At 56.4% G+C, this 56,756-nt stretch carries 58 protein-coding genes (2 of these 58 cut by a window edge); 11 read left to right on the forward strand and 47 right to left on the reverse strand.

Annotated features, from left to right (window positions below; all coding sequences use genetic code 11):
* From AC6I8A_RS13605 to yfbV, 3 genes are all read right to left on the reverse strand, one after another.
* Positions 1–568 carry the 5' portion of a sugar phosphatase gene (locus AC6I8A_RS13605; protein ID WP_293792869.1) on the reverse strand. The gene continues 92 nt to the left of window position 1, outside the view, so the window shows 568 of its 660 coding nt (coding positions 1–568); its start codon is at positions 566–568; the stop codon falls past the left edge of the window.
* 14 nt (positions 569–582) lie between these two features.
* Positions 583–1,077, reverse strand: coding sequence for a YfbU family protein (locus AC6I8A_RS13610; protein ID WP_008105160.1), 495 nt, complete (start codon positions 1,075–1,077; stop codon positions 583–585).
* Between the two features lie 150 nt (positions 1,078–1,227).
* Complete coding sequence (yfbV, locus tag AC6I8A_RS13615) at positions 1,228–1,680, reverse strand: terminus macrodomain insulation protein YfbV (protein ID WP_497818671.1); 453 nt, start codon at positions 1,678–1,680, stop codon at positions 1,228–1,230.
* Positions 1,681–2,018: 338 nt separating this feature from the next.
* Here yfbV and ackA point away from each other — a divergent pair, with 338 nt between their 5' ends.
* The 3 genes from ackA (at position 2,019) to AC6I8A_RS13630 (ending at position 6,826) form a co-directional block, all read left to right on the forward strand.
* Positions 2,019–3,221, forward strand: a complete 1,203-nt coding sequence (gene ackA / locus AC6I8A_RS13620; RefSeq protein WP_256696973.1) for an acetate kinase — start codon at positions 2,019–2,021, stop codon at positions 3,219–3,221.
* Positions 3,222–3,294: 73 nt separating this feature from the next.
* The gene (pta, locus tag AC6I8A_RS13625) at positions 3,295–5,439 is read left to right on the forward strand and encodes a phosphate acetyltransferase (RefSeq protein ID WP_265300472.1); all 2,145 of its coding nucleotides are present in this window, start codon (positions 3,295–3,297) and stop codon (positions 5,437–5,439) included.
* Positions 5,440–5,566: 127 nt separating this feature from the next.
* A complete protein-coding gene (locus AC6I8A_RS13630) occupies positions 5,567–6,826 on the forward strand; it encodes a 4-aminobutyrate--2-oxoglutarate transaminase (protein ID WP_497818672.1) in 1,260 nt (419 codons plus the stop codon).
* Between the two features lie 43 nt (positions 6,827–6,869).
* On the opposite strand, the gene yfcD is transcribed toward AC6I8A_RS13630, so the two are convergent.
* The 3 genes from yfcD to AC6I8A_RS13645 form a co-directional block, all read right to left on the reverse strand.
* Positions 6,870–7,415 (reverse strand): NUDIX hydrolase YfcD, encoded by a 546-nt coding sequence (gene yfcD, locus AC6I8A_RS13635; protein ID WP_007889295.1) that lies wholly within the window; start codon positions 7,413–7,415, stop codon positions 6,870–6,872.
* A gap of 111 nt (positions 7,416–7,526) precedes the next feature.
* On the reverse strand, positions 7,527–8,168 hold the full coding sequence (gene yfcF / locus AC6I8A_RS13640) for a glutathione transferase (protein ID WP_154155829.1): 642 nt from the start codon (positions 8,166–8,168) through the stop codon (positions 7,527–7,529).
* Between the two features lie 8 nt (positions 8,169–8,176).
* Positions 8,177–8,374 carry a hypothetical protein gene (locus tag AC6I8A_RS13645; protein ID WP_256696977.1) on the reverse strand — a complete coding sequence of 66 codons (198 nt, stop codon included), beginning with the start codon at positions 8,372–8,374 and terminating at the stop codon, positions 8,177–8,179.
* Here AC6I8A_RS13645 and AC6I8A_RS13650 point away from each other — a divergent pair.
* Positions 8,373–9,266 carry a TIGR01777 family oxidoreductase gene (locus AC6I8A_RS13650; RefSeq protein ID WP_265300463.1) on the forward strand — a complete coding sequence of 298 codons (894 nt, stop codon included), beginning with the start codon at positions 8,373–8,375 and terminating at the stop codon, positions 9,264–9,266. The genes AC6I8A_RS13645 and AC6I8A_RS13650 overlap by 2 nt on opposite strands.
* A 32-nt stretch (positions 9,267–9,298) precedes the next feature.
* Here AC6I8A_RS13650 and AC6I8A_RS13655 read toward each other — a convergent pair whose 3' ends face one another.
* The 3 genes from AC6I8A_RS13655 to dalD are packed head-to-tail and all read right to left on the reverse strand — an operon-like array spanning position 9,299 to position 13,476.
* A complete protein-coding gene (locus tag AC6I8A_RS13655; RefSeq protein WP_265300461.1) occupies positions 9,299–10,579 on the reverse strand; it encodes an MFS transporter in 1,281 nt (426 codons plus the stop codon).
* 22 nt (positions 10,580–10,601) lie between these two features.
* Positions 10,602–12,071, reverse strand: a complete 1,470-nt coding sequence (gene xylB, locus AC6I8A_RS13660) for a xylulokinase (protein WP_265300459.1) — start codon at positions 12,069–12,071, stop codon at positions 10,602–10,604.
* Between the two features lie 10 nt (positions 12,072–12,081).
* A complete protein-coding gene (gene dalD / locus AC6I8A_RS13665; RefSeq protein WP_265300456.1) occupies positions 12,082–13,476 on the reverse strand; it encodes a D-arabinitol 4-dehydrogenase in 1,395 nt (464 codons plus the stop codon).
* Between the two features lie 195 nt (positions 13,477–13,671).
* On the opposite strand from dalD, the gene AC6I8A_RS13670 reads away from it, so the two are divergent.
* Positions 13,672–14,619 carry a sugar-binding transcriptional regulator gene (locus AC6I8A_RS13670; RefSeq protein ID WP_256696982.1) on the forward strand — a complete coding sequence of 316 codons (948 nt, stop codon included), beginning with the start codon at positions 13,672–13,674 and terminating at the stop codon, positions 14,617–14,619.
* Between the two features lie 171 nt (positions 14,620–14,790).
* On the opposite strand, the gene hisP is transcribed toward AC6I8A_RS13670, so the two are convergent.
* The 15 genes from hisP to AC6I8A_RS13745 form a co-directional block, all read right to left on the reverse strand.
* Complete coding sequence (gene hisP / locus AC6I8A_RS13675; protein WP_265300453.1) at positions 14,791–15,564, reverse strand: histidine ABC transporter ATP-binding protein HisP; 774 nt, start codon at positions 15,562–15,564, stop codon at positions 14,791–14,793.
* An 8-nt stretch (positions 15,565–15,572) separates the two neighbouring features.
* Entirely contained in the window at positions 15,573–16,289 is a 717-nt protein-coding gene (locus tag AC6I8A_RS13680) for an ABC transporter permease (RefSeq protein WP_008105190.1), read from the reverse strand.
* A complete protein-coding gene (locus AC6I8A_RS13685; RefSeq protein ID WP_008105192.1) occupies positions 16,286–16,972 on the reverse strand; it encodes a histidine ABC transporter permease HisQ in 687 nt (228 codons plus the stop codon). The genes AC6I8A_RS13680 and AC6I8A_RS13685 overlap by 4 nt, the downstream gene beginning before the upstream one ends.
* 194 nt (positions 16,973–17,166) lie before the next feature.
* Positions 17,167–17,949: a lysine/arginine/ornithine ABC transporter substrate-binding protein ArgT gene (argT, locus tag AC6I8A_RS13690; RefSeq protein WP_008105195.1), complete on the reverse strand. Its 783-nt coding sequence runs from the start codon at positions 17,947–17,949 to the stop codon at positions 17,167–17,169.
* A 279-nt stretch (positions 17,950–18,228) separates the two neighbouring features.
* Positions 18,229–18,798, reverse strand: coding sequence for a UbiX family flavin prenyltransferase (locus AC6I8A_RS13695; RefSeq protein ID WP_061717852.1), 570 nt, complete (start codon positions 18,796–18,798; stop codon positions 18,229–18,231).
* 116 nt (positions 18,799–18,914) lie between these two features.
* Positions 18,915–20,432, reverse strand: coding sequence for an amidophosphoribosyltransferase (gene purF / locus AC6I8A_RS13700; protein ID WP_008105199.1), 1,518 nt, complete (start codon positions 20,430–20,432; stop codon positions 18,915–18,917).
* A gap of 36 nt (positions 20,433–20,468) precedes the next feature.
* A complete protein-coding gene (gene cvpA / locus AC6I8A_RS13705) occupies positions 20,469–20,954 on the reverse strand; it encodes a colicin V production protein (RefSeq protein WP_008105200.1) in 486 nt (161 codons plus the stop codon).
* Between the two features lie 250 nt (positions 20,955–21,204).
* On the reverse strand, positions 21,205–21,954 hold the full coding sequence (dedD, locus tag AC6I8A_RS13710; RefSeq protein WP_008105201.1) for a cell division protein DedD: 750 nt from the start codon (positions 21,952–21,954) through the stop codon (positions 21,205–21,207).
* Positions 21,944–23,209 carry a bifunctional tetrahydrofolate synthase/dihydrofolate synthase gene (gene folC, locus AC6I8A_RS13715; RefSeq protein WP_265300447.1) on the reverse strand — a complete coding sequence of 422 codons (1,266 nt, stop codon included), beginning with the start codon at positions 23,207–23,209 and terminating at the stop codon, positions 21,944–21,946. Before folC ends, dedD begins: the two co-directional genes overlap by 11 nt.
* A 123-nt stretch (positions 23,210–23,332) precedes the next feature.
* Complete coding sequence (gene accD, locus AC6I8A_RS13720) at positions 23,333–24,241, reverse strand: acetyl-CoA carboxylase, carboxyltransferase subunit beta (protein WP_008105205.1); 909 nt, start codon at positions 24,239–24,241, stop codon at positions 23,333–23,335.
* 132 nt (positions 24,242–24,373) lie between these two features.
* A complete protein-coding gene (locus AC6I8A_RS13725) occupies positions 24,374–25,027 on the reverse strand; it encodes a DedA family protein (protein WP_061717855.1) in 654 nt (217 codons plus the stop codon).
* A gap of 36 nt (positions 25,028–25,063) precedes the next feature.
* Positions 25,064–25,870 carry a tRNA pseudouridine(38-40) synthase TruA gene (gene truA / locus AC6I8A_RS13730; RefSeq protein WP_091003723.1) on the reverse strand — a complete coding sequence of 269 codons (807 nt, stop codon included), beginning with the start codon at positions 25,868–25,870 and terminating at the stop codon, positions 25,064–25,066.
* Positions 25,870–26,880, reverse strand: a complete 1,011-nt coding sequence (locus tag AC6I8A_RS13735; protein ID WP_497818673.1) for an aspartate-semialdehyde dehydrogenase — start codon at positions 26,878–26,880, stop codon at positions 25,870–25,872. Before AC6I8A_RS13735 ends, truA begins: the two co-directional genes overlap by 1 nt.
* Before the next feature lie 101 nt (positions 26,881–26,981).
* Positions 26,982–28,106: a 4-phosphoerythronate dehydrogenase PdxB gene (pdxB, locus tag AC6I8A_RS13740; protein ID WP_265300437.1), complete on the reverse strand. Its 1,125-nt coding sequence runs from the start codon at positions 28,104–28,106 to the stop codon at positions 26,982–26,984.
* Positions 28,107–28,162: 56 nt separating this feature from the next.
* Complete coding sequence (locus AC6I8A_RS13745; protein WP_256696986.1) at positions 28,163–28,942, reverse strand: AraC family transcriptional regulator; 780 nt, start codon at positions 28,940–28,942, stop codon at positions 28,163–28,165.
* Between the two features lie 94 nt (positions 28,943–29,036).
* Here AC6I8A_RS13745 and AC6I8A_RS13750 point away from each other — a divergent pair, with 94 nt between their 5' ends.
* Both AC6I8A_RS13750 and flk read left to right on the forward strand, forming a co-directional pair.
* Positions 29,037–29,942 carry a DMT family transporter gene (locus tag AC6I8A_RS13750; protein WP_265300434.1) on the forward strand — a complete coding sequence of 302 codons (906 nt, stop codon included), beginning with the start codon at positions 29,037–29,039 and terminating at the stop codon, positions 29,940–29,942.
* Positions 29,943–30,054: 112 nt separating this feature from the next.
* Positions 30,055–31,086, forward strand: a complete 1,032-nt coding sequence (gene flk, locus AC6I8A_RS13755) for a flagella biosynthesis regulator Flk (protein WP_265300432.1) — start codon at positions 30,055–30,057, stop codon at positions 31,084–31,086.
* Here flk and AC6I8A_RS13760 read toward each other — a convergent pair.
* A complete protein-coding gene (locus tag AC6I8A_RS13760) occupies positions 31,083–31,526 on the reverse strand; it encodes a rhodanese-like domain-containing protein (protein WP_265300430.1) in 444 nt (147 codons plus the stop codon). The two genes, flk and AC6I8A_RS13760, sit on opposite strands and share 4 nt — an antisense overlap.
* An 86-nt stretch (positions 31,527–31,612) precedes the next feature.
* Between AC6I8A_RS13760 and pdxR the strand changes: the two genes are divergently transcribed.
* A complete protein-coding gene (gene pdxR / locus AC6I8A_RS13765) occupies positions 31,613–33,049 on the forward strand; it encodes a MocR-like pyridoxine biosynthesis transcription factor PdxR (protein ID WP_265300427.1) in 1,437 nt (478 codons plus the stop codon).
* On the opposite strand, the gene AC6I8A_RS13770 is transcribed toward pdxR, so the two are convergent.
* Together AC6I8A_RS13770 and fabB are read right to left on the reverse strand one after the other, a co-directional pair.
* Complete coding sequence (locus tag AC6I8A_RS13770) at positions 33,012–34,193, reverse strand: MFS transporter (RefSeq protein ID WP_265300425.1); 1,182 nt, start codon at positions 34,191–34,193, stop codon at positions 33,012–33,014. The genes pdxR and AC6I8A_RS13770 overlap by 38 nt on opposite strands.
* Positions 34,194–34,410: 217 nt before the next feature.
* Positions 34,411–35,631, reverse strand: a complete 1,221-nt coding sequence (gene fabB, locus AC6I8A_RS13775; protein WP_008101249.1) for a beta-ketoacyl-ACP synthase I — start codon at positions 35,629–35,631, stop codon at positions 34,411–34,413.
* Positions 35,632–35,785: 154 nt separating this feature from the next.
* Here fabB and mnmC point away from each other — a divergent pair, with 154 nt between their 5' ends.
* A complete protein-coding gene (gene mnmC, locus AC6I8A_RS13780; protein WP_497818674.1) occupies positions 35,786–37,798 on the forward strand; it encodes a bifunctional tRNA (5-methylaminomethyl-2-thiouridine)(34)-methyltransferase MnmC2/FAD-dependent 5-carboxymethylaminomethyl-2-thiouridine(34) oxidoreductase MnmC1 in 2,013 nt (670 codons plus the stop codon).
* 29 nt (positions 37,799–37,827) lie between these two features.
* On the opposite strand, the gene AC6I8A_RS13785 is transcribed toward mnmC, so the two are convergent.
* The 6 genes from AC6I8A_RS13785 to prmB all read right to left on the reverse strand — a co-directional run bounded on the left by AC6I8A_RS13785 (position 37,828) and on the right by prmB (position 42,455).
* Positions 37,828–38,109, reverse strand: a complete 282-nt coding sequence (locus tag AC6I8A_RS13785; RefSeq protein WP_008101252.1) for a YfcL family protein — start codon at positions 38,107–38,109, stop codon at positions 37,828–37,830.
* Between the two features lie 30 nt (positions 38,110–38,139).
* Positions 38,140–38,685 (reverse strand): elongation factor P hydroxylase, encoded by a 546-nt coding sequence (locus AC6I8A_RS13790; RefSeq protein WP_256699411.1) that lies wholly within the window; start codon positions 38,683–38,685, stop codon positions 38,140–38,142.
* A gap of 66 nt (positions 38,686–38,751) precedes the next feature.
* A complete protein-coding gene (locus tag AC6I8A_RS13795; protein WP_265300418.1) occupies positions 38,752–39,549 on the reverse strand; it encodes a sulfite exporter TauE/SafE family protein in 798 nt (265 codons plus the stop codon).
* An 8-nt stretch (positions 39,550–39,557) separates the two neighbouring features.
* Positions 39,558–40,382: a penicillin-insensitive murein endopeptidase gene (gene mepA / locus AC6I8A_RS13800; RefSeq protein WP_176971202.1), complete on the reverse strand. Its 825-nt coding sequence runs from the start codon at positions 40,380–40,382 to the stop codon at positions 39,558–39,560.
* A gap of 8 nt (positions 40,383–40,390) precedes the next feature.
* Positions 40,391–41,476: a chorismate synthase gene (gene aroC, locus AC6I8A_RS13805; RefSeq protein WP_008101259.1), complete on the reverse strand. Its 1,086-nt coding sequence runs from the start codon at positions 41,474–41,476 to the stop codon at positions 40,391–40,393.
* 46 nt (positions 41,477–41,522) lie between these two features.
* Entirely contained in the window at positions 41,523–42,455 is a 933-nt protein-coding gene (gene prmB, locus AC6I8A_RS13810) for a 50S ribosomal protein L3 N(5)-glutamine methyltransferase (RefSeq protein WP_256696997.1), read from the reverse strand.
* Positions 42,456–42,614: 159 nt separating this feature from the next.
* On the opposite strand from prmB, the gene smrB reads away from it, so the two are divergent.
* Positions 42,615–43,163 (forward strand): endonuclease SmrB, encoded by a 549-nt coding sequence (gene smrB, locus AC6I8A_RS13815; protein WP_061717868.1) that lies wholly within the window; start codon positions 42,615–42,617, stop codon positions 43,161–43,163.
* A 51-nt stretch (positions 43,164–43,214) separates the two neighbouring features.
* On the opposite strand, the gene sixA is transcribed toward smrB, so the two are convergent.
* From sixA to AC6I8A_RS13835, 4 genes are all read right to left on the reverse strand, one after another.
* Entirely contained in the window at positions 43,215–43,697 is a 483-nt protein-coding gene (gene sixA, locus AC6I8A_RS13820) for a phosphohistidine phosphatase SixA (protein ID WP_256696999.1), read from the reverse strand.
* 195 nt (positions 43,698–43,892) lie between these two features.
* Positions 43,893–46,022, reverse strand: coding sequence for a fatty acid oxidation complex subunit alpha FadJ (fadJ, locus tag AC6I8A_RS13825; RefSeq protein ID WP_256697000.1), 2,130 nt, complete (start codon positions 46,020–46,022; stop codon positions 43,893–43,895).
* The gene (fadI, locus tag AC6I8A_RS13830) at positions 46,022–47,332 is read right to left on the reverse strand and encodes an acetyl-CoA C-acyltransferase FadI (protein ID WP_497818675.1); all 1,311 of its coding nucleotides are present in this window, start codon (positions 47,330–47,332) and stop codon (positions 46,022–46,024) included. Before fadI ends, fadJ begins: the two co-directional genes overlap by 1 nt.
* A gap of 166 nt (positions 47,333–47,498) precedes the next feature.
* Positions 47,499–47,795, reverse strand: a complete 297-nt coding sequence (locus tag AC6I8A_RS13835; protein ID WP_256697002.1) for a YfcZ/YiiS family protein — start codon at positions 47,793–47,795, stop codon at positions 47,499–47,501.
* Between the two features lie 359 nt (positions 47,796–48,154).
* Between AC6I8A_RS13835 and fadL the strand changes: the two genes are divergently transcribed.
* A complete protein-coding gene (gene fadL / locus AC6I8A_RS13840) occupies positions 48,155–49,438 on the forward strand; it encodes a long-chain fatty acid transporter FadL (protein WP_008101276.1) in 1,284 nt (427 codons plus the stop codon).
* Positions 49,439–49,485: 47 nt separating this feature from the next.
* Here fadL and mlaA read toward each other — a convergent pair whose 3' ends face one another.
* The 10 genes in view from mlaA to ccmA are tightly spaced (at most 35 nt apart) and all read right to left on the reverse strand, a layout consistent with a single transcriptional unit that may run on beyond the window.
* Positions 49,486–50,253, reverse strand: coding sequence for a phospholipid-binding lipoprotein MlaA (gene mlaA / locus AC6I8A_RS13845; RefSeq protein WP_256697003.1), 768 nt, complete (start codon positions 50,251–50,253; stop codon positions 49,486–49,488).
* Between the two features lie 35 nt (positions 50,254–50,288).
* Entirely contained in the window at positions 50,289–51,500 is a 1,212-nt protein-coding gene (gene ccmI, locus AC6I8A_RS13850) for a c-type cytochrome biogenesis protein CcmI (RefSeq protein ID WP_497818676.1), read from the reverse strand.
* The gene (locus AC6I8A_RS13855) at positions 51,500–51,955 is read right to left on the reverse strand and encodes a cytochrome c-type biogenesis protein (protein ID WP_265300403.1); all 456 of its coding nucleotides are present in this window, start codon (positions 51,953–51,955) and stop codon (positions 51,500–51,502) included. The genes ccmI and AC6I8A_RS13855 overlap by 1 nt, the downstream gene beginning before the upstream one ends.
* On the reverse strand, positions 51,952–52,509 hold the full coding sequence (locus AC6I8A_RS13860) for a DsbE family thiol:disulfide interchange protein (RefSeq protein WP_101763614.1): 558 nt from the start codon (positions 52,507–52,509) through the stop codon (positions 51,952–51,954). Before AC6I8A_RS13860 ends, AC6I8A_RS13855 begins: the two co-directional genes overlap by 4 nt.
* Positions 52,506–54,464, reverse strand: a complete 1,959-nt coding sequence (locus AC6I8A_RS13865; RefSeq protein WP_265300400.1) for a heme lyase CcmF/NrfE family subunit — start codon at positions 54,462–54,464, stop codon at positions 52,506–52,508. Before AC6I8A_RS13865 ends, AC6I8A_RS13860 begins: the two co-directional genes overlap by 4 nt.
* Positions 54,461–54,946 carry a cytochrome c maturation protein CcmE gene (gene ccmE, locus AC6I8A_RS13870; RefSeq protein ID WP_008101293.1) on the reverse strand — a complete coding sequence of 162 codons (486 nt, stop codon included), beginning with the start codon at positions 54,944–54,946 and terminating at the stop codon, positions 54,461–54,463. Before ccmE ends, AC6I8A_RS13865 begins: the two co-directional genes overlap by 4 nt.
* The gene (gene ccmD, locus AC6I8A_RS13875; RefSeq protein ID WP_179449982.1) at positions 54,943–55,176 is read right to left on the reverse strand and encodes a heme exporter protein CcmD; all 234 of its coding nucleotides are present in this window, start codon (positions 55,174–55,176) and stop codon (positions 54,943–54,945) included. The genes ccmE and ccmD overlap by 4 nt, the downstream gene beginning before the upstream one ends.
* On the reverse strand, positions 55,173–55,943 hold the full coding sequence (locus tag AC6I8A_RS13880) for a heme ABC transporter permease CcmC (protein WP_494951217.1): 771 nt from the start codon (positions 55,941–55,943) through the stop codon (positions 55,173–55,175). The genes ccmD and AC6I8A_RS13880 overlap by 4 nt, the downstream gene beginning before the upstream one ends.
* 27 nt (positions 55,944–55,970) lie before the next feature.
* Positions 55,971–56,630 (reverse strand): heme exporter protein CcmB, encoded by a 660-nt coding sequence (ccmB, locus tag AC6I8A_RS13885; RefSeq protein ID WP_008101298.1) that lies wholly within the window; start codon positions 56,628–56,630, stop codon positions 55,971–55,973.
* A protein-coding gene (gene ccmA / locus AC6I8A_RS13890) for a cytochrome c biogenesis heme-transporting ATPase CcmA (protein WP_312184497.1) crosses the window boundary here: on the reverse strand, positions 56,630–56,756 show its end. 488 nt of this gene lie beyond the right edge of the window; the window shows 127 of its 615 coding nt (coding positions 489–615); its start codon lies beyond the right edge, outside the window; it ends in the stop codon at positions 56,630–56,632. The genes ccmB and ccmA overlap by 1 nt, the downstream gene beginning before the upstream one ends.

The raw sequence follows: 56,756 nt of genomic DNA on the forward strand, positions 1-56,756 counted from the left end.
GGCGCGGTGCATTGGCTGGTGCATTCATGGCGATCACCGCACTACCCGCATCCAAACCTGAAATAATGCCCGCCGGCGCATCCTCAACCACTACACACTGCGTCGCTGAAAGCCCCAAACGTTCAGCACCCAGCAAATAAGGCTCGGGATTGGGCTTACCGTGCTTGATGTTCTCAGCGGTAATAAACACTTTTGGCATCGGTAGATTTGCGGCTTTATGGCGCGCGTGGGCGACAGGAATCGAACCCGAGGTCACAATCGCCCACGGAATCTGCAACTCGTTCAACGTTGACAGTAACGCTAATGCACCCGGAATCGCCTGCACGCCTTGCGTGTCTTCCGCTTCAAGACGTTCAAGCCAGAGAAATTCCGCCTGAATAGCCTCTTCAGATTGCCCTGCCATGAAATGGCGCAACGAATTGATGGCGGGCTTCCCGTGTATATAGCTCAGGACCTCTTCCGCCGATAAACCGTGGCGCTCGCCCCACTGTGACCATGCGCGAATCACTGCAGGCAATGAATCCACCAGCGTACCGTCTAAATCAAACAGAAAACCCCTGTACTTCACGCGTCGCTCCTTATTCAGGCATTGATAATCTGCGCGATCTCATTCGCGCTGAGATGATATTGACGCGGGCAAGTGTGCCACACCGTTAGCATGCGTTGGTATTTTTCCCACATCGGCGTTTGAGCATTGAAGCCGTGGGTGCCGGAATCAAAGTGGGTATAGCGCCCTTCAACATTCACCATAAAGCGCACGTAGCCGAGATAGCGCGCTTCGGTAGCCGCATCAAAACCAAGAAAAGCCAGGCGGCGCTCGTCAATCGCGCTGCCATCTTTGAGATTCGACCAGGAAACATGCAGCGCATGGTGCATTTCCATAATATCGATCAGCAGGCGACAGGTCGCTTCAGTTAGCTCGCCGAACTCTTTATCGAGTTCACGTAACTGCAAGCCATAGCCGCGTTCAATAATGGTCTGATAACGACGATAACGCTCAGCGTTATCAGGCTCCAGCATGGCCATCATTTTGTATTGATTGGAGAGGATCAATCGTTGGGCGTGGGTCATTTCCATGGTTTGCTCCCGGGCCAGACGGCCGCTTAAGATTTAAACAATGAAGAAATGATTACACAAGGAGAGTGATGCGTGTATGTCCGCACCACTTTTCTTTGATTTGAACCGGGATTTGGCTCAAATTCTCTAAAAGATAAAGGCGTCAGCAGATCAAAGATCGTCGAGGAAAGTGCGATCGAGCTGTTTGAAGGCCCGTTTCAACACATCGGCGAGCGACTGATATGTCGGCTTACCATCAACCGGTGCAATTGCCTGCCCCGCTTCTTCCAGCTTGGTGCGCACTTCATGAAACCACTGCAGCAACGTCGGCGGCAACGGCGTCACAGAACGTTTCCCCAACCACCATAATCCTTGCATCGGCAGGCTGCAGGCAAACAGCGCGGTGGCAATTGCTGGACCGAGTTGTCCACCCATCGCGATTTGCCACGTCAGCGTGAAAATCGCCAGCGGCGGCATAAAACGAATGGCAAAGCGGGTTGCATTGACCACGCGATTTTCAGGAAACACCGACGCCAGGCGCTTGTCTGCAGGCCAGGTCTTCATGTATCGCTGTCCGCGCTGGAACAAGCCGAACCAGCCGGGATTGTCTGTCTCATTCGCCATGATAGACCTCAACTAAATCTGCAATATTTAAAATAAACCGATAACTACACAACTTTACGTGACATCCTTCAAAAGTTTTTGTCTTTGCGGGTGACTGTGAGTATTCTGACGCCGTTTCAGTAACATTACCGGAAGCTTTAGCTCAATAATAGAGCGGCCAGAGCCATGTTTCGCTAAGTGCTTATCAAAAATAAGCGTAAAATCACCAAAATTTTTTGCATGTCAGTGAAATTTTGACTAGCACATGATGTTTATCATTAACCTACCAGCTTTCATGGGCTACGCTGTTAGTCTGATTGCGTTTTTTTTAGCCACTATTTAACAAAATAGGTACTTCCATGTCGACGAAGTTAGTTCTGGTTCTGAACTGCGGCAGTTCTTCACTTAAGTTTGCCATCCTTAACCCTGTTACCGGCGACGAATACTTGTCCGGTCTGGCTGAATGCTTCCACTTACCGGAAGCACGCATTAAGTGGAAACTGGACGGCAGCAAACAAGAAGCTCAGCTTGGCGCGGGTGCGGCACACAGCGAAGCACTGAACTTTATGGTTAAAACTATTCTGGCACAAAAACCAGAGCTTTCGGCACAAATCGCTGCAATCGGCCATCGTATTGTTCACGGCGGCGAGCAGCTGACCAAATCGGTAGTCATCGACGAATCCGTTATTCAAGGCATTAAAGACGCCTCTTCATTTGCGCCACTGCACAATCCTGCGCATCTGATCGGTATAGATGAAGCGCTGAAAAACTTCCCGCATCTTTCCGATAAAAATGTGGCGGTTTTTGACACCGCATTCCATCAGACAATGCCGGAAGAGTCCTATCTCTATGCTCTGCCGTACAAATTGTATAAAGAGCACGGCGTTCGTCGCTACGGCGCACACGGCACCAGCCACTACTATGTGACGCAGGAAGCCGCGAAAATGCTGAACAAACCGGTTAGCGAACTGAACATCATCACTTGCCACCTCGGCAATGGCGGTTCTGTTTCTGCTATTCGCAACGGCCAGTGTGTTGATACCTCAATGGGCCTGACGCCGCTGGAAGGTTTGGTGATGGGCACCCGCAGCGGTGACATTGATCCGGCCATTATCTTCTTCCTGCATGATTCCCTGGGCATGAGCGTTGATTCCATCAACAAGCTGCTGACCAAAGAGTCTGGCCTGTTAGGTTTGACCGAAGTCACCAGCGACTGCCGCTATGTGGAAGACAATTACGCCACCAAAGAAGATGCCAAGCGTGCGATGGATGTGTTCTGCCACCGTCTGGCGAAGTACATCGGCAGCTACACCGCGCTGATGGAAGGCCGTCTGGACGCCGTGGTCTTCACCGGCGGTATCGGTGAAAACGCCGCGATGGTGCGCGAGCTGGCGCTGCAAAAACTGGGTCTGCTCGGCTTCGAAGTTGATCATGAGCGCAACCTGGCGGCACGCTTTGGCAAATCTGGCTTCATCAACAAAGAAGGCACGCGCCCGGCCGTGGTGATCCCAACCAACGAAGAGTTGGTGATTGCTCAAGACGCCGCACGTCTCACCGCTTAAACCCACTTCTCTCCGTCAGCTTAGGCTGACGGAGTTGTTTTAGACAGTCTGCAACACCTGAGAGGTTTCTATCGTGTCACGTACAATTATGCTCATTCCTACCGGCACCAGCGTCGGTCTGACCAGCGTCAGCCTCGGCGTGATCCGTGCCATGGAGCGCAAAGGCGTGCGCCTGAGCGTATTCAAGCCGATTGCCCAGCCACGTGCGGGCGGCGATGCGCCAGACCAAACCACCAGCATTATCCGTAAAAGCTCCGCGATTCCTGCCGCTGAACCGCTGCAGATGTCACGCGTTGAGTCGCTGCTCGGTTCTAACCAGCAAGACGTGCTGATGGAAGAGATCATTGCCAACTACCACGCGAACGCCAAAGACGCGGAAGTGGTGCTGGTTGAAGGTCTGGTACCAACGCGTAAACATCAGTTCGCCTCTGCGCTGAACTATGAGATCGCCAAAACCCTGAACGCAGAAATCGTCTTCGTGATGTCGCTGGGCAACGATTCTCCGGCGCAACTGAAAGAGCGTATCGAACTGACGCAAAGCAGCTTTGGCGGCAGCAAGAACAAAAACATCACTGGCGTGATCATCAACAAACTCAATGCGCCGGTGGATGAGCAAGGCCGTACGCGCCCGGATCTGTCAGAGATTTTCGATGACTCCACTAAAGCCAGCATCGCCAACGTCGATCCTAAGCAGCTGTTTGCGAACAGCCCGCTGCCGGTATTGGGTTGTGTGCCGTGGAGCTTTGATCTGATTGCTACCCGCGCCATCGATATGTGCCGTCACCTGAACGCCGATATCATCAACGAAGGTGAAATCCAGACGCGCCGTGTGAAATCCGTGACCTTCTGTGCGCGTAGCATTCCGCACATGCTGGAGCACTTCCGTCCGGGTTCACTGCTGGTGACTTCCGCCGATCGTCCTGATGTGCTGGTTGCCGCCTGTTTAGCCGCGATGAATGGCGTTGAAATCGGTGCAGTGCTGTTGACCGGTGGATATCAGATTGAAGCGCCAATCGCACGCCTGTGCGAACGTGCGTTCCAGACCGGCCTGCCGGTCTTTATGGTGAAAACCAACACCTGGCAGACGTCGCTCAGCCTGCAGAGCTTCAACCTGGAAGTGCCGACTGACGATACGCAGCGCATCGAAAAAGTGCAGGAGTACGTGGCCAGCTTCATCAACGAGGATTGGGTGGAATCACTGACCGCGACCTCAGAACGCAGCCGTCGCCTGTCTCCACCGGCATTCCGTTACCAACTCACCGAGCTGGCGCGCAAAGCCGGCAAACGCATCGTGCTGCCAGAAGGCGACGAGCCACGTACCGTCAAAGCCGCAGCGATTTGCGCCGAACGCGGCATCGCCACCTGTGTGCTGCTCGGCAACCCGGAAGAGATTCAGCGCGTTGCGGCGGCGCAAGGTGTTGAACTCGGCAAAGGCATCGTGATTGTCGATCCAGAAGTGGTGCGCGAAAACTATGTGCCGCGTCTGGTTGAGCTGCGTAAGAGCAAAGGCATGACCGAAGTGGTGGCGCAGGAGCAGCTGGAAGACAACGTGGTGCTCGGCACCATGATGCTGGAGAGCGGCGAAGTTGACGGTCTGGTATCCGGCGCGGTTCACACCACGGCGAACACCATTCGTCCACCGCTGCAGCTGATCAAAACCGCGCCAAACAGCTCGCTGGTGTCGTCGGTGTTCTTCATGCTGCTGCCGGAGCAGGTTCTGGTGTATGGCGACTGCGCCATCAACCCGGATCCCAATCCAGAACAGCTGGCAGAAATTGCGATTCAGTCTGCCGATTCAGCCAAAGCCTTCGGTATCGATCCACGCGTCGCAATGATCTCCTACTCCACCGGTAACTCCGGTGCCGGTAGCGACGTTGAGAAAGTGCGTGAAGCCACGCGCATCGCGCAGGAAAAACGCCCGGATCTGGTTATCGATGGTCCGCTGCAGTACGACGCCGCGATTATGGAAGACGTCGCCAAATCCAAAGCGCCAAACTCTGCGGTTGCCGGTCGCGCTACCGTGTTCATCTTCCCGGATCTGAACACCGGTAACACCACTTACAAAGCGGTACAGCGTTCTGCCGACCTGATCTCCATCGGGCCGATGCTGCAAGGCATGCGTAAGCCGGTGAACGACCTGTCACGCGGCGCCCTGGTGGATGACATCGTCTACACCATCGCATTGACGGCGATTCAGTCCCAGCAGGCCGAAGGCTAGTCCCTTCCCGGCCCGGCAAAAAAGCATGCACTTCGGTGCGTGCTTTTTTTTGCCCCGCACTTCACTGGCATAAACCCTGCGCTGCGCTAACACTGATTGAAGTCTGCCGCTAATTGCGAGGTGAATAATGAGCAACAGTGATGTGCACAGCCGTCGTTTACAAGCCACGCCGCGTGGCGTGGGTGTGATGTGTGATTTCTATGCGGTGAAAGCCGAGAACGCCACGGTGTGGGATCAGCATGGCCGCGAATATACCGATTTTGCCGCAGGCATCGCGGTGCTTAACACCGGACATCGTCACCCGAAAGTGATGGCGGCGGTACAGCAGCAGCTTGAATGTTTTACCCACACCGCATTTCAAATCATCCCTTATGAGAACTACATTCACCTGGCTGAGCGGCTTAATGCGTTAGTACCGATTAACGGCGCGGTGAAAACCACCTTTTTCTCGACCGGTGCAGAAGCGGTCGAAAACGCGGTGAAAATTGCGCGTGCGGCCACCGGTCGTCCCGGCATCATCGCCTTCACCGGTGCGTTTCACGGTCGTACCAATATGACAATGTCGCTAACCGGTAAAGTGGTGCCGTATAAAACCGGCTTCGGCCCCTTCGCCAGCCCGGTGTTTCACGCGCGCTATCCCAACGCGCTGCACAACGTCACCGTTAGTGATGCGCTCGACAGCCTGGAAGCGATTTTCCGCAGCGATATCAGTCCGCAGCAGGTGGCGGCCATTATCTTTGAACCGGTTCAGGGCGAAGGCGGTTTCTACAGTGCGCCGCCAGAGTTTGTCGTAGCACTGCGTGAGTTATGCGATCGTCACGGCATTCTGCTGATCGCCGATGAGATTCAGAGCGGTTTTGCGCGCACCGGCAAGCTGTTCGCCAGCGACTATTACGCCGTGCAGCCCGATCTTATTACCATGGCAAAAAGTCTCGCTGGCGGCTTTCCGCTCTCGGCGGTATCGGGACGCGCAGAAGTCATGGATGTGCCAGAACCCGGCGGCCTGGGCGGAACCTATGCTGGCAGTCCAACGGCGATTGCGGCGGCGCTGGCGGTGTTAGAGATTATCGAAGAGGAAGCGCTGTGCAACCGTGCCAATCAATTAGGCAGCCGATTAAAACAGGTTTTACAGCGTGCGGAGTGTAAAGCGCTGGCGGAGATACGCGGATACGGTTCGATGATAGCGGCGGAATTCAATGATGGGGCGGGTAAGCCGTCGGCGGAGATTGCTAAAGCTATTCAGCAGCAGGCGCTGCAACAAGGTTTGATTCTTCTCACCTGCGGCGTGTACGGCAACGTGATTCGCTTCCTCTACCCGCTGACCATTCCCGATGCGCAGTTTGAGGATGCTTTGACGCTGTTGACGGGTATTCTGCGGGAACATTAACAATGTGTATAAGGTCGCCATAAATGGCGACCTTATGGCATGATTATGCTTCACTGCTCTGCTTACGACGAGCAGCGTCGCTGTTACGGCTCAGCCACAATGACAACGCCTTAAGCGAATCATCGGTGAACTCATCACAGCGTGCGGTGATCTCTTCCGGCGTCATCCAGAAGATCTCGTCTACTTCCTCTTCCTGCATAGCAAACGGACCATGGGAAACGCAGCTGAACAGCCCGCCCCATACGCGGCAATGCTGATCTTCAAAGTAGAACTGTCCGTGCTCGGCGAACGGAACGGCCGCAATACCCAACTCCTCTTCCGCTTCACGACGCGCCGATTCCAGCAGGTCTTCTCCGCTCTGCACCACGCCACCGGCAGTGGCATCCAGCATACCCGGCATGAAGTCTTTGATTTCAGTGCGACGCTGCACCAGAATTTTGCCCATGCCATCGTGCACCACAATATAGGTCGCACGATGACGCAGACACTGCGCACGCATTTGCGCACGGCTGGCCTGCGCAATGACTTCGTTCTCTTCGTTAACGATATCAACCCACTCGATACCGTCACCTGCCGTTTGATCCACCATCCGTAACCCTTTTGTGTTTTCGGCGTGCCCAGCACGCGCCTGTTTGCCATGCTTTATTAGAATAGGCGGTAAGGTAAAGCGTTCTTTTCGCCATCGCAAGGCGCATCGTGCTCAGCGTGTTTTACCGGATTCCGCTAACCAGAGTTGCACCGAAGCACGCTGCCACTGGAACTCAGCATAGTGCTGTAACTTCACTGGTAGCGCATCGCCGTGCAGCGCCAGACGATTAATCATCACGGCTAAATCGGTATCCGCAATCGACCATTCGCCAAACAGATTTTGCTGTCCGTCAGGCAAAAGGCGCTGCACCGCAGCAATGAGTTTATTAGCGGCTTGCTCACCGGCTGGCGTAAGCGGCGCAAAACGTTCGCCAGCAAACAGCACTTCAGTGGGGCGCTCTGAGCGCAGTGCCATCAAATCGCTGCGCAACCACGCCTGCACTTCGCGCGCATGCGCGCGTTTCTCACGATCGCGCGGATAGAGCCGCTCGAACTCTGGTGCCGGAAAACGCTCTTCCAGATACTCGGCAATCGCTGATGATTCCGTCAGCAGCACATCATCGATTTGCAGCGTCGGCACGCGGCAGGTCAGCGACAGTGCGCGGTACTCATCATCCCACTGCGCATTCTGCGATAAATCGACGCGCTTCAGGGTGAAGGGAATGCCCTTCTCGGTTAGCGCAACATAAACCGACATGGCGTAAGGACTGAAAAAGCAAGAATCTGACCACAAGGTAATGGTTGGATAATTCATTGGCTGCCTCAGGAAAGCGTCAGGTGTGCATCATGTTTACCGATTTTTATTTGTGAAGGCAATGGTGCGCTGGTCGGATCTTTAGCTGCTAAGACCAGCGCTGACTTTTCCTTTTTCTTCATAAGCGTAAGCAGAGTCACGCCGCGCGCACGCTTCTCTTCTATGCTCAATCTGAGCAGATAAAAAATGACAAGGAGGCTCAACATGCATTTACTGATCACCGGCGGCACCGGCCTGATTGGCCGCCACCTGATTCCGCGTTTGTTGCAGCTTGGCCATCAGGTGAGCGTTGTGACGCGCGATGTCGCCGCCGCACGCGAGAAACTCGACGCCAGCGTCGCGCTGTGGTCCGGCATCCATCAGCAAACTGATTTAAATGGCATTGATGGTGTTATCAATCTCGCGGGCGAACCGATCGCCGATAAACGCTGGACCGAACAGCAGAAGCAGCGGCTATGCGAAAGCCGCTGGCAGATTACCGAGCAACTGGTGTCGCTGATTCATGCCAGCAGCAATCCCCCACAATTTTTGATTTCCGGCTCGGCTACCGGCTTTTATGGCGATACCGGCGATTTGGTGCTGACCGAAGAGGATCCGGGGCACGACGAGTTTACCCATGCGCTGTGCGCCCGTTGGGAGCAACTGGCGCTGACTGCACAGAGCGATCGCACCCGCGTCTGCCTAATGCGAACTGGCGTGGTGCTGGCGAAAGAAGGTGGCGCGTTATCGAAGATGAAACTGCCGTTTAAGCTTGGCGTCGGCGGCCCAATTGGCAGCGGCAAACAGTATCTGCCGTGGATTCACATCGACGATTTAGTTAACGCGATGCTGTGGTTGATCGACCATGCTGAACTGCGCGGCCCCTTCAACATGGTTGCGCCCTATGCGGTGCGCAATGAGCAGTTCGCCGCCACGCTCGGCCATGTAATGCATCGTCCGGCCTTTATGCGCACGCCAGCCAGCGCCATCAAGCTGATGATGGGGGAATCGGCGGTGCTGGTGCTCGGCGGACAACATGTGTTGCCGAAGCGCTTAGAAGAGTCAGGCTTTGGTTTTCGCTGGTACGACTTAGAGGAAGCCTTGCGGGATGTCGTGTAGGGGCGCCATTAATGGCGCCCGCCTATCACAGATTAACTCCTTTGCTGCGCCACCCGTGATTTCACTGCAGCCGGTTCATGCGCATGTCCCGGCTGCGGCACACGAATAATAAAGGTCAGTACACCAGCAAACACATACAGCGCGGTATACGCCCACACCACGCCAACGATATCGAAAAACGGCAACATCACCGAAGCGATCGCAGGCGCAACAAAGTTACTTAGTCCAGCCGACAGATTGTAAATGGATACCGCAGCACCTTTATGATGCGGCTCGAGCGTTGGAAACACTGCAGTCATCGGCACAAAGGCCGCAACAAAAATCCCCAACATCACCGCCGGAATCAACGCCACCCAGAAGTTATGTCCGGCATACAGCGGCAGATAGTAAAACGCCAGACTGGAAATCGCCATACCGAGGCAACCAAACCAGCGCACCTGACGGATCCAACCCAGCTTCTCGCCGGTAATGCCCCAGAAAATGTTGGTAAAAATGGTGACGAAGAAGAACACCGCCCAGATTTGCAGCCACTCGGAAATGGTAAAACCAAGGCGATCAACAAACAGTAGCGGCATGATAATGGCAAAACCAAACAACGACAGCGTGTTGATGATGCGAATTAAACAGGCATAAAACACGTGCTGGTTGGTAAACAGAATGGTTACCGCGCGCGACATTTCGGTCATTTTGTCGCGCATCGGCAAATTGACGCGCGAACGGTCAACCGGCACATGACGCAAGCTGAAGTAAGCCAGCACGCCACCGCAGGCAACCCAAATGATCGCCAGCCACAGCGTACCGGTTTCGCCCAGCATCGGGATGGTCAGACTCGGCAAATAGCTGCCAACCACACCGATGCCGACGGAATACATCGCCCAGAACCAACCGGTGGCGGCCGCCAGTTTTTCACGCGGCAGCACCTGTACCAGCATCATCATGAATGAGTAAATGAATAGCGGATACGCCAGACCGCGAATGCCGTAGAACAGCACCATCAGCGGATAGTTGCGCATGCCAAGACCCAACGACATAAACAGCGTGTGCATCACGATCCACAGCACGAAACCAATCATCATGGCACGCTGAGGCGTAATCAGTTCCGCCACCACGCCCGATGCCCAGGCTGCCAATGCCGCCGCCAGTCCGTAGAAGGTAAACACCACCGCTGACTGCGCCGGCGTGAAGCCCATATCGGTGATATGGCGCGATAGAAACGCCATTTCAAAGCCGTCACCCGCCATAAAAATAGCAATGGCGAGGAAGCCCCAGAACATCTTTTTCGGTAAGCCAAACCAGTAATCATTCGATTGCATCTCATTCATCCTCTGTCTGGAATTATTCAGGTAGCAATGCTCGCGCCTGCTGTTGTTGGGCATAGAGCGTGCGGAACAGCTGCAATCGCTGCTGCAGCACCTCGCCACGCGCAGCATCTGGCTGATAACGCGCCTGCACCGGCGGTTTAAGGCAAACTTCGCTCTCCACACCACCCGCGGCCAGCCACGCCAGACGCGCAGCTCCTAAAGCGCCGGACGCGCTGGCGGGATGCGTGACGATCGGCAGTTGCAGCACATCGGCGATCAACTGCGCCCACAGCGTGCTGCGCGCCCCGCCGCCGGTCAGGCTGCACTGCTGAATCTGGCGCTGCGCATCGCCGAGCACCGCGAAACCGTCGGCCAGACCAAATGCCACGCCTTCAATCACCGCGTAGCCGAGCAGCGCGCGTGGCGTTTCATGGCGCAGATTGAAGAAAGAACCGGAGGCGTCAGGATCGTTGTGCGGTGTGCGTTCACCGGAGAGATAGGGCAGGAAAACCGGCGCATGCCGCCGCTGTTCCTCGCTGAGCTGTGCCATCTCTTCCATTAATTGGCTTTCGGTCACTGATAGCAGATTGCACAGCCAGCGCAGGCAGCTGGCGGCACTGAGCATCACGCTCATCTGGTGCCAGCGTTCGGGCAAGGCGTGGCAGAAAGCGTGCACGCCCGATTGCGGATCGGCCAGTAAGCGATCGTTGACCACAAAGATCACGCCGGAGGTTCCCAGCGAGATAAAGGCATCGCCCGGATTGACCGCGCCAACGCCGACTGCCGAAGCAGCATTGTCGCCCGCGCCGCCCGCCACGCAGACTGCGGCCGATAAACCCCATTCACTTGCCAGATCGGCTTTTAATGTGGCGCTGACGACGCTGCCTTCCACAAGCTCCGGCATGTTGGCGCGCGTCAGTCCAGTGATAGCCAGCAATTCGTCAGACCAGTCGCGCTTTGCTACGTCAAGCCACAGCGTGCCCGCCGCATCTGAAGGTTCACTGACAAAGCGTCCAGTCAAACGCCAGCGCAGATAATCTTTCGGCAGCAGCACTTTGTCGATGCGACGGAAAATCTCTGGCTCATGTTCCGCCACCCAACGCAGTTTGGGTGCGGTAAAGCCCGGCATGATCATATTGCCGCTAACTTGCATCATCTCTGGATGTTGCCTGCTCAACGCTTCACACTGCGGCGCGCTGCGCGTGTCATTCCACAGAATGCACGGACGCAGCACCTCGCCCTGCGCATCCAGCAGCACCGCGCCGTGCATTTGTCCCGACAAGCCAATGGCGCGAATCTCGCTCCACGCCTGTGCAGCCTGCTGGCGTAATCCAGCAAGCACTTCACCACACGCTTGCCACCAGCGTTCTGGATCTTGCTCCGCCCAGTGTGCATGCGGGCGCTGCACGTTGAGCGTGGCGTGATTCGAGGCGATGATCTCGCCCTGCGCATTGATGATCAGCGCTTTGAGCTCCGAAGTACCAATATCCATTCCCAGATACATGCTGCGCTCCTTACACTGCGGCCAGCGCGCGTTCTGGCTGTTTCAGCCACAGCTGCAGATCCGCCACGCTGCGCGTCACCAGCGCATGAAACGCCTTCTCCTGTGCCAGCTCGCCAAACAGCGCGCTATCGCTGAGGAAAGCGTTCAGTGCATCAGAGCGGCTAAACTGCTGGCGCAGCGCATCGGCTTGCAGCACGCCATCCTGATAGGTGTAAGGCAAATCATCACTGGCCCAGCGCTGCAGGAACAGGAAGAACAGCGCAGGCAGCACCGCGGTGGCCGCTGGTTCTGCGCCGCGTTGATAGCATTCGCGCAGAGTTGGCGTCACCATGCCGGGGATTTTCGACAAACCATCAGCACCTACACGCTGGTTGGTGTCTTTGATATAGGGATTACTGAAGCGCGCCAGAACCACATCGCGGTACTCAGCCAAATTCAGCGGGCTTGGCGACAGCGATGGCATCACATCCTGCGTCACGTAGTCATATGCCAGTTGATAGATGGTTGGCTGACGCATGCTGTCATCGATGTAATTGAGGCCAATCAGCGTGCCTGCCCAGGCAATCGCCGCATGCGTGGCGTTGAGGATACGGATTTTCGCCTCTTCCCACGGCAATACCGATTCCACCAGTTCAACGCCAACCTTCTCCAGCGCCGGGCGACCGGCAATGAAGTCATCTTCAATCACCCATTGAATAAAAGATTCGGCCATCACCGCCGCGCCATCGTCTTTACCGGTGGCGGCCTTGACGCGCTCAGCCACATCCGGCGTCGGGCGCGGCGTAATGCGATCCACCATGGTATTGGGCGATGTGGTATTTTCGCGCACCCAATTCGCTAAGGCGTTATCGCCTTTGGCCGCAAGAAACGCCAGGAAGCCGTGACGGAAACGTTCGCCGTTGTGGCGCAGGTTATCGCAGTTGAGCAGCGTAACCGGCGCGCCACCGTTCGCCACGCGCTGCGTGAGGATGCGCGCCAGCGCGCCATAAATCGTGCGGATGTCGCCTTTCACATCGGCCTGTACATCCGGTTGCGTCAGGTCCAGTTCGAATTCTGGCGTCAAATAGTAACCGGCTTCAGTGACGGTAAAACCAATCACACGGGTTTCACTTTTCGCACCCTGCTCAACCAGTGCGCTGATATTGCTATCCCACGGCAGGATTTTACGCAGTGAAGTGATGGTTTCGTAGGCCCGTTCGCCCTCTGGCGTCACAGTTTCCAGCACGTACTTGCCATCTTGCGCAGCGAGTTTCTGCAGCAACGGCGCGGCATCCTCGCGGATATTGCCGAGGGCGATGCTCCAGCTGTCATCGCCCTCGGCACGTAATTTATGCAGATACCATGCCTGATGAGCACGGTGAAAAGAGCCTGCGCCGATATGCATCCACACTGATTGATTGGTCATAACTGCCTCAAAATAAACATTTGCCACGATTAAGGGCATTTGCCCGATGACGCGTAGCATAGTGCGAGCCCGCAGCCATGTTCTGCGAGCCAAATCACAATTAATACTTTTGCTCTTTTTTAGGGCTTTTGCTCAGTTAACACTTAACCGGCATCTCGCGTTAACATGGCGCACCGGTTTTGACGGAACAGCGCGATGAGCAGAGAAGAGAAAAAACAAGAACTGGCAGCACGTGCGGCCTGGATGTATTACGTGGCGGGCGTAACGCAGCAGGAGATTGCGCGCGCATTAGGATTGTCGCGTCAGGTGGCGCAGCGTTTGGTCTCCAGCGCGCGTGAAATGGGCATGGTCAGCGTAAAGATCGATCATCCCGTCACCCACTGTTTGCATCTGGCGCGCGAGGTTCAGGAGAAGTTTGGCCTGCAACTGTGTCGCGTGGTGCCTTCCGCCAATCTGGATGATGACGCTATTCAGCAGATGCTGGCAGTTGAAGGCGCGGCCGTGATGGCGCAATACATCAGCGAGGAGCAGCCGCAGGTGTTTGGCATTGGTTCTGGTAAGACGCTGCGCTCGATGATCGATGTGCTTCCCTGGGTTGAGCGACCACAGCATCAATGCGTGTCGATGATTGGCGCGATTGCGCGGGACGATTCGGGTACGCGTTACGACGTGCCGCTGAAGATGGCAGAGAAGATGCAGGGCAAATATTTCTTCATTCCTGCGCCGCTGTATGCGGATACGCCCGAAGATAAAGCGATGTGGATTCAGCATCAGGTTTACCAACGCGTGACACAGCGCGCATTGCAGGCGGATGTCGCCTTCGTCGGCATTGGTGAAGTGCAACCCGGTTGTCCGCTGCATGCCGAAGGCTTTATCACCGATGCGCAAGTAGCAGCGCTCAACGCGCGCGGCGTGGTCGGCGAAATGCTGGGGCATTTTTTCAATCAGCAAGGTGAACGCGTATTGGGTGAAACCGATGAACTGCTCACCAGCGTGTTGCTGGAGAGTAAGACGCAACGCCAGATTATTGGCTTTGCCGGCAGCGAGCGTAAATATCCGGCGATCCGCGCCGCGCTGCAGGGCGGCTGGGTGTCAGGTCTGGTGACCGATGAGGATACAGCGCTGAAGTTGTTGCGGGGGTAGAGGGTGTTGGTTGTCCCCCATCCCGGCCTTCCCCCGCAAGCGGGGGAAGGAGACGCTGCCACATGCAACTTCAACACTGACATATTGCAGGATCTTCCTCCCCCATTTATGGGGGAGGACCGAGGAGGGGGGCAGCCAGCACGGACCAGGATGGGGGACAGCGGGCACAATCTACTTCAACGATCCCTTTAAAAACTGCTGCAAGCGTGGGCTCTTCGGGTTACCGAACAGCTCATCCGGCGAACCTTGTTCCTCAATCTTGCCCTGATGCAGGAAGATCACATGATTAGAGACGTGACGAGCAAACTCCATCTCGTGCGTCACCACCACCATGGTTTTGCCCTCTTCCGCCAGCTTCTGCATGATGCGCAGTACTTCGCCGACCAGCTCTGGATCCAGCGCCGAAGTGGGTTCGTCAAACAGCAACACTTCGGGCTCCATCGCCAACGCACGCGCAATCGACACGCGCTGCTGCTGACCACCAGAGAGATGCACCGGATATTTGGCACGCGCACGCGCATCAATGCCGACTTTATCCAGATACTTAATCGCCCGCTCGCGCGCTTCCGCCTTGCTCAGCCCCAGCACCTGAATCGGTGCTTCGGTGACATTATCCAGCACCGTCATGTGGCTCCACAGGTTGAAGTGCTGAAACACCATCGTCAGGCGCGTACGCAGCATACGCAGCTGCTCTTTGTTAGCGACTTTCAGTTGACCATCGGTGTCGCGCACCAGATTGATCTGCTGGTTGTTGACCGCAATGGTGCCTTCGCTCGGTTTCTCGAGGAAGTTAATGCAGCGTAAGAAGGTACTTTTCCCGGAACCGGACGAGCCAATAATGCTGATCACATCGCCGGCATTCGCCTGCAGCGATACGCCTTTCAGAACTTCATGTTCACCGTAACGTTTGTGCAGTTCGGTAACGCTTAATTTATTGTCAGCCATAGTGATACTCAATGCGATGAAGAAGGTTTTACGTGCGCCAGGAAGCGTTGCTCAGCTTTGCGGAACAAGCTAATCAGCCCGTAAGAGATAATCAGATACAGCACCGCAGCGATGCCAAACGCGGTAAACGGCTGATAGGTGGCCGAGTTGATATCGCGCGCGATTTTTAACAGATCCGGCACCGTCGCGGTAAACGCCAGCGCGGTGGAGTGCAGCATCAGGATCACTTCGTTGCTGTACGCCGGCAGCGCGGTACGCAGCGCCGAAGGCAGAATGATGCAGCGATACAATTTAAACGGCGAGAAGCCATAGGCGCGCGCCGCTTCGATTTCCCCGTGCGGCACCGAACGAATCGCACCGGCAAAGATTTCGGTGGTATAGGCGCAGGTATTCAGCGTGAATGCCAGCAGCGTACAATTAAGTCCACTGCGGAAGAAGGCGTTCAGCAGCTCAGTGCCTTTCACCACTTCCAGCGTGTACATGCCGGAGTAGAACACCAGCAGTTGCACATACAGCGGCGTGCCGCGAAACACATAGGTGAACAGCCAAACCGGCGTAGAGATAAAGCGGTTAGAAGAGACGCGCGCAATCGCCAGCAGCACCGCGAGCGAACCGCCAATCACCACCGAGATGATCAATAACCACAGCGTAATCGCGATGCCGGTAAAACGGTAACCATCGGTCCAGAGCAGCTGTTTCCAATACTCCTGAATAATCTCAATCATAGCTCTGCCCTTTTCACACCCACCGTGTAGCGACGTTCAAGCCACCACAGCACGCCGTTCGACAGCGTGGTAAACACCAGATAAATCACACCCGCCACAATGGCGAAGTAGAACGGCTGCCAGGTACTTTTGCCAGCCAGCTGCGTGGCTTTCACCACATCTTCCAGCCCCAGCAGCGAAACCAGCGCCGTGGCTTTAAGAATAACCTGCCAGTTGTTACCGATGCCCGGCAGCGCAAAACGCATCATCGCCGGGAACAGAATGCGACGGAAGGTTTGCGAGCCGGTGAAACCAAACGCGGTTGCCGCTTCGATCTGCCCTTTTGGCACCGCCAGAAACGCACCACGGAAGGTTTCGGTAAAGTAAGCGCCGTAGATAAAGCCGAGCGTGATAATACCGGCGACCATCGGATCGATATCAAACTGCGCCAGTCCCAGCGCATCGGTGAGGGTATTCAGCGCGATCTGCAGACCGTAGAAGATCAGCAGCATCAACACCAAATCAGGCACACCGCGGATTAAGGTGGTGTAGCCTTCAAACAGCATCGCCAGCGGGCGACTGCGTGAAAGTTTGGCGCCAGCGCCAATTAAGCCGAGCACCACCGCCAGCAACACGGAACTGAGTGCCAGCTCCAGCGTCACAAGGGTGCCCTTGAGGATTACTTCGGAATAGCCATACAACATGGGTTCAATCCTGTCGTGAGGGTAAATGTCAAACGCTGCCCAACTGACGGACAGTCCTAACCAGGAGATTTGAATCGCAGGGTGGATGGCGGCAAGCGTATGAAGCCGGGCAGTTTACATATGTAAGCGCCCGGAGTGAATACTTATGTGCAACCTTCCTGCATTTCACAGACCAGGATTAGGAAACAGGATAATTAATCGCCGTACACGTTGAAATCAAAGTACTTCTTAGCAATCTTGTCGTAAGTGCCGTCTTTGCGCATCTCGTTAAAGGCTTTATCGATCGCCGCTTTCAGGTCTGCGTCATCTTTACGCAATCCCATACCGGTACCCACGCCAAAGACTTTTTCATCTTTCACCGCTGGACCCGCAAAAGCATACTTAGCGCCAACAGGCTGTTTCAGGAAGCCTTCGCTCGCCTGCACTTCATCCTGGAACGCGGCATCAATACGACCTGCATTCAGATCCTGATACACCAGATCCTGGTTAGCGTAAGGCGTAACGGTGACACCTTTTGGCTGCCAGTACTCTTTTGCATAAGTTTCCTGGGTGGTGCCCTGCAGCAGACCGATGTTTTTGCCTTTCAACGATTCAATTGTTGGTTGCAGCGTTGAGCCTTTCGGTGCCACTAAGCGCGCGTTCGCGGCGTACAGTTTTTCAGAGAAGTTGATCTCTTCCTGACGCTTTTCGGTGATTGAGAGAGAAGAGATGATGGCGTCGATCTTCTTCGCTTTCAGCGACGGGATCAGCGCATCGAAATCACTTTCCACATAAGTACATTTAGTCTTGATACGCTTACAAATTTCGTTCGCCAGATCGATATCAAAGCCAACCAGCTGACCTTGCGCGTTCTTGGATTCGAATGGCGGATACGTCGGGTCAGTTCCGATGCGCAGCGACTGCGGTACAGCGGCGAAGACGCTCGCGCTACTTACCATTGTCAGCATCAGAGAAAGAGCCAGAACTCGCTTTTTCATAGGTAACCCTCAAGTGAAGTGCTTATTGTTATGTGGTGCGTGATGTGTTGGTTTTGCGCTGTAAGCTGTGCAGGTTTCATGCCAGTTATGCGAATTGGCGAAACGCTGCGCAAGCGCGCTAAATACTGCGCCGGTTAGCGGCGCAAGCACTTAGTTTGTGAGGGAAATATAACAGCGGTGTGAGGAAGAAAAAGCGACATTGTTAACTTTTGGTGCACAAGATGCACGAAGAGTGATCGCACACGCGAATTTGCACACGAGCAGTGCATTAATGCACCATTATGCGCCACTCCAGCGAGTGAAAAGATCTTCCGGCAGCTCAATATCGAACTGATCGAGCACGCGATTCACCGTTTGATCGACTAAATCGCCGATCGATTGCGGACGATGATAAAACGCCGGCACCGGCGGCATGATCAGCGCGCCCAATTCAGCCGCCGTGGTCATCATGCGCAGATGTCCCAGATGCAGCGGCGTTTCACGCACGCACAGCACCAGTTTACGCTGCTCTTTCAGCACCACGTCAGCGGCGCGGGTCAGCAGGCTGTCGCTGTAGCTGTGCACAATGCCCGACAGCGTTTTCATCGAGCACGGCGCAATCGCCATGCCGAGGGTTTTGTAGGATCCGGATGAGATGCTGGCAGCGATATCGCGTACGTCATGCACCACATCGGCCATCGCTTGCACTTCACGCAGGCTGAAATCGGTCTCCAGCGCCAGCGTTTGCCGCGCGGCGGGGCTGATCACCAAATGGGTTTCCACCTCCGCCAGCGGTTGCAGCACTTGCAACATGCGCACGCCGTAGATCGCGCCGCTGGCGCCGGAAATACCAATGATCAGTCGTTTCATAATTCAGCCTTGCAGGTTCAGATTGCGGCAATGATAGCGGCTCGCTGAACAAAAATACAAAAACAAACAGGGCGGGATTGCGCCCGCCCTGCTTTTACTTTGCCACAACCTCGGGCTTAGCCTTCGTTGTGCAGCTCCAGCCCTTCCACTTCAGTCTGACGCGCAATGGCTTTGGAATCGTCATTACGCAGCGACTGCAGATACTCAAGGTACTGTTGATCGACGTCTTTGGTGACGTAGATGCCGTTAAATACCGAGCACTCGAAGTTGGCGATATCCGGATTCTCTTCACGTACCGCTTCAATCAGATCGTTGAGATCCTGGAAAATCAGCGCATCGGCTTTGATCAGCTGGCAAATCTCATCCACTTCACGGCCGTGCGCAATCAGTTCGGTCGCGCTAGGCATATCGATGCCGTAGACGTTCGGGAAACGAATTTCTGGTGCCGCCGAGGCGAGATACACTTTTTTCGCGCCCGCTTCACGTGCCATTTCAATGATTTGCTCGGACGTGGTGCCGCGTACGATGGAGTCATCCACCAGCAACACGTTCTTATCACGGAACTCAGCACGGTTGGCGTTCAGTTTACGGCGAACCGCGCTGCGACGCTGCTGCTGGCCTGGCATGATAAAGGTGCGGCCAACGTAGCGGTTCTTCACGAAGCCCTGACGATACGGCTTGTCGAGGATGCGTGCGATTTCCAGCGCGATATCAGTGGAGGTTTCCGGAATCGGAATCACTACGTCGATATCCAGATCTTCCCACTCGCGGGCAATTTTGTTGCCCAGCTTGGTGCCCATGCGCACGCGCGCGCTGTACACCGAGATTTTGTCGAGGAACGAATCCGGACGGGCAAAATAGACGTACTCGAACAGGCATGGATTGGTTTTCGGGTTCTCGGCGCACTGACGCGTCGAGAGCTGGCCCTGCTCGGTGATGTACACCGCTTCGCCTGGTGCTACGTCACGAATGAACTCGAAGCCCAGCGTATCCAGCGCCACGCTTTCTGACGCCACCATGTATTCGGTGCGGCCGTCGGCGATAACGCGCTTGCCCAGCACCAGCGGACGAATACCGTTGGGATCGCGGAAGGCGACCATGCCGTGTCCGATAATCATTGAAACCACTGCGTAAGCGCCGCGCACCTGCTGATGCACCGCCGCCACCGCAGCAAAAATGTTGTCAGCTTCCAGCGGATAGTGCTGAAAACGGTCCAGCTCCTGCGCAAAGATATTCAGCAGGATTTCGGAATCTGAGGTGGTATTGACGTGACGGCGACCCGTTTCGAACAGCTGTTTACGCAGTTCATGGGCATTGGTCAGGTTGCCGTTATGCGCCAACGTGATGCCGTAAGGGGAGTTCACGTAGAAAGGCTGCGCTTCAGAGGCGCTGGAGCTGCCTGCGGTTGGGTAGCGCACATGGCCAATGCCGATGTTGCCCTGCAGACGCTGCATGTGGCGGGCTTCGAACACATCGCTGACCAGGCCGTTAGCCTTACGCAAACGGAAGCAGTTAATAGCATCGATGGTACAAATGCCGGCGGCATCCTGCCCGCGGTGCTGAAGCACCGTTAACGCGTCATAGATTGACTGGTTTACTGGCATAAAACCGGTGATACCAACAATACCGCACATATTGTCTTTTCCTCATTAGCCGGACGCCCGATGGTGTCACCGGGGTAAAAAACTCGACGTACTTTTCAGGTAATCGAAAAACCACCTGATGATGTAACTGAATTCGGGGATAAGTTGCGACTGTTGCCAGTCCGGACTTTTCGAAAAGCCGGTGAATGTATCGAGGAAGAACAGCATAGCAGACACGATCAGCACGCCACGCAACGCCCCGAAACAGACACCCAACACCCTGTCGGTTCCCGACAAGCCAGTTTTTTCAACCAGCGAGCCGATGACATAGTTGACGATGGCACCCACAATCAGGGTAGCAACGAATAACACCGCGATGGCGATGCCGTTGCGTACCAGTTCGTCGCTAAAACCGGTAAACCAGACTGCAAGGTAGGCGTAATAATGACTGGCGACAAAAAACGCGCATCCCCAGGTAACGAGAGATAAGGCTTCCCGGACAAACCCACGAATCAGGCTGACCAGAGCCGAAAAACCAACTACCGCAATAATGACGTAATCAATCCAGATCATGAACTCTTCCAGCCCAGTGCTATCGCACCCCTGCATCCAGTTCGGGGCGCATTCTAACAGAAAAAGAAAACGTTTGCGTAGGGTTTTCCGGTTCTGTTTCCGCAAAAAGGGCGATGAAAAAAACTTTCCTCGCCCTGTGTATTATCAGGGATTTAATCCCCTGATATTCAATGATTTTATCACCGCGCTTCGCTACGAAAATTTTGTAAAGCCGCGCCTTTTTCTGTTATCGGCGCGGCTTATCAGCACTTTATCTGGCGCTATAGGGTTTCACCACACCACCGAGGCCGGAGATGCTTTGCAGCTCACTCAGCGAGCCTTGCAGCTTGGCTTTGTTCGCGTCCGGACCGACGTAAATACGGGTGATTTGTCCCTGCACCGGCGTCGACGGCACGGTGAAGGCGCGATAACCGGAAAGCCGCAGCTGCGCCACAATCTCGCTTACTTTCGCCGCATTCTTCAGCGCACCGAGCTGCACCACAAACGCCTGACCGGCTGGCGCTGCAGGTTCACTCTGCTTCGGCGTTTCCACCGGTTTTGGCTGTTCAACCGGCTTCGGCTGCTCAACAGGCTTCGGCTTCGGTTGCTCAACCGGTTTTGGCTTCGGCTGTTCAACCGGCTTCGGTTTCGGCTGCTCGACCGGTTTTGGCTTCGGCTGTTCAACCGGTTTCGGCTGCACTTGCTGATGCACCGGCGGCGGGGTCACTACGCTTGGCTCGCTATTCTGCGTGGGCTGCTCGCTGCCGTTGGTGGCGGTCTTACCGCCGTTCTGATTTTGTGCCGCGCCCGCCCCTTCCGGCGGCTGCGCCGGTAAGGGTTGCGTCACCGGCGGCACCATTTCGCTATCCTGCTGATCGTCCGGTTTTGGCACCAGCGGAATGGCGGCGAACTCTTCTTTATAGTGCTTCTTCTTACCGTCCAGCAGGCCGGGCAATACGATGACACCAATCGCCACCAGAATGACCGTACCGACTAAGCGATTTTGGAACTTACTTGCCACTGCCGTTCTCCGCTGCCATCGATTCCATAACCTGCGCTACGGTGTGGAAAGAGCCACACACCAGAATCACATCTTCGGGACGCGCCTGCTGACGCGCCGCTTGCCAGGCTGCATCAACATTGCTGTAAGCCACGCCGCCATCCAGATGAGCGAGAAGCTCATCGGCGGAGGCACCGCGCGGGCCGTCGAGCGGCGCGCAGTACCAGCGGTCAACCTGAGGCGCCAGCGCCGCCAACGTTCCCGCGATATCTTTGTCGTGCAGCATCCCGACCACCGCATGCACTTCACCGCTATGTGGCTCTTCTTCCAGACGTGAAGCCAGATAATAAGCGGCATGCGGATTGTGCGCCACATCGAGGATCACGCGCGGCGCTTCGCTGACGGTCTGAAAACGCCCCGGCAGAATCGCAAGCGGCAGATGCTGACGAATAATCGCTTCGCTCACCGTTAAACCCGACGCACGCAGCGCAGTCAGCGCGGTGGCGGCATTGGCTAACGGCACCTGCGGCAGCGGTAAATCACGCAGCTCGCCATGCGCATCCTGCAACATCCAGCTGGCACCGGTTTGCAGCCACTGCCAGTCGCGATTGCGCTGCAACAATACTGCGCCCTTCTCCGCCGCAACATCCGCGATGGTGCCCGGCATATCGGCTTCACCGACGATGGCCGGTTTACCTGCGCGGAACACGCCGGCTTTTTCCCGGCCGATACTTTCACGATCCGGACCCAGCCAATCGGTGTGATCCAGCGCGATGCTGGTGATCACCGCCACATCGGCATCGACAATATTGGTGGCATCAAGACGTCCGCCCAGGCCGACTTCAAGGATCACCACGTCGAGATTCGCCGCGCGGAAAAGATTGAAAGCCGACAAGGTGCCGAACTCAAAGTAGGTCAGTGAAATGTCACCGCGCCCAGCTTCAATCGCGGCAAAACTGGCGCTGTGCTGCGCTTCATCCAGTTCAGCGCCCTGCACACGCACGCGTTCGGTGTAACGCACCAGATGGGGCGAGCTGTAAACGCCCACGCGATAGCCCGCGGCCATCAACAGCGTTTCCAGCGTACGGCAGGTGGTGCCTTTGCCGTTTGTACCGGCGACGGTGAAGACAAAAGGAGCGGGTTTGAGCAGGTCGAGGCGTGCGGCGACGCGTTGAATACGATCCAGACCCAGTTCAATGGCCTGCGAGTGCAGATGCTCAAGATAATGAAGCCACGTGGCCAAAGGCGACGTGGCTTGAGGAAGAGAATTATCCATGTGTCCCGTTAAAAATCAATACATTAAATAACTTAAGGTCGCGGGCCATGTCGGATGCAACCTTAAGTATTCAATGTAGACGGTGCATTGGAGGAAAGGACGTAAGTGCCTTTCCGTTGCCTGTCAGGCTTCGTTGCTCTCCGGCTCAGCCACATTAGGCTGATCACCATCCAGCTGCGGCGCTGGCAGGTTCATCATTTTCGCCAGCAGGCTTGCCAGCTTAAAGCGCATTTCCGGACGACGGATGATCATGTCGATCGCGCCTTTCTCAATCAGGAACTCACTGCGCTGGAAGCCCGGCGGCAGTTTTTCACGCACGGTTTGCTCGATAACGCGTGGACCGGCAAAGCCGATCAGCGCTTTCGGTTCCGCCACGTTGAGATCGCCCAACATCGCGAAGCTGGCTGAAACGCCGCCCATGGTTGGATCGGTCAGCACGGAGATGTACGGCAAGCCGCGCTCCTGCATTTTCGCCAGTGCCGCACTGGTTTTCGCCATCTGCATCAGCGACTGTAGCGCTTCCTGCATACGTGCACCGCCTGACGCGGAGAAGCAGATCAGTGGGCAGTTGTCTTCCAACGCCTGCTCAACACCACGCACAAAGCGCGCGCCAACCACTGAACCCATTGAGCCGCCCATAAAGGAGAACTCAAAGGCCACAGCAACAATCGGCATGCCGTGCAGCGTGCCTTTCATCGCCACCAGCGCGTCTTTCTCGCCGGTATCTTTCTGTGCGGCGACCAAACGGTCTTTATACTTCTTCGAGTCGCGGAACTTCAGCAGATCCTTCGGTTCCAGCTCGCTACCTAGCTCAACCAGCGAACCTTCATCCAGCATGCTATGCAGACGCTCACGGGCGTGCATGCGCATGTGATGGTCGCACTTCGGGCAGACCTCGAGGTTACGCTCCAGCTCGGCGCGGTACAGCACCTGTCCACAGCTATCGCACTTGGTCCACACCCCTTCCGGGATGCTGGCTTTGCGCGTTGGCGTGGCAGTGCTTTTATTCAGTATGCGTTCAATCCAGCTCATTGATGACCTTTCTATTTAATGCTGACCTGGTCCAGTCTTCTCATTGCTGCTGAAATCACCTTCAGCAGGCCGTAAATGTCGCTCATTAAACCACAACCCGTTCACGCTGTGGATAAAAATCTGGTTACGAGCTTACTGTGACTTCTGCTGGCGGCGGTGACGCCACACTTCAATTACGCCTGGCAGTATGGAAACCACGATGATGCCAACGATCAGCAGCTTCAGGTTCTCCTGCACAATCGGCAGGTCGCCAAACAGGTAACCGGCGTAAGAGAACAGCAGCACCCACAGCAGTGCGCCCGTAACATTGTAGAGCGCGAAGTGGCGATAAGACATGTGTCCCATCCCTGCCACAAAGGGGGCAAAGGTTCGCACGATTGGTACAAAGCGCGCAAGTATAATGGTTTTGCCACCGTGGCGATCGTAGAACGCGTGGGTTTTATCCAGGTAACTGCGACGGAAAATTTTCGAATTCGGGTTACTGAACAGCTTCTCACCGAACAGACGACCAATGGTGTAGTTCACCGCATCACCGAGGATGGCGGCGATCACCAACAGCGTCACCATCAGATGCACGTTGAGATCGTTACCCGGCAGCGCCGCCAGCGCACCGGCAACAAACAGCAGGGAATCGCCTGGCAGGAACGGCGTGACCACCAAACCGGTTTCACAGAACAGAATCAGGAACAGAATGGCGTAAATCCAGATGCCGTACTGCGCCACCAGTTCGGCCAAATGCACATCAATATGCAGAATAAAATCGACTAAAAAGTGGATGAAATCCATATAACCACAACTCCCCTAACACCCAACAATTAACGGTTAATCCGCGAGGAACAACGGTCCCAACGCAGGCTGAGGTAATGCAAAGTGGGATGGATAATCCACCGCCACCAGATAAAGCCCCTCGGCTTTGGCGGTCGCCGCCGCCAGCTTACGATCTTTGGCCGCCAGCAGCGTCGCCATCCACTCTTCCGGCTGATTACCGGTGCCGATTTCCATCAGGCTGCCAACAATGTTACGCACCATGTGATGCACAAAGGCGTTGGCTTTAATATCCACCACCACATACGGTCCATGACGCGTGACATTGAGATGCATCACGTTGCGCCACGGCGTGCGTGACTGACACTGCACCGCGCGGAACGAGGTGAAGTCATTCTCGCCAATCAGCGCCTGCCCGGCGCGCTGCATCTTCTCCGCATCCAGCGGATGGTAATAATGGGTAATACCATTGCCCAGAATCGCCGGGCGCAGCCGATGGTTGTAAATCACGTAACGATAGCGGCGTGCCGTCGCGCTAAAACGCGCATGGAACTCCTCCGGCACCGCTTTCACCCAACGCACCGCGATGTCATCAGGCAGATTGGCATTCACACCCAACGTCCAGGCCGCATCAGCGCGCGGCGAAGTGGTTTCGAAATGCACCACTTGTCCGGTGCCGTGCACGCCAGCATCGGTACGGCCCGCGCAGAACACCACCACCGGATGATCGGCCACTTTCGACAGCGCCTTTTCCAGCTTTTCCTGTACGCTGCGCACTTCATTTTGCCGCTGCCAGCCGTAATAACGGCTGCCATCGTATTCAATACCCAACGCCAGCTTAAGCGTCTTACCTTCAGGCAACATTAATAGAAATACTCCTGCACCAGTTTCTCAGCCGTTTTCACCGCCATCAGTGCACCGCCGAAACGGATGTTGTCTGCCACCGACCAGAACTGTAGCAGCTCTGGGATGCCGTAATCATTGCGCACGCAGCCAATGCTCAGCACGTCGCTGCCAGATGCATCGCCCACCTGCGTTGGGTAATCGCTCTCTTCGCTCAGGTTGATATCCCCGGAGCGGCCCAGTTCATCGCGCGCTTCTTCAGCGGAAAGCGGGCGCAGATTCTCCACGTGCACGATCTGCGCATTGCCGTAGAACACCGGTGCCTGGACACTGCTTACTACAATTGGCAAACCTTCGTCCTGCAGTACTTTACGCACCTGCTCAACCACGCGACGCTCACTCTCCACGCTGCCATTGCTGTCAGCCAGCAGCGGCAGAATGTTGAACGCCAGCTGGCGGCCAAAGTAATGCTGCTCCGCAGGTACGCCGTTCAGCAAACGCGCACTTTCACCGGCCAGGCCATCAACCGCCGCTTTGCCGTGACTGGAAGCCGCAATCAGGTTGGTGACCTGCAAACGGCTCAGACCGGCGAGATCCACCAGCGGTTTGATTGCACACAGCAGCTGGCTCACCAGGCTGTCGGCAACGATAATGATGTTGCGATTGCGGTAATCCGCCAGCACTTGTGGATTCACATCTGGCACCACCAGCGGCACGTCCGGTTCGAGCGCGAACAAGTCGCTGCTATCGATGACCAGACACCCCTGGCTAGCGGCTTCTTCGGCATAGCGCGCCGAGGCTTCACGACCCGCAGTGAAGAACGCCAGCTGCACCTGCGTCCAGTCAAATTCGGCCGCGTCCTGAACCAGCACGGTACGTCCCTCAAAACGTTTGTTCTCACCGGCACCGTTTTCACTCGCCAGCAGATACAACTCACCAACCGGGAACTGGCGTTCAGCCAGCAGTTCCAGTACAGCGTTCCCTACTGCGCCTGTTGCGCCCAAAAGCGCGATATTCCAGCCGTCAGACATGTTGGTTACTCCAGAGATTGACACAAAAACAGAAGGCGGTGAAAACACCGCCCGAGATTTAGGAATTATCCCCCGCAATATTGCAGGTGATTGAAATTTCTTTACAAACTGGCGCGGAAGCCAAGTTGATTGAGCATCAACGCCGTCTCCGCATCATCGCAATGCACCTGCAGCGATGACCATTCACGACGCTCTTCATATTGCTTGCGCAGGCGATCAAACTCGCCTGGCTTTGCCGCCACTTTACGCAGTGGCGCATCGTCGCGGCGCACATCATACACCAGATGCACCAAGCGTTTTAGCGTTGGCTGATCGAGCTTGCCGCGCAGGGTGACAGAACCAAATTCCGGTGCGGGCAGCAGGCTTTCCAGCGCCACCTGTTGCGGCTGGCCAATAAAGTCGCACCAGGCTTCAAACACCTGTGTGGTGCCGCGCGCTTTACCTTCCAGCGTGTAGCCGGCGATATGTGCGGTGGCGATATCAACTTTATCCAGCAGCTCGAGCGACAGATCCGGTTCTGGCTCCCACACATCCAGCACCACGCTAAGATCGTGGCGCATCTTAAGCACTTCCAGCAGCGCTGCGTTATCCACCACCGGACCGCGGCAGGCGTTGATCAGAATGGTGTTGGGTTTAAGCGCCATCAGCAGCGCCGCATCGGCCAGATGCCAGCTTTTATACGGGCCATCTTTAAACAGCGGCGTGTGGAAGGTTAGGATGTCGGCCTGCGCCACCAGATCTTCCAGCGAATGGAAGGTTTCCTGATCGCCACGATCGGCACGCGGCGGATCGCACAGCAGCGTTTTCACGCCCCAGGCTTGCAGACGCTTCTGCAGGCGGCCGCCGACATTACCCACGCCAACAATGCCCACTGTGCGATCGCGCAGTTCAAAACCATCGCGCTCCGCCAGCAGCAGCAGCGAGGAGAACACATACTCCACCACCGCAATGGCGTTACAGCCTGGCGCCGCAGAGAAGCTGATGCCGGCCGCCGCCAGCGATGCATCATCAATATGATCGGTGCCCGCCGTCGCGGTGCCGACAAACTTCACCGGCGTACCGGCCAGCAGCGCCGCATTCACTTTGGTGACGGAACGCACCATCAGGCCATCGGCATCTTGCAACTCGGCTTCCGGCAACGGACGTCCCGGCACCGCCACAACATCGCCGGTGCGGCTGAACAGTTCACGGGCATAAGGCATATTTTCATCGACGAGAATTTTCACTGCGGCGGTCCTGTCTGCAAAAATTTAAGGCGCGTATTTTGCCATAAAGCCGGGGATTAACCTAACCGGCTGCGATAGCGATCCGGCGTGGTACCGGCCTGCTGCTGGAACATCACAATCAGCGCCGAGGCCGAGCTGTAACCCAACTCATGCGCGATGCCCTGCACGCTGCAGCCCTGCTCCAGCAGCGCGATAGCACGCAGAAAGCGTAAACGTTGCCGCCACTCGCTGAACGACATATTCAACTGCTGCTGACAGCGTCGCGCTAGCGTACGCTCGGTGGTGAACACGCGCTTCGCCCATTGTGCCAGCGTGGTGTTATCGCCGGGATGCGCTTCGAGCGCGCGCAGAATCGGCGCGAGGAATTTGTCATCCGACATCGGCAAATAGCTGTTGTGCACCGGCGCCAGACGCAGGCGATCAATCAACACTTCACACATGCGCCAGTCGGCTTGCGTTTGCGGCTGCTCCAGTTCACGGCGGGCAAAATCATTCATGATGGCGTGCCCAATGGCATCGACATGCAATAAACAGGCTTTATCCGGCAGGCCCGCGCAGAGATCGGCGGCGAGATTAAAGGTACGAAAACGCGCCTCGTTGTGGTTGTAGCTGCTGTGACGATGGCGGGCCGGGATCCAGATCGGAATATCGGCGGGCGTCAGCAGACGTTCACCCTCCACTTCCATCTCCAGTACGTGGCTGGTGACAAAAATCACCTGGCCCCAATCATGCGCATGCGTGAGGTACTCGGTTTTGGCGTTGACCTCATCGTAACGCATGAAGAAGCGCAGCAAGGGCGCATCAATCGGCGGCTGGTATTCGACTTGTAGATTCATTCTGTCCGGTCACTAACAAATATTGTCCGATTTTAACTATCTGCTATAAACCGGTCAAACGTAAACTATTCGCGATTATCTGAGGAGCTGTATCATGAATTTACTGTTTCCGCTGATCGCGGTGCTGATTTGGTCGATCAACACTATCGTCAGCAAACTCTCGGCGGGAAGTATCGATCCTGCGGCGATCTCCTTCTATCGCTGGCTGCTGGCGTTGGTGGTGTTAGCACCGTTTTGCCTGCCGGGCGTGTGGCGCCATCGTCACACCATTAAAGCCAACGGCTGGCGATTGCTGATCCTCGGCCTGCTCGGCATGGTGCTGTATCAAAGCCTCGCCTATTACGCAGCGCATAGCGTTTCTGCGGTGATGATGGGGATTCTCGGCGCGACCATTCCGCTATTGACCATTTTGCTCAGCCTGGTGGTGCTGCGCCTTGCGCCGACGTGCGGCATTTTGATTGGCGGCTTGCTGTCTTTCGCCGGTTTGGTGTGGCTGGTGAGCGAAGGCAATCCGGCGCAGTTGCTGAATCAACGGCTCGGCAATGGTGAATTGATGATGCTGGCAGCATCGACCTCGTACGCCTTGTACGGCGTGCTGACCAAGCGCTGGGCGATTCCGCTGCCAACCTGGCAAAGCCTGTATGTACAGATTTTCTTTGGCGTGCTGCTGTTGCTGCCTGGCTTCCTGCATGCGCCGGATGTCACGTTGAACATGCATAATCTGCCGCTGGTGCTGTATGCGGGGCTGTTTGCGTCGATCATCGCACCATTCCTGTGGATCCTTGGCGTGCAGCGTCTGGGTGCCAGCACCACCAGCATTTTTATGAATTTCGTACCGGCGTTTACGGCCATTATTGCCGTGATGTTCCTGCATGAGCAGCTGCACGCCTATCACTGGATTGGCGGTAGCATGACGTTAGTCGGCGTTATTCTGGCGCAACGTCTGAAAACCCCGCTGCGTAAGCCACGTAGCGCAACCCTTGCCGATCCCGCCGCCTGATTTTATTATCCGGAAAGGCCGCAGCCCCCGTGGATTTCCTGGGGGCTTTTGCTATCATGTGGCCTCTTTTTTCCGGCGCACCCGGATCTGACCCGTTTTCAAGGATTCCGCCATGCAACCTCTCAGCGGTCCCGGTGTGCCCGCGGGCGATCGTTCCCCTTTATCTCAGGCCACTGGCCCGACGCGTCCTGGCGGTCCAGCCGGTGAGCAGCCGCTTTCTCCTGCCCAGCGCACCACGCTGGAACGTCTGATTGTGCGCATCATGTCTTTGAGTACGCTGAAAGCGCCGGAACTCTGGGCTGGCGTGCGGCACGAAGTTGGGGTGAAGAGTGAAGCGGAGCTGCAATCGCGCCACTTCCCGGCGGCGGAACAGCATCTCAATGGGCGCTTAACCCAGGTGCAAAACAGCCTCGCTACGCGCCAGCTGCTGCAACAGCTGCTGGAGAAATTGCCGCAGGGCAATAATCGCCAGGCGGTGAGCGAATTTATTCGTCAGCAGTTTAATCAAACGGTGTTGAGCGCGTTGTCGCAGGATCAGCTGCGTCAGGTGCTGACCATGTTGCAAAACGGCCAGATGGCGATCCCGCAGCCGCAGCAAACGCGCGTGTCCGATCGCAGCTTGCTGCCAGCAGAGCAGCAATCGCTGAATCAGCAGGTTACGCGTCTTGCGGCAAAAACCGGTGAATCGCCGGTGAAACTGCTGGCCGATACGCTGAAGCTGGTGCAGCTGAAAAGTGGCGATCCAATTCCATCACGCCACTTCCCGCTGCTGACGCAGTATTTGCAGGTGCGCCAGACGCTGGCTCAGCACAGTGCGCCGACTTTGCAGATGCTGGAAACCTCGCTGCGCCAGCCGTTAACACACGATGAGCAGCGATTGCTGGAAGATTACAGCCAGCAACGTTTCCAGGCGCTGCCGACCACCGTGCTGACGCCAGCGCAGACGCAGGATCTGCTGAATCTGCTGTTTAGCCGCCGCGCAGAGAAACTGCATGAGCAGCCGCTGGCCGATAGCCAAATTCGTCCGCAGCCAATCTGGTCGCCGTTTATTCAGATGCTGCCGCAGCCGCTGGCCCAGCGTCCGGCACTCACGCTGATTGCCGGTATCCTCCTGTTTATCTTCCTGCTGTGGCTGTTTATCTAGCAGCCGCAGTTGGCAGCGGACGTGGCGTGCGGCCATTCACCCGCTGCCGCGCCCCACGCCATTGGATGGCCATCGCGCTTCCAGAAATCCAGCCCGCCAATCAACTCCTTGACCTGAAAACTCAACGACGCCAGCTTGAGCGCAGCTTTGGTTGAACCGTTACAACCGATGCCGTCGCAATAGGTGATGTAAACTTTGCTGCGATCGAGATGCGCAGTGGATTCCGCATTCATGGTGCGATGCGGAAAAGAGAGAGCTCCGCAAATATGGCCGGCCTGATACACCTCGTCAGAACGCGCATCAATCACCACAATTGCCGTGATGCCCTGCGCCAGATCCTCCGCTAAATCCCACGCATCGGTGTAGTACGCCAGTTTATGTTGCAGATACGTCACGCTCTCACTGGTGCTGGCTGGGGAAAATTTCAAAACTGCTGACATCGCACTCTCCTGCTGTGATTTCCAGCCAGTTTACGGCAAAGTGGTCTGCATATTGATACCACTTCCAGCATAGTGATAAGACCATTGTGACCACTTCATTTCTCGCGCTGTTTAGCCATCAAACGCAAGGCGGTTTACGTGAGCGACTGTGCAATACCTTGCGTCAGGCCATCGCCAACGGGCATCTGCGCCATGAGCAGAAGTTGCCGTCCAGCCGCCAGTTAGCCAGCGATTTATCGCTGTCGCGCGTCACGGTGGAGGCGGCTTACGCACAGTTAGAGAGCGAAGGTTATCTGCAGCGTCACGCTGGGCGCGGGACGTTTGTGTCGATTCGCATGGCGTCGCCCACGCAGAAAACCGGTATCGAGCGCTCGCCACACTTTTCCCGGCGCGGCCAGCAGGTTTTGGCAACCGGCGGCTGTCAGGATCCGCCCTTTCCTCACGCCTTTGCCGCCGGTTCGCCCGAGTTACGCGCTTTCCCGCACGCGCAGTGGCGTCGTATCAGCAATCAGGTTCAGCGCTCGCTGGGCAGCAAAGTGATGGATTACGGCGATCCGCTTGGATTACCCTCGCTGCGGCAAGCGGTGGCAGATTATCTTGCGCTGTCGCGTGGCGTGCGCTGCACGGCGGAGCAAGTGGTGATCCTCACCAGCTCTCAGCAGGCGCTGCAGTTGCTGGCGCTGATGTTCCTCGATGCGGGTGACGAAGTGTGGCTGGAAGAGCCAGATTATCCCGGCGCGCGCAATGCGTTTCTTGCGGCCGGGGCGCGCTGTCGCGCCATGCCGCTGGATGCTGAAGGTGCAGTGCCGCTGAGCGGCAGCGCGAAACTGGTCTATCTGACACCGGCGCATCATTATCCCACCGGCACAGCCATGAGCCTGGCGCGGCGCTTGCAGTGGCTGGCGTGGGCGCAACAGCAGGATAGCTGGCTGATCGAGGACGATTACGACAGCGAATTTCACTACGAGGATCGACCCGCTCCGGCGCTGCAAGGATTAACCGCAGATGGCCGGGTGATTTGCCTGGGTACCTTTTCCAAAACGCTGTTCCCGTCGTTGCGGCTGGCGTGGATAGTGGTGCCGCCACAACTGGTGGAGCCGTTGGGCCGCGCGCGCAGCGTGATGGATGGTCACAGCGCGTTGCTGCCGCAGGCGATATGCGCGGAGTTTCTGCAGCAAGGCCATTTCGCCAGCCATTTGCGCCTGATGCGCCAGCTTTATCGCAGCCGACGTGACTGCTTGCTGGCGCAAATTGAAACGCGCCTGCAACTGTGGCTCAAACCGCTGCCAGCGGCGGGCGGCTTACAGTTGACGGTACAGCTGTTGCAAGGAGATGAAGCGCGACTCACGCAACAAGCCAGCGAAGTCGGATTGCTGCTGCCGCGCCTGTCGCCGCTTTATGCCGGTGAAGTGCAGCAAGCGGGCTGGCTGCTGGGCTTTGCCGCGCTGACGCCCGGTGAGATTGTCAGCGCCTGCGATAAGCTGGTTACGCTGTTATCGCACTCCGTGCAAACGTCCAGGTGACCAGAATACCCAGCGCCGCACAGCAGGCACCCGCGACATAGACCGATCCGTAACCCAGCGCCGTCGCCAGCAAGCCGGTCAACGGGCCGCTGGCACCGTAGGCGATATCCTGAAATGCCGAGAAACCGCCAAGCGCGGTGCCGCGAATCTGTGGCGATACGCGCTTAATCACTTCAACGCCCAGCGCCGGGAAGATCAGCGAGCAGCCGCAGCCGGTCAGAGCCGCGCCAATCAGCGCCATCCAGCCGGAAGTGGCGAATGCCAGCAGCAGCAGACCGGCGGTTTCCACCAGCAAGGAAACCATCGCCACTTTTACGCCACCGTGACGATCCGGCAAGCCGCCAAAGAACACCCGCACCAGCACAAACGCACAGCCGAAGGCGGTCAGCGCGAAACCGGCATTGCCCCAGTTCTCCGCTGCAAAATAGAGTGATGTAAAGGTGCCGATCACCGCAAAACCGGTGCCCTGCAGCGCCAGCGCCAGTCCCGGCTGGAAGATAGTTTTCACCACGCTAAGCAGCGATGGCCGCTCGCCGCCCATCACCGGCACTTTGCGGATCCAGCCATTAATCGCCAGTGACAACAGCGGCAACAGCAGCGCAACCGCGCCGAGAGCAGCAAAGCCGCCGTACTGATTGATCAGCAAGCCGAGTGGCGCACCGGCCGCCAGCGATCCATAAATCGCCATGCCGTTCCACGACATCACTAATCCGGACCGTTTGCTGCCCACCAATCCCATGCCCCAGGTCAGATTACCGGTCAGCAGCAGACTTTCGCCAAATCCTAACAACAAGCGCCCTACCGCCAGCAAACCGAACTTCGCCCACGGAGAAACCGGTAACAACGCCGCCGCCAGATACGCCACGCCCACCAGCGCGATGGCCAGCATGCCGTGCTGCGTGGTGAGTTTCGCACCGTGCTGATCGGCTCGACGCCCGGCAAAGCTGCGCGTCAACAGCGTGGCGAAGAACTGAATCCCCACCGCCACGCCAACCATCAGGTTGCTCATGCCGAGTTCATGATGGACATACAGCGGGATCACCGGCAACGCGAGGCCGGCGGTCAGATAAGTCAGGAACACCGCAAAGGAGGTGCAGGCCAGCGGCATAACGGATTGCGTCTGCGCGTCAGCAGTCGTGGTCATGAAGGGTCGAACTCCTTGTACTAACCAGACACGCGCTTGCTGCCAAAACAGAAACGGCATATTTGGTTCACGTTAGTGTGAAGTGATAATTTTATTTCGGATGGAGTGAGAGTGTAGGTAAGCAGAAGGTGGATTGTCAAAACAACAAAGGCCGGATAACCGGCCCTTGTGATAGTGCTTGCATAATTTGGTCGCCATAAATGGCGACCCTACGGGATTATGCTGGCAACTTACGCATTGTTAAGGTGGCGTTGGTGCCGCCGAAACCGAAGCTGTTCGACATCACGGTGGTCAGCGCTTTTTCAGTTGGCTTGGTCACGATGTTCAGACCTTTACCCGCTTCATCCAGCTCTTCCACATTGATGCTTGGTGCGATGAAACCGTGCTCCAGCATCAGCAAGGTGTAGATCGCTTCCTGCACGCCCGCCGCACCCAGTGAGTGACCGGTCATGGCTTTGGTAGCAGACAGTGAAGGGCAGTTGTCGCCGAACACTTCACGAATCGCACCCAGCTCTTTTACATCACCAACCGGCGTAGAAGTGCCGTGGGTGTTGAGGTAATCGATTGGGGTATCGAGACCTTGCATCGCCATCTTCATGCAGCGCACTGCGCCTTCGCCTGAAGGAGCCACCATATCTGCGCCATCTGAGGTTGCGCCGTAGCCAACGATCTCAGCGTAGATGTGTGCACCACGTGCCAGAGCATGTTCCAGCTCTTCAACCACCACCATACCGCCGCCGCCGGCGATGACGAAACCGTCACGGTTGGCATCGTAAGTACGTGAGGCCTTTTCTGGCGTTTCGTTGTACTTGGTCGACAGTGCGCCCATCGCATCGAACTCACAGGCCATTTCCCAGCTCAGCTCTTCGCCGCCGCCAGCAAATACGATGTCCTGTTTACCCAGCTGAATCTGCTCAACCGCGTTACCGATGCAGTGTGCAGACGTGGCACAGGCTGAACTGATGGAGTAGTTCACGCCGTGAATTTTGAATGGGGTTGCCAGGCAAGCAGAAACGCCTGAACCCATCGCTTTGGTCACCACATAAGGACCGACCGCTTTCAGGCCGCGTGGGCTACGCATCGCGTCAGCACCAAACACCTGATAACGCGGAGAACCGCCGCCAGAACCGGCAATCAAACCGACACGTGGATTCTGCTGATACTGCTCTTCAGTCAGGCCAGAATCTTTGATCGCTTCGGCCATGGAAAGGTAAGCATAAATAGAGGCATCACTCATAAAACGCACGATTTTGCGATCGATGAGCCCGTTGGTATCCAGTTTGACGTTGCCCCATACGTGGCTGCGCATACCGGCATCTCTCATCTCTTCAGAGAAAGTAATACCGGAACGGCCTTCACGCAGAGAAGCCAGCACTTCTTGCTGGTTATTACCAATGCTGGAAACAATACCCAGGCCAGTAATCACTGCACGTTTCATTCAATAATCCTCGTTCCACATATTTGGATGACGTGCACTCTAGCGTACAGTTGTAAGCCGAACAAGTCCGATCAGCCATTTCCTTTTGTAAATTTGCGTCATGTGACGTCTCTCGCTAAACTCGCGCCACTGCCTGAAATATGAGCCTTTCCCCGTGAAATTAACCCCGGTTGAACACGCCCAAATAAACTGGAATGAACAGGGTACACCTGTGTCCCGAGCGTTCGGCGACGTCTATTTCTCCAACGATAATGGACTGGAGGAAACGCGCTATGTGTTCCTCGCTGGCAACCACATTCCACACCGTTTTGCCGCACATGCGCGCGATTTATTTATTGTCGCCGAGAGCGGTTTTGGGACTGGTCTGAACTTTCTCACCCTGTGGCAAGCCTTCGATCGCTTCCGTAATGAGCAACCCAACGCCACTTTGCAGCGTCTGCACTTTATTAGCTGCGAGAAATTCCCGCTGACGCACGCCGATCTCGCTGCCGCACATGCTCACTGGCCGGAGCTGCAGCCGTGGGCCGAACAGCTGCAACAGCAGTGGCCGCAGGCGTTGCCGGGTTGTCAGCGCCTGCTGTTTAACGGCGGCGAAGTCACGCTGGATCTCTGGCTTGGTGATATTAACGCGCTCATTCACACCTTTGATGACAGTCTTAATCGTCAGGTGGATGCATGGTTCCTTGATGGCTTTGCACCGGCGAAAAATCCGGAGATGTGGACGCCAGAGCTGTTCGCCGCGATGGCGCGCCTCGCCCGTCCAGGCGGCACGCTGGCAACCTTCACCGCGTCGGGGTTTGTGCGTCGCGGGTTGCAGGACGCCGGTTTCAGCATGCAGAAGCGCAAAGGCTTTGCTCACAAGCGTGAAATGCTGGTCGGCGTAATGGAACAGGCTGCTGAATTGCCGCACAGACAGCCGTGGTATGCGCGCCCGCCGGCCAGCAGCCAGGATGTGGCGCTGATTGGCGGCGGCGTCGCCAGTGCCGTATTGGCGCTGGCGCTGTTGCGACGCGGTTGGCGCGTGACGCTCTATTGCGCGGATGATGCGCCTGCGCTGGGCGCCTCCGGCAATCGTCAGGGCGCGCTCTATCCGCTGCTGAACCAGCACGATCCCGCGCTGGCCACCTTCTTCCCGGCGGCTTTTGGTTTTGCCCGTCGCCTGTACGATCGGCTGCCAGTGGAGTTTGAGCATGACTGGAGCGGTGTGTTGCAGTTGGGCTGGGATAGCAAAAGCGCGGAGAAAATTGCGCAGATGCTCAACATGGCACTGCCGCATGAGATCGCCTACGGCGTTAATAAAGAAGAAGCGCAACAGCTGGCGGGCGTCGAACTCAGCGTTGGCGGAATTTTCTATCCGCAGGGCGGCTGGCTGTCGCCTTCTCAGCTAACCAGCAATTTGCTGGAATACGCGCAATCGCGGGGATTACGCCTTCACTGGTTGCATCGCGTCACGCAGTTAACGCGCGATGAAGATAACTGGACGCTGCACTTTAGCCAGCAGCCGCCGGTGCAGCATTCCCAAGTGGTGTTGGCGAATGGTCACGCGTTGCTGGATCTCGAACAAAGCAAAATGCTGCCAGTGTACGCGGTGGCGGGACAGGTGAGCCACGCGCCGACCAATCCGTCATTAGGCGCGCTGCGCACCGTGCTGTGTTACGACGGCTATCTCACGCCGGTCAGCCCGAACTTCGCCACCCATTGCATCGGCGCTAGCTATCATCGCGGCGAAACCGCGACGGATTTCCGCGCCGACGATCAGCAGGAGAATCGCCAGCGGCTAATCAACTGTTTGCCGGAAAGCCAATGGCCGCAGCAGGTTGATGTGTCAGATAACCAGGCGCGCAACGGCGTGCGCTGTGCCACGCGCGATCATCTGCCGATGAGCGGCAGCGCGCCGGATTATGACGCCACCCTGGCGCAGTATGCCAACTTGCCGGAGCAGCGTGCGCGCGCGACAAACGTGGACGATGCGCCGGTGCATAACGATTTGTTTGTGTTGGGCGCATTAGGTTCGCGTGGCTTGTGCAGCGCACCGCTGGCGGCCGAAGTGCTGGCGGCGCAGATGAGCGGCGAGCCGCAACCGCTGGATGCAGCCACGCTGGCGGCGATGAATCCAAATCGCTACTGGGTACGAAAACTGCTGAAGGGTAAAAAAGCGGGTCGATAATCTGCGGGGCGAGCGATCGCCCCGAGACGTTAAGCGGTTTGACGTGCCTGCAGGAACAAATTGTCCCACATGCCGGTGACCAGCGCCTGATCGCGTGGCGACAGTTCACCGGCAGCAATGGCTTTTTGCAGGCTGTTAGTAACGTGAGTTTGCAGCGCTTCCGGCGTGTGTTCACCGCTCAGCTCAATCTCCGCCACTGCCAGGGTCAGATGACCACGCAGATAGCCGCCCGCAAACAACTCGTCATCGCTGGCGTGATCGACCATATCGTCAATCAGGGCCAGAATTCGGGTTTCAAATTCTACGATCATCTCTTCCTCTCTTCTTATAACCTTCGCGGATTACAGATCTTCCGGCCAGGGGAATTGTGCCGCCGTCAGTGCCGGCGTGCCGTAATAATTCGTCAGTGCATCAATGAAACGGGCCGGTCGCAGCGGAATGCCCTGCTCCAGATACGTCATCACTTGCGCATGAACCTTGCGCTGAAACGCAATGCGATCTGGCTCACAATCGCCTTCGAGATTGTCACAACTGACGTTGAAGGGAAAGCCCGCCGCCACGCAGAACAACCACTCCAGCGCCTGCGGTTTTACCTCAACCGCTTCGAACTGACTTTGCGTTTGCGCATCGCGTCCATCCGGACAATACCAATAACCAAAATCCACCAGCTTGCGGCGCGCTTCACCGGCAATGCACCAGTGGGAAATTTCATGCAGTCCGCTGGCGTAGTAGCCGTGTGCGAACACCACGCGATTCCACGGTGAGGTTTCATCCGCTGGAAGATAAATAGGTTCGTCGTCGCCTTTAATTAGACGGGTCTGAAAATCGTCAACGAAGCAGCCATCAAAGATGGCAATCAGCTGATCGTAATGGTGTGTTGTACTCATAATTTTTAATCTTTAAAAAAACCGGCGCCATTGTCGCATTGGCAGCCGGTCTTGACGAGTGTTGGATTACAGCGTGGCCAGCCAGGCCATCAATTCTGCGCCATGACTGTCCCATAACAATTTGGCGCTCATTACCGCAGAAACGATCACCACCATAGGGCGAATCAGTTTCTGACCGCGGCTCAACACCAGCCTGGCACCGAGACGCGCGCCGATAACGGCGCCGAGCAGCATAATCGCGCCCGTGCCCCACACCACTTTTCCGCCGAACATAAAGAACAGCAGACTGCCAAAATTCGAGGTGAAATTTAGGATTTTGGCGTGGGCGGTGGCTTTCGCCAGATTGAAGCCGCACAGCGTAACGAAAGCCAGCGCATAGAACGAACCAGCGCCAGGACCAAAAAAGCCGTCGTAGAAGCCGACACAGCCGCCGCCCACCAGCGCATAAGGCAAACCGTGCAGACGACGTTCGCGATCGGCTTCACCCAAACGCGGCATCAGCAGGAACCACAAACCGATGCAGATCAACAACAGCGGCAAGATTTGGCGCAGCACGTCGGCTTGCAGATGTTGGATCAGGATAGTGCCGGCCACGGCGCCGAGAAAGGTCATGGCGATATTCAGCCACTGCTCGTTCAGCTTTACCGCGCCGCGACGAATGAAGTAGAGGCTGGCAGAGAACGAACCACCGACCGATTGCAACTTATTGGTGGCTAACGCCTGCGCTGGAGAGAGTCCGGCCGCCAGCAATGACGGCACGGTAAGCAATCCACCACCGCCCGCGATCGAGTCGATAAACGCCGCCAGCACCGCCACGAAAAACAGCACGCCGAGCACCAGCGGGCTGACAACAAACCAATCCATTGAGATACCTACAGAAGATGTTTATCTAACAGCGCCTGACAGGACGGCGGTAGTGGCGGCGGCGTTTTCTTCACGGGCGGCGTGCTGCCTGGTTTTTTCGGCAGGAACCAGCTATCCAGCTCTGCGCCACAGCCATCGCCTGCCGGTTGAGGCGCCTGATCTTCACACTCCAGACTGCCCGCCGGGCAACGCAAACGCACATGCATGTGCGCGCGATGGGCAAACCACGGACGTACCTTATTTAGCCACGCGCGATCGCTACCGGCATCGGCACAAAGCTGCCGTTTAATCGCTGGATTGACGAAGATACGCGTTACTTCGTCGTCTTTCGCTGCCAGTTTAATCAGGCTATCAATTTGTGGTTGCCAGTGACGTGCGATCACCTGCTTATCATCGGCAGAAACCAGATCGAGCGGCTGCGGCTTGAGCAATTGCTGCGCCGTCCAGCGGGTTTTCGGCAGCTGCAGCCAGATATCAACATCCAGACCCGTTTGATGGCTGGCGTGTCCGCTGCTAAAACGGCCGCCCGCCGCCATGCCCATATCGCCAATCAGCACTTGCCCCAGCTGAAGCTGATGAACCTGGGTGCTGAGACGCTGAATAAAGGCGATCAGATCGGGATGGCCGTAATAACGACGCTGATCCTGGCGCATCACCTGATAATTGGGTGAGTTAAGCGGCAGCTGTTGCGCACCAACAATACAGCCATTGGCGAAGCCGCCAATCGACTGCGGGCTGCCGGCAATCGGCTGATGAATTTGCTGCCACGGCGTGGCGGCAACGGCGGCCGCACTGCATAACAGCGCGGCACAGGTGATGAGCAGACGGCGCATCATCAGGCTTACCAGCGCGGTACGCTGCTGTTGACGTCACCGTTTTGCGCACGCTGGCGCAGCAGGTGATCCATCAACACAATCGCCATCATCGCTTCGGCAATGGGCACCGCGCGAATACCAACGCAGGGATCGTGACGACCTTTGGTGATCATCTCGACTTCTTCGCCGTCGCGGGTGATGGTGTTGCCCGGCACGGTAATACTGGAGGTCGGTTTCATCGCCAGATTGGCGCTGATAGTTTGGCCGCTACTGATGCCGCCTAAAATGCCACCCGCGTGGTTGCTCTGGAAACCGTTGGCACGAATCTCATCGCGATGCTGGCTGCCGCGCTGGTTGATCACCGCGAAACCGTCGCCAATTTCCACGCCTTTCACCGCGTTGATGCTCATCAGCGCATGCGCCAAATCCGCATCCAGACGATCAAATACCGGCTCGCCCAATCCCGGCGGCACGTTCTCTGCCAGCACGGTGACTTTCGCACCGATGGAGTCGCCCTCTTTTTTTAGGCCACGCATCAGTTCATCCAGCGCTTCCAGCTTCGAGGCATCCGGGCAGAAGAACGGGTTCTCTTCCACGATGCTCCAGTCTTTCAGTTCACAAGCCACATCGCCAATCTGCGCCAGATAGCCGCGCACCACGATGCCGTGCTTCATCTGCAAATATTTCTTAGCAATCGCACCGGCCGCCACGCGCATCGCGGTTTCACGCGCCGAAGAGCGCCCGCCGCCACGATAGTCGCGCAGGCCGTATTTCTGCTCGTAGGTATAATCGGCATGGCCAGGTCGGAACAGATCTTTGATTGCGCCGTAATCCTGTGAACGCTGGTCGGTGTTCTCAATCAGCAGACCGATTGAGGTTCCCGTCGTCACGCCCTCAAACACGCCGGACAAAATTTTCACCTGATCCGGCTCGCGGCGCTGTGTGGTGTAGCGCGACGTGCCAGGACGACGACGATCGAGATCGTGCTGAATGTCGGCTTCCGTCAGCGGAATGCCGGGCGGCACACCGTCAACGATGCAGCCCAGCGCAATACCATGCGACTCGCCAAAAGTGGTTACGCGAAAAACTTGTCCGATGCTGTTTCCGGCCATGCTGGTTCCTTGTTGCGATGTTGCGGGCGAGCGCTCGCCCTCTTATTTAGTCTTTGTAGAATGAGAAGTGATGCTGTGCCGCGACGATTTGCTCGCGCGTCAGCATAAACACGCCGTCACCGCCGTTATCAAACTCCAGCCAGGTAAACGGCACGTCTGGGTACTGATCGATCATGTGCACCATGCTGTTACCGACTTCGCAAATCAGCACGCCTTGTTCGGTGAGGTAATCTGGCGCACAAGCCAGAATACGGCGCACCAGTTTCAGGCCGTCGCTGCCCGCTGCCAGACCCAGTTCCGGCTCGTGGCGATATTCGTTCGGCAGATCGTCCATATCTTCCGCATCCACGTAAGGTGGATTGGTGACGATCAGATCGTATTTCACCGGCGGCAAATTACGGAACAGATCGGCGCGGATTGGCGTGACGTGGTTCAGCAGGCCGTGCTCTTCGATGTTCTGCTCGGCAACCGCCAGCGCATCGGTGGAGATATCCACCGCATCCACTTCCGCTTCCGGGAAGGCGTAAGCGCAGGCAATGGCGATGCAGCCGCTGCCGGTGCACATATCGAGAATGTGATGAGGTGACTCGCCGATCAAACCGGCAAAACGGTTCTCAATCAGTTCACCAATCGGTGAACGCGGCACTAATACGCGCTCATCAACGTAAAATTCGTGGCCGCAGAACCAGGCTTTGTTGGTGAGATACGCCACCGGAATGCGCTCGTTGACGCGGCGAATCACGCGCTCAACAATGCGATGACGCTCGCTGGCAGTCAGGCGCGCATTGCGCATATCTTCTGGAATATCCAGCGGCAGCCACAGCGTGGGCAGAACCAGTTGGACGGCTTCGTCCCAGGGATTATCCGTGCCGTGGCCGTACCAAATGCCTGCCGCCGAAAAACGGCTGACAGCCCAGCGCAGCATGTCCTGAATGGTGTGCAGTTCATTCACTGCCTCATCGACGAATATCTTGTCCACGTAGCCCTCCGCAGGCCATAAAATCAATCGGCCGATAGTGTGCCACGAAGCCGGGCAGAATTCAGCGCAGCGAGGTGAAAAAGCTGACATTTGTTAACAGTAACGGTTAAGGTATGCCACCGGCTGTTTACCAGCTTTTTCTTAACTTATCACCGAGCCATGAGTAAAAAAACGCCGCTAAGCCAGGACGATCAGCAAATGTTTCGCCAGTTAATGACCGGAACGCGCAAGCTGAAACAGGACACCATCGTGCACAAACCGGTGGTGAAAACGCGCCAACTGCCGTTGAAACGCCTGATATCAGAGCAAGCCGATAACAGTCATTATTTCTCTGACGAGTTTCAGCCGCTGCTGTCCAGCGAAGGTCCGGTACGCTATGTGCGCGCCGATGTGAGCCACTACGAGCAGAAGAAGCTGCGTCGTGGCGATTACACGCCGGAAATTTTTCTCGATCTGCATGGCTTAACGCAGATGCAGGCCAAGCAGGAGCTCGGCGCGCTAATCGCCGCCTGCCGTCGTGAGCATCTGTTCTGCGCCAGCGTCATGACCGGACACGGTAAACATATCCTCAAGCAGCAAACACCGCTGTGGCTGGCACAACATCCGCATGTGATGGCGTTTCATCAGGCACCGAAAATGTTCGGCGGAGACGCCGCGCTGCTGGTGCTGATAGAAGTGGAAGAGTGGCAGCCGCCTGAACTGCCGTGACGTGCCGCGCTACAAAAGGATAGGGCCGCGTTTGCTAGCGGCCCATAGAGATTAGATTGCTTTAGCCAATTTTGACGGGCTGACCTGCCACTCCAGCTTGCCTTCGCAGGCCTCTGCATCAAAGTTCACACAGGCTATCGCAGATGTCGCGAACATCGGCGGCGCTTCCTGCGGGCAGAGTTCAGAAACCAGATAACCCACCAGCGGCAAGTGTGAAATCACCAGCGCCGATTTAACCCCTTTCTGCGCCAGCACCTGCAAATAGCTGGCTACCATAGCGGGATCGCCGCCTGGCGTCAGTTCCGGCAACACATCCTGCCCTTCCGGCAACTTCAGCGTTTCACGTACCGTTGCCAGCGTTTGCTCGGCGCGCAGATACGGACTCACTAATACCCGATCGATTGCTGGCGTTTTGCTGTTGAGCCAACTCGCCATCGCTCTCGATTCATCACAGCCACAGAGGGTGAGAGGTCGAACTGAATCACTCGCTGCTTCCAGAGCTGCGTCGCCATGACGCATGATAAAAACTTGCATAAAGCACCGCTGTTGTTTGTCGATATCGCCCGGTACCACAGCACCAGACGCTTCATTCTGCGAATGAACGGTGTGTTTTACCCCAATGGCTTCAGTATAGTCAACCGGTTGTTTATTAAATAAGCATATCTCAGAATGGTGCTGCGCTTACCGCTGCGCAGCCCTCTAACTAACCCGCTGAATCTGTGCGCCTATTCACGATTGTGCAGAAGTGTAAAAATTCGTTTGCTGTTCTGACATTGCGATCAGCGCTTCACTTGGCGCAAAACGCTCGCCGTGTTGCTGCATTAATGAGCTTAATGCTTTGACGATATCGCCAATGCCGCGCTGATCCATATAGCGGAACGGACCGCCAAGGAACGGCGGGAAGCCGATGCCAAACACCGCCGCAATATCGCCATCCCGCGCGTTGCGGATCACCGCTTCATCCAAACAGCGTGCCGCTTCGTTCAGCATCATCAATACGCAGCGCTCAGCAATCTGCGCTTCGCTCTGCTTCGCCTGCGGTTTGATGTTCAACAGCGTGTAGATTGACGCATCGGCTTTGCGCTTGCCCGGCCAGCGCGAACGTTGGTAGAGGTAGAACCCTTTGTGGTTCTTACGCCCTTTTCTGCCATCAGCCAGAATGGCGTTCGCGGCGTTGGGTGCGCTGAAGCGAGAACCGTAAGCCTGCTCGAGAATCGGGCTGATTTTGCTGCCGACATCAATGCCCACTTCATCCAGCAGCTGCAGCGGCCCAACCGGAAAACCGAATTTCACTAAAGCGCGATCGATATGCTCGATCGGCTCACCCTCCTGCAAACAGTGCATCGCTTCATTTATATAGGGTGCGAGAATGCGGTTAACGTAAAAGCCGGGACGATCCGCCACCACCACCGCTGTTTTGCCCTGCTGACGCGCCAGCTGCACCGTGTTCGCCAGCGTTTGCGCTGAGGTATTGGCATGCGGAATCACCTCCACCAGCGGCATTTTGTCCACCGGGCTGAAGTAATGCAGGCCGATAATATTTTCCGGTCGCTGCGCATGGGCGGCAATGTCGGCAATCGGTAGCGACGAGGTATTGGAGGCAAATATGGTGTGCGGCTGGCAATGGCTTTCGATTTCGCTGACCATCTGCTGCTTGAGCGCCAGATCCTCAAATACCGCTTCGATCACCAGATCGCGCTGGCTGAATCCTTGATAATCGTTGCCGCCGCTAATGCGCGCCATCTGCTGCTGACGTTCGGCCGCTTTCAGCTGACGCCGCTTCACCTTGTTGCTCAACAAGTCCCAGCTGTATTGCAGTGCATGATTCACACCGACGAGATTGATGTCTTTAATGCGCACCGGCAAACCGGCTTTCAGCGCCGTGACGCTGGCAATGCCGCCGCCCATCAATCCGCCGCCAAGCACGCCAATCTGCTTCAGCGCTTGCGGTTCAACACTGGCCATCGAGTCTTTCTTTAAGGCAGTTGAGGCGAAGAACAGGCTGCGCAGCGCGGCCGATTCTGGCGTCATCGCCAGTTGTCCAAAGGCGCGCGCTTCCGCTTCATGTCCGGCACTGCTGCCCTGCTCCAGACCGATGCGCACCACTTCAAGAATACGGTCAGCCGCAGGATAGTTGCCCTGGGTTTTGCTGTGGGTTTGACGCTGTGCCAGTGAAAACAGCACCTGACGCGCAATCGGTCCTTGCAGTAAACGATCGCGGCGCGAAAGTTCCCGGCGTGCGCCTTTTCCTTTATGTACGCGTGCAATTGCCGTTTCCAGCAGAATCGATTGCGGCACCGCGTCATCCACAATCCCGAGTTTGAGCGCCTGTTTGGCGCGCAGCTGTTTGCCAGTGAGAATCAGCGGCAGCGCCTGCTGCACGCCAATCAGGCGCGGCAAACGTTGCGTACCGCCAGAACCCGGCAGCAAACCGAGCTGTACCTCCGGCAAACCGAGGCGCGTTTTGTCATCCAGCGAACAGATGCGCGCATCGCAGGCCAGCGCCAGTTCGAGGCCGCCGCCAAGGCAGGCACCGTGAATCGCCGCCACCACCGGAAACGGCAGCGCGGCAATCATCGCCATCACATCTTGTCCCTGCTTTGCCAGCGCTTCAGCTTCTTCAGCCGTTTTGCAGCTGGCGATCATGCTGATATCCGCACCGGCAACAAAGTTGTCTGGCTTGCCGGAGATCAACACTAATCCGGCTAAATCCTGATGGCTGCGCGCGTCATCCAGCACCGCTTTGATCTGCGGCACAAACTCGGCCTTCAGCGTGTTCATCTTCTCGCCCGGCACATCGATGGTAATCACACCGACATGGTCGAGGCGCATATGTAAATGAAAGGCGGATTCGCTCATTATTCGGCCTCCAGAACCATTGCTGTGCCCAGGCCGCCCGCCGCACAGGCGGTGACCAATCCTAAACCGCCGCCGCGCCGCCGCAGTTCGTGCAGCGTTTGTGTGATCATGCGCGCGCCGGTGGCAGCAAACGGATGACCATAAGCAATCGATCCGCCGAGCACGTTAAAGCGTTCTTCATTCACTTCGCCTAACGCATGCGGACGATTCAGCACCTCGCGCGCAAAGCGTTCGTCACGGAACATTTTCAGGTTGGCTAAGGTTTGTGCGGCAAAGGCTTCGTGCATATCAATCAGCGTCAGATCGTTGAGCGTGATGCCGGCGCGGTCCAGCGCCAACGGCGAAGCGTACGCCGGACCGAGCAACATGTCCTGCCAGACATCAATCGCCGTAAAGGCGTAGCTGCGCAGATAGCCAAGCGGCTGAATGCCGAGTTCGCGCGCGCGCCCTTCACGCATCAGGATCACCGCTGCGGCGCCATCGGTCAGCGGCGTGCTGTTGGCGGCGGTCACCGAACCGTGGCGACGATCAAATGCCGGGCGCAGTTTGGCATAATCGGCGGCGCTGGCGTTGAAGCGAATATTGTTGTCTTGCTCGATGGGCGCTTTCCACGGCGGCACAAATGCGGGCATCACTTCCTGGCTTAACACGCCCGATTGCCAGGCGCGCGCCGCATGCTGGTGCGAACGCAGCGCTAACGCGTCCTGCTGTTCACGCGTGATGCCGTGACTTTTCGCCATCTGCTCGGCGGTATCGCCCATGCGTAATCCGGTGGAATACTCCGCCACCGCCGGTGGCACTGGCAACAAATCGCGCGGACGCAAACGACGCAGGATGCTGAGTTTTTGGCTGAAGCTGCGCGCTTTGTTGAGATCCACCAGCGCACGCGCCAGCGTTTTACTGACGCCAATCGGCAGCACCGAGGATGAATCCGCGCCACCGGCAATGCCGGCATCAATGGTGCCCGCCATTAAACTTTCCGCCACGTTTGCCACCGCCTGAAAACTGGTGGCGCAGGCGCGGCTAACGCTATAGGCATCGGTATGCACACCTAATCCGGTGCTCAGAACAATTTCACGCGCAATGTTGGGCGCTTCCGGCATCTGCACCACCTGGCCAAACACCAGTTGATCGATAACCTCGACCGGTAATTCGCTGCGCGCCACTAGTTCGCTGATCACCATGCGCCCCAGCTCCAGCGCGGGAATGCCGTGGAAATCGGTCGCCTGACGGGCAAAAGGGGTGCGTAATCCGTGGGTTATGGCGATACGTTCGCCCTGACGCGTCAGCAGCGGCTGCGCTTTACTCATTGCAATCACCTGTATTTTTCGACCGGGGCATCATTGCCAAACAGGTCTGACCTGATCATCAGTGTTAACTAAGTGTTGCTAAGTAGCCAATAAGCAGAGGAAAAAAGTGCGAGGGAATACACGAAAATGAGTTAAGGCTGCCGAAGGGGTTTCGGCAGCGACGGGATTAGCGTAGGCCGAGCTGGAAAATCAGGGTTTCCGCCTGGCAGGCAAAGGTGAAGTCGATAGACAGGCGCACAGCGTCGCCTTCATTGGCAAATTCCGCGCGAATATCGCAAGGATCGGATTCCACCTGACGCGCGCGCTCAGTCAAATGCGCCAGCATCGCTTCCGCCGCATGACGATCGGCAAACACGCCAGACCAGCTTGCGGTGCAATCGGTGTTATCCATCACGGTTCCCACATCGACACAGCAGCAGGCCGCCGTTTCGTTCGCACTACATTTTTTAATGGCATCAGTCATGGTTTTCTCCTGACGATAAATTCAACACAATCGGATCATTTTCTGCCGCAAAGTGTACGCCTGCTGCGTTTTCACATCCACGATCAAGCCGCTAAGTGACGAATATCACACTAAAAATTGATCCACAGCAAAATTGAACGTTATGTTTAAGTCGAACCGCTAAGATTTTGTTAAGCAGATCTGATTTTATCGATCAAATCAGAAATATTTAAAAAACAATATTGCAACAAATACACAGGTCGGACCTATACTCGTCGCACTGGTCTGATATGTGGTTTTGTCGTCAGTCCCTACAATTCGCCGCTCTTTGTTACGCGACGTAACAACGTTAAATAATAAATCTAGATGAGGTTGTGGTCATGAACCATAAAAACCTGTTTGCAAAGTCAGCTGTGGCAGCTGCAGTAACGCTCGTCTGTTCTCATGTTTACGCCGCGGGCTTTCAACTGAATGAATTCTCAGCAATTGGTTTAGGTCGTGCGTATTCCGGTGAAGGTGCGATGGGTGATACCGCCGCCTCTGCCAGCCGTAACCCGGCAACTATGGCGTTGATGGATCGCCCTTCTTTCTCTATCGGCGCAGTTTACATTGACCCTGAAGTGGATATTAGCGGTCAAAGCCCTTCTGGTCGCAGCCTTGATGCCAAGAATATTGCACCGAATCAGTGGATCCCTAATCTTCACTATGTGCATCCGATTAACGATCAGTGGTGGATTGGTGCGTCTGCAACCTCAAACTATGGTCTGGCAACCGAATTCAATAATGGCTATACCGCAGGGGGTTATGGCGGCAAAACCGACCTGATGACCGGCAACTTTAATATCAGCACCGCTTATCGACTGAATGAGAATTTCAGCTTTGGTATCGGATTTGATGCGGTTTATGCCAAGGCGAAGATTGAGCGTTATGCTGGTGAATCTGGCGCAGCGCTGGGCATTCCTGCCGATACCCAAATTGCCCATTTAAAGGGTGATGAATGGGGTTACGGCTGGAACGCCGGCATTTTGTATGAAGTGGATAAGAACAACCGCTTCGGTTTCACCTATCGCTCAGAAGTTAAAATCGACTTTGACGGCGATTACAAAAGCAGCCTGCCGGGTTACGTGAACTCTCTGCCACAGGCACAGCTGTTAGGCCTGCCTTACGGTACCGGCGGCTCAACCATTCCGGGTTCTCTGACACTGAATCTGCCTGAGATGTGGGAATTGTCCGGCTACCATAAAGTCGCACCACAATGGGCGGTTCACTATAGCCTTACGTATACCAGCTGGAGCCAATTTCAGGAGCTGAAAGCCACCGGCAGCAATGGCCAGACGCTGTTTTACAAGGATGAAGGCTTCCACGATGCCTATCGTATCGCGTTAGGTACCTCGTACTTCTATGACGACAACTGGACCTTCCGTACCGGTATCGCCTTTGATGACAGCCCGGTTCCGGCCGATAAGCGTTCTATCTCCATCCCGGATCAGGATCGTCTATGGTTGAGCGCCGGTGCGTCATACGCGTTCAATGAAGATGCTTCCGTCGACTTGGGTATTTCTTACATGCACGGTCAGAAAGTCACCGTGAAAGAAGGCCCGTATACCTTTAACTCTGAAGGTAAAGCCTGGCTGTACGGCGCGAACTTTAACTACAAGTTCTGATGCTTAGCTTGATAAAAAAAGGCGACTTAATGAGTCGCCTTTTTCTTTTACTGCGAATCGATATCTTTCAGATCATCCTGAATCGCACTGGCGTTCGGATTATCTTCCGGCTTCAACTTACCGCCATTGGCGATAAAGTCATGTCGCTGGAAGTAGGCATTACGAATGAAGGCGTACGGATCTTGCTGCTGACGCAAAATGGCGTCCGAATCCAGCAACTGTGCACGGGTTTCAATCCCTTCCAGCGTCCATTTACCCACCGAAATCGGCCAGCTCAGCCAGCTTAATACCGGATAGAGCGTATCGACGAAGTCACCGCCATCTTCACGGATGGTGAAGCTGCCGTAAGCCGGTAGTTCAACATACGGACCGTAACCAACGCCATAGCGTCCCAGCGTGCTACCAAAGCGATGCGGCACTTCACGCGCCAGCTCCGGATTGGCTTTTCCCGCCACGTCAATTAATCCACCCAGTCCTAACACGGTGTTCAGGAAGAAACGGGTGAAGTGGATACCTGCCTGGCGCGGCTCACCCACCAGAATGGCGTTGACCATGCTGGCAGGTTCTTCAACGTTAGCTAATACATTACTTATGCCGCTACGTGCCGGCACCGGCACATAATCGCGCCAGGCTACCGCCACCGGGCGCAGAACATACGGATCCAGCACGTTGTAGTTGAAGTTAAACATCGTGCGGTTAAAGCCTTCCAACGGATCGCTGCGCTGTGCAGGTTCCGTATTGTCAGCCGGTTTTGAGCTGGCACAACCTACCAGCAGTAAGCTGGCTAACGCCAGACCGGTCAGGCGGTTATTCATTCTTCTCTCCCTGTGCGGATCAGTAAGGTATCGCTTCAGGGCTGCTGTTGATTAATTTCCACAGCCAGTTGCTGATGACCATTCCAGGGGGTAACCGCGCTTAATCCAAACCAGTCGCCAGACTGCGGATTGGCACTGCCGTCGCGCGAAATACGCACCCTGACTTGCACCTGATGCTGCGCCGAAAGTAGGCGATCCGGCATCATGGCATTGCTGTCATCCAGCGTGAGCGATAACGGGAAGTGGCTGAGCGGTAAACGCTTCACAGCCACAGGCACCGGTGAAACACCGTCAGACACAGAAATATACAACACTCCGCCTTGCGGTAACATTTTTTCTGCCTGCGGCGTCAAACTCACCGTCAATGCCAGATTGCTATTTTGCTGTCCCGCGTCAGTTTTCGCTTGTTCAATGCTGCGCTCGATCATGGTGATGCGGCGATCGCCTGCCGGTAACAGTTTCAGCATCACCTGCCATACACCAATTGCCTCGTTGTACTGCTGCTGTTCGAAGGCGTTAAACGCCAGCAGACTCAGCGTACGCACATCGCTGTGATCGCGTTTCAGCAGCTCTTTCAGCAACACGTTGGCCTGACGGTTATCCTGCGGATCGCTGGAGCGCGTCAGCACTTCGGCGTAATCCTGCTGCAGTTCGATATTGTCTGGCGCCAGCTGCAGCGCATGTTCAAATGCCTGGCTGGCATCGGTGGCGTTATTCAGCACCATGCCCAGGCGGCCCAGCATCGCCCAATCGTTGAGGTTCGTAGAGTCATTTTGCAGCGAGCTGCGCAGACCCAGCTGCAGACGCGCCAGCTCTTCCATAGTCAGCGGCTGCGCTTTGGGATCCATCACGCGCGCACGTAAGGCAGGATACTCTTGTTGCACGCTAACAAACGCGGTTTGCTGCGCCAGTCCGCCGGTTTTCAGATACATGCCAACCGACACCACCAACAGCACAATCACGCCTGGCAGCAATACCCAGCGGCTGCTGCGATGAATGGTAGCCGCGTCCTGCTGCGGCACATCGGTTAACAGCGTTTGTTGCAGCTCGCGCACCATTTCCGGGCGCTCAGCCACCACGCCCTCTTCTTCATCACGCTCCAGCTCGCGCAGGCGCTGCTGATAGAAATCGGTGTTGAGACGATCGCGATCGCCACTGCTGGCCTCGCGCTGACGCCAGCCGGCACGCAGAAACAGCGCGATAGCCGCCAGCAGTAAAATAATCAGGGTAATCCAGAATCCAGTCATTACGGCTTCCCGTCACGCTTAAGTAACGCCGCAAGGCGCTGTTGTTCATTTTCGTCAAGTTCGCTACGCGCTCTGCCGCGGCGATTGCGCAAAATAATGATCAGCGCGCCCAGCACCACAAACAGCGCTGGACCCACCCACAAAATCAGCGTGGAGGGCGTTACCGGCGGCTCATAGGTGACGAAATTACCGTAACGCGCCACCATGTAATCAATGATCTGCTGGCGGCTTTCGCCCTGCTTCATCAACTCGTAGACTTTGAGACGCATATCCGACGCGATCATCGCATTGGAATCGGCAATGCTGTTGTTCTGGCATTTCGGGCAACGCAGCGATGCGGTGAGATCGCGGTATTGCTCTTCCTGCTGCACCGAATCGAACTGATACGTATCAATCGCCGCCCACAGGCTGGTGCTGAGCAGAATGCCCGCTAACAATAGAAGCAGCCGTTTCATACGCCCGCCTCCTTGTTGTATTTGTCCCACAGCGGTTTCACTTCTTCGAGCCAGACGCGATCGTTCATGTCGCCTGCGTGGCGATAACGAATGATCCCTTTGCCGTCGATCAGGAAAGTTTCCGGCGCGCCGTAAACGCCGAGATCCAGACCGAGCATCCCGTTGCCGTCATACAAGCTGAGCGCATAAGGATTGCCCAGCGTGTTCAGCCAGGTCACCGCTTTGGTACGATCGTCCTTATAATTCAGGCCAACCACGCGAATGCCTTTTTCCGCCAGCGTGTTGAGGTATTGATGCTCCGCGCGGCAGGTTGGGCACCAGGTCGCCCAGACGTTGAGCAGAATCGGTTTGCCGTCGGTCAGCACCTGCTGATCGTAGATTTTGCCGGGTTGATCGAGCGCTTCCAGTTTGAATACGGGTACCGGCTTGCCGATCAACGCTGATTCGAGACGCGTTGGATCATCGCCGTTGGCGTTGCGCGACAGCTGCCACAACAGTGCCGCAGCCAGCAGCAGGAATAGAACCAATGGGATAAACAGAATTTTTTTGTTCATGCCAGCTCCTCGCGCTCTTCTTTTTTGCGTGAGCGATAGCGCGGATCGAACAGGCAGAACAAGCCGCCCACCGCCATAAACACGCCGCCGTACCAGATCCAGCGTACAAACGGTTTGTAGTAAATCCGCACCGCCCATGAACCGTCATCCAGCTCTTCACCCAGCGCCGCATAGAGATCGCGGGTGAAACCGCCGCTGATCGCCGCTTCGGTCATCATGGTGCGCGCGGCTGCATAGAAGCGTTTTTCCGCCTGCATCACCGCTTCCAGCTTACCGTTGCGCGTCACTTCAATCACCGCCACGCCGCCGCTGTAGTTCGGCCCTTGCAGGTTGCGCACGCCGTGGAAGGTAAAGTGATAATTGTGGATATCAACGGTATCGCCCGCCTTCATGCGCACATCACGCTCAACGCTGTATTGGGTGCTAAAGGCGATACCCACCACGGTCACCGCCACGCCCAAATGCCCCAGCACCATACCCCAATGGCTGCGCGACAGATGACGCAAACCTTTGATGAAGGCGTGACGATGGGTGGCGCGCTCGTGCAGTTCCATCAACGTCAGCATGATCACCCAGATCGACATCAGTAGGCCGATAACCGTCATCGCCTCAATGCGATCCTGCAGCAGCCACGGCAGCGCGATGGAAAGAATCAGCGTGACGACCATACCGACGCCGAGGCGCTTCCACAGCTTCTGCGGTTGGTCTTTACGCCAGCGCACCAGCGGACCGATACCCAACATCAGCGCGAACGGTGCCATCAGCCAGGTAAACATGGTGTTGAAGAACGGCTCACCCACCGAGATGCTGCCAAGACCGAGCTGTTTATGCACCAGCGGCAACAGCGTACCGAGTAACACCACCAGCATCGCGGCGATCAGCAGCACGTTGTTACCCAGCAGGAAGGATTCGCGTGACCAGGCTTCACTCTGCACACGGCTGCGCACCTGACCGCCTTTCAACGCGTACAGCAGCAGCGAGCTGCCAATCACAATCACCAGGAAGGCGAGAATAAACATGCCGCGCGCCGGATCGGAGGCGAACGAGTGCACGGAAACCAGCACGCCGGAACGCACGAGGAAAGTACCCAGCAGGCTTAACGAGAATGCGGTGATCGCCAGTAATACCGTCCACGATTTGAAGCTACCACGTTTTTCCGTTACCGCCAGCGAGTGCATCAGCGCGGTACCAGCCAGCCACGGCATAAAGGAGGCGTTTTCGACCGGATCCCAGAACCACCAGCCGCCCCAGCCGAGTTCGTAATAAGCCCACGCTGAACCGAGCACGATGCCGATAGTCAGGAACACCCACGCGGCGGTGGTCCACGGACGTGACCAGCGCGCCCATGCGGTATCCAGACGTCCGGCCATCAGCGAAGCAATGGCAAACGCAAAGGCCACCGAGAAACCAACGTAACCCATGTACAGCAGCGGCGGATGGAAGATCAGACCGATATCCTGCAGCATCGGGTTGAGATCGCGCCCGTCAATCGGGAAATTTGGCAAGGTGCGGGTAAACGGGTTCGAGGTCAGAATGATAAACAGCAGGAAGCCGAGGTTAATCATGCCCATCACCGCCAGCACGCGCGCCAGCGCATCCTGCGGCATACCACGACTGAAGATCGCCACCGCCAGCGTCCAGGTGCTGAGCAGCAACACCCACAGCAGCAGTGAACCTTCGTGCGCGCCCCAGGTTGCGGCAATACGATAGTAAACCGGCAACAAGGTGTTGGAGTTGGTGGCGACATAGCCAACGGTGAAATCATTCACCACAAAGGCGTGAACCAACACGGCAAAGGAGGCGGCTACGCAGATGAACATGCCCCAGGTTAACGGGCGCGCCATCGCCATCAAACGCGCATCCTGACGCGCCGCGCCCCACAGCGGATAGACACTCAACAGTAGCGCTAAACCCAGCGCCAGACACAGCAGAAAGCTACCAATTTCCGGCATCATGATTGCGCACCTGACTGCTGATAGGCTGCCGCAGGTCCTGTGTGATTCTTCTTCATCGCATCTTCGATTTCAGGTGGCGTATATTTTTCATCGTGTTTCGCCAGCACTTCTTTGGCGTTCACCAGATTGCCCTCTTCGAGCACGCCTTGCGCCACCACGCCCTGCCCTTCACGGAACAGGTCCGGCAGAATGCCTTCGTAGGTAACACTGACCACGCCGTTGGCGTCATACAGTTTGAAAGAGACCGCGAGAGTTTTCGGATCGCGCTTGACGCTGCCCGGCATCACCATGCCGCCAATGCGCAAACGCTGGCCCGGTTCAGGCTTCTGATGATCTTCGCCCTTGCCATTGATGATTTCACTCGGGGTATAAAACAGGTCGATGTTGGAACGCAGCGCGTACATCACCAGCGCGGTCGCCAGGCCAAGCCCGATCAACACCGCGATCGCCACGTACAGGCGATTACGACGACGGATATTCACACGGATTCTCCCGCTGCTTCATCGGCAGCTTTTTTCGATTTAGCCGCGCGAATGCGGCGCTCCCTGGACTGACGCTGGCGAATTTCTGCCAGCAAACGGCGGCGGAACAGCACGGTGTGCAGCACCAGACCGAATAATGGGATCAACGTGAGGATAACGGCGAGCCAGACGTAAAAGGCATAGCCGCCCATGGCGAAGAAATCGCTCCACGATGCAAAGGCTGGCGTCATGATTTGCTTCCTCGCTGCGCCACATCAATCGCCCACGGACGATGACGTTCGGTAAACAGAATCAGATTGCGCAAGCGCATTAAGGTCAAAGCACCAAACACCAGCAGATAGCCGAGAATGGACCAGCGCAGCGGTGTGCGCATGCTGGGATCGATGGCCTGCTGCAGAATACCGGATGAGCCCTGATGCAGCGTGTTCCACCACTGTACCGAGAAGTGAATGATCGGCAGATTAACCACGCCAACCAGAATCAAAATGCCAGCAGCGCGCCCGGCGGTGCGACGGTCTTCAAAGGAGTGATAGAGCGCGATTACGCCCATATAGAGAAACAGCAGCACCAGCTCGGATGTCAGTCGGGCATCCCAGATCCACCAGGTTCCCCACATTGGTTTACCCCAGGCGGAACCGGTAATCAGCGCGATAAAAGTAAACACCGCGCCAATTGGCGCCATCGCCGCCGAGACCAGATCGGCCATCTTCATCTGCCACACCAGGCCGATGAACGCCGCAATAGCCATTGACGCATACACGCCCATCGACCACATCGCTGCAGGCACGTGAATGTACATAATCCGGAAGCTGTTGCCCTGCTGATAATCTGCCGGTGCAAAGCCGAAGCCCCAGATCCAGCCGAGTAACAGCGTGCCAACACCCAGCACCGCGAACCACGGAATTAAGCGACCGCATAGCTGGTAAAGCCGCTCAGGCTTTGCCCACTGGTGTAACCATTTCCACATTTTGCATAGCTCACAATAAAGAGAATTCAGGTTTCGGCCGCTCTGAGGCGACACGAATTAATGCAGACTGATACGCAAAGCTGCTGCTGTCGCAAACGGCGACAGCGTTGCGCTGACGGCCAGCATCGCGCCGAGAATCGCCAGATAACCCCCGATCGGCAATCCCATTCCGGCGGCATCAATCGCCGCGCTGGCGAATATCAGAACCGGTATCGACAACGGCAATACCAGCAGACTTAGTAATACGCCGCCGCGCCGCAGCCCAACGGTTAACCCGGTCCCAATCGCGCCGAGAAAGCTCAGCGTTGGCGTGCCAAGTAGCAGCGTTAACGCCATCGCGCGCCAGCCGGCAAAATCCAGCGACAGCAACAATGCCGCCAGCGGCGACAGTAAAATCAGTGGCAGCCCGGTAATCAGCCAGTGTGCAATCACTTTGCCCAGCACCGTAACCGGCAGCGGTGTTGGCAGCAGAAGTAGTTGCTCGAGCGAACCATCAAGAAAATCGTCACGAAACAGTCGTTCCAGCGCCAGCAATGAGGCCAGTAATGCGGCAACCCACGCCACGCCCGGCGCAATGCGCGCCAGCTGCTGCGGCTCCGGTCCGATACCTAATGGAAACAGCGTGATAACAATCAGGAAAAACCACAGTGGATTGATCACTTCCGCGCCGCTGCGAAAGGCGATTTTTAATTCGCGCTGAATGACCCGACCTAACATCAAGCCCACTCCGAAGTAAGACGAATTTTACGCACGCGCGCGCTGTTATCGGGCAGATCCTGATGCGTAGTCAGAATCACCGCTCCGCCGTTATCGGCATGGGTGGCGAATCGCGCCATTAATTTT

This window comes from Pantoea sp. X-Soil-ISGK-275 (assembly GCF_059730795.1).

Bases quoted from the DNA above. Each gene is read 5' to 3' on its own strand.
- AC6I8A_RS13610 (WP_008105160.1), bottom strand. From the start codon at position 1,077: ATGGAAATGACCCACGCCCAACGATTGATCCTCTCCAATCAATACAAA.
- yfbV (WP_497818671.1), bottom strand. From the start codon at position 1,680: ATGGCGAATGAGACAGACAATCCCGGCTGGTTCGGCTTGTTCCAGCGC.
- ackA (WP_256696973.1), top strand. From the start codon at position 2,019: ATGTCGACGAAGTTAGTTCTGGTTCTGAACTGCGGCAGTTCTTCACTT.
- AC6I8A_RS13630 (WP_497818672.1), top strand. From the start codon at position 5,567: ATGAGCAACAGTGATGTGCACAGCCGTCGTTTACAAGCCACGCCGCGT.
- yfcD (WP_007889295.1), bottom strand. From the start codon at position 7,415: ATGGTGGATCAAACGGCAGGTGACGGTATCGAGTGGGTTGATATCGTT.
- yfcF (WP_154155829.1), bottom strand. From the start codon at position 8,168: ATGAATTATCCAACCATTACCTTGTGGTCAGATTCTTGCTTTTTCAGT.
- AC6I8A_RS13650 (WP_265300463.1), top strand. From the start codon at position 8,373: ATGCATTTACTGATCACCGGCGGCACCGGCCTGATTGGCCGCCACCTG.
- AC6I8A_RS13645 (WP_256696977.1), bottom strand. From the start codon at position 8,374: ATGTTGAGCCTCCTTGTCATTTTTTATCTGCTCAGATTGAGCATAGAA.
- AC6I8A_RS13655 (WP_265300461.1), bottom strand. From the start codon at position 10,579: ATGCAATCGAATGATTACTGGTTTGGCTTACCGAAAAAGATGTTCTGG.
- xylB (WP_265300459.1), bottom strand. From the start codon at position 12,071: ATGTATCTGGGAATGGATATTGGTACTTCGGAGCTCAAAGCGCTGATC.
- dalD (WP_265300456.1), bottom strand. From the start codon at position 13,476: ATGACCAATCAATCAGTGTGGATGCATATCGGCGCAGGCTCTTTTCAC.
- AC6I8A_RS13670 (WP_256696982.1), top strand. From the start codon at position 13,672: ATGAGCAGAGAAGAGAAAAAACAAGAACTGGCAGCACGTGCGGCCTGG.
- hisP (WP_265300453.1), bottom strand. From the start codon at position 15,564: ATGGCTGACAATAAATTAAGCGTTACCGAACTGCACAAACGTTACGGT.
- AC6I8A_RS13680 (WP_008105190.1), bottom strand. From the start codon at position 16,289: ATGATTGAGATTATTCAGGAGTATTGGAAACAGCTGCTCTGGACCGAT.
- AC6I8A_RS13685 (WP_008105192.1), bottom strand. From the start codon at position 16,972: ATGTTGTATGGCTATTCCGAAGTAATCCTCAAGGGCACCCTTGTGACG.
- argT (WP_008105195.1), bottom strand. From the start codon at position 17,949: ATGAAAAAGCGAGTTCTGGCTCTTTCTCTGATGCTGACAATGGTAAGT.
- AC6I8A_RS13695 (WP_061717852.1), bottom strand. From the start codon at position 18,798: ATGAAACGACTGATCATTGGTATTTCCGGCGCCAGCGGCGCGATCTAC.
- purF (WP_008105199.1), bottom strand. From the start codon at position 20,432: ATGTGCGGTATTGTTGGTATCACCGGTTTTATGCCAGTAAACCAGTCA.
- cvpA (WP_008105200.1), bottom strand. From the start codon at position 20,954: ATGATCTGGATTGATTACGTCATTATTGCGGTAGTTGGTTTTTCGGCT.
- folC (WP_265300447.1), bottom strand. From the start codon at position 23,209: ATGGATAATTCTCTTCCTCAAGCCACGTCGCCTTTGGCCACGTGGCTT.
- accD (WP_008105205.1), bottom strand. From the start codon at position 24,241: ATGAGCTGGATTGAACGCATACTGAATAAAAGCACTGCCACGCCAACG.
- AC6I8A_RS13725 (WP_061717855.1), bottom strand. From the start codon at position 25,027: ATGGATTTCATCCACTTTTTAGTCGATTTTATTCTGCATATTGATGTG.
- truA (WP_091003723.1), bottom strand. From the start codon at position 25,870: ATGTTGCCTGAAGGTAAGACGCTTAAGCTGGCGTTGGGTATTGAATAC.
- AC6I8A_RS13735 (WP_497818673.1), bottom strand. From the start codon at position 26,880: ATGTCTGACGGCTGGAATATCGCGCTTTTGGGCGCAACAGGCGCAGTA.
- AC6I8A_RS13745 (WP_256696986.1), bottom strand. From the start codon at position 28,942: ATGAATCTACAAGTCGAATACCAGCCGCCGATTGATGCGCCCTTGCTG.
- AC6I8A_RS13750 (WP_265300434.1), top strand. From the start codon at position 29,037: ATGAATTTACTGTTTCCGCTGATCGCGGTGCTGATTTGGTCGATCAAC.
- flk (WP_265300432.1), top strand. From the start codon at position 30,055: ATGCAACCTCTCAGCGGTCCCGGTGTGCCCGCGGGCGATCGTTCCCCT.
- AC6I8A_RS13760 (WP_265300430.1), bottom strand. From the start codon at position 31,526: ATGTCAGCAGTTTTGAAATTTTCCCCAGCCAGCACCAGTGAGAGCGTG.
- AC6I8A_RS13770 (WP_265300425.1), bottom strand. From the start codon at position 34,193: ATGACCACGACTGCTGACGCGCAGACGCAATCCGTTATGCCGCTGGCC.
- fabB (WP_008101249.1), bottom strand. From the start codon at position 35,631: ATGAAACGTGCAGTGATTACTGGCCTGGGTATTGTTTCCAGCATTGGT.
- AC6I8A_RS13785 (WP_008101252.1), bottom strand. From the start codon at position 38,109: ATGATCGTAGAATTTGAAACCCGAATTCTGGCCCTGATTGACGATATG.
- AC6I8A_RS13790 (WP_256699411.1), bottom strand. From the start codon at position 38,685: ATGAGTACAACACACCATTACGATCAGCTGATTGCCATCTTTGATGGC.
- AC6I8A_RS13795 (WP_265300418.1), bottom strand. From the start codon at position 39,549: ATGGATTGGTTTGTTGTCAGCCCGCTGGTGCTCGGCGTGCTGTTTTTC.
- mepA (WP_176971202.1), bottom strand. From the start codon at position 40,382: ATGCGCCGTCTGCTCATCACCTGTGCCGCGCTGTTATGCAGTGCGGCC.
- aroC (WP_008101259.1), bottom strand. From the start codon at position 41,476: ATGGCCGGAAACAGCATCGGACAAGTTTTTCGCGTAACCACTTTTGGC.
- smrB (WP_061717868.1), top strand. From the start codon at position 42,615: ATGAGTAAAAAAACGCCGCTAAGCCAGGACGATCAGCAAATGTTTCGC.
- sixA (WP_256696999.1), bottom strand. From the start codon at position 43,697: ATGCAAGTTTTTATCATGCGTCATGGCGACGCAGCTCTGGAAGCAGCG.
- fadJ (WP_256697000.1), bottom strand. From the start codon at position 46,022: ATGAGCGAATCCGCCTTTCATTTACATATGCGCCTCGACCATGTCGGT.
- fadI (WP_497818675.1), bottom strand. From the start codon at position 47,332: ATGAGTAAAGCGCAGCCGCTGCTGACGCGTCAGGGCGAACGTATCGCC.
- AC6I8A_RS13835 (WP_256697002.1), bottom strand. From the start codon at position 47,795: ATGACTGATGCCATTAAAAAATGTAGTGCGAACGAAACGGCGGCCTGC.
- fadL (WP_008101276.1), top strand. From the start codon at position 48,155: ATGAACCATAAAAACCTGTTTGCAAAGTCAGCTGTGGCAGCTGCAGTA.
- mlaA (WP_256697003.1), bottom strand. From the start codon at position 50,253: ATGAATAACCGCCTGACCGGTCTGGCGTTAGCCAGCTTACTGCTGGTA.
- ccmI (WP_497818676.1), bottom strand. From the start codon at position 51,500: ATGACTGGATTCTGGATTACCCTGATTATTTTACTGCTGGCGGCTATC.
- AC6I8A_RS13855 (WP_265300403.1), bottom strand. From the start codon at position 51,955: ATGAAACGGCTGCTTCTATTGTTAGCGGGCATTCTGCTCAGCACCAGC.
- AC6I8A_RS13860 (WP_101763614.1), bottom strand. From the start codon at position 52,509: ATGAACAAAAAAATTCTGTTTATCCCATTGGTTCTATTCCTGCTGCTG.
- AC6I8A_RS13865 (WP_265300400.1), bottom strand. From the start codon at position 54,464: ATGATGCCGGAAATTGGTAGCTTTCTGCTGTGTCTGGCGCTGGGTTTA.
- ccmD (WP_179449982.1), bottom strand. From the start codon at position 55,176: ATGACGCCAGCCTTTGCATCGTGGAGCGATTTCTTCGCCATGGGCGGC.
- ccmB (WP_008101298.1), bottom strand. From the start codon at position 56,630: ATGTTAGGTCGGGTCATTCAGCGCGAATTAAAAATCGCCTTTCGCAGC.